The organism is Streptomyces sp. NPDC045899 (assembly GCF_056431485.1).
In genome coordinates this window covers 1-57,058 of the sequence record NZ_JBWKKP010000034.1, presented here as the reverse complement: position 1 = coordinate 57,058, position 57,058 = coordinate 1, and the positions used below count along the sequence as shown (strand labels likewise).

Annotated in this window: 49 protein-coding genes (1 of these 49 cut by a window edge); 27 read left to right on the top strand and 22 right to left on the bottom strand. The window is 72.4% G+C overall.

Features of this window, described 5'->3' with window-relative positions; translation table 11 throughout:
• Together AC07FT_RS33370 and AC07FT_RS33365 are read left to right on the top strand one after the other, a co-directional pair.
• Positions 1–216 carry the final stretch of an iron-dependent transcriptional repressor DtxR gene (locus AC07FT_RS33370; RefSeq protein ID WP_254744319.1) on the top strand. Its footprint begins 477 nt before the window's first position, so 216 of the gene's 693 nt are visible here — the last part of the coding sequence; its start codon lies off the left edge, out of view; the stop codon is at positions 214–216.
• A 510-nt stretch (positions 217–726) separates the two neighbouring features.
• Entirely contained in the window at positions 727–1,593 is an 867-nt protein-coding gene (locus AC07FT_RS33365) for an alpha/beta fold hydrolase (RefSeq protein WP_479179821.1), read from the top strand.
• A 19-nt stretch (positions 1,594–1,612) separates the two neighbouring features.
• Here the strand turns inward: AC07FT_RS33365 and AC07FT_RS33360 are convergent, their stop codons facing one another.
• Positions 1,613–2,545, bottom strand: a complete 933-nt coding sequence (locus AC07FT_RS33360) for a hypothetical protein (RefSeq protein ID WP_479179819.1) — start codon at positions 2,543–2,545, stop codon at positions 1,613–1,615.
• Between the two features lie 320 nt (positions 2,546–2,865).
• On the opposite strand from AC07FT_RS33360, the gene AC07FT_RS33355 reads away from it, so the two are divergent.
• Complete coding sequence (locus AC07FT_RS33355; protein ID WP_479179817.1) at positions 2,866–4,050, top strand: lactate 2-monooxygenase; 1,185 nt, start codon at positions 2,866–2,868, stop codon at positions 4,048–4,050.
• A gap of 138 nt (positions 4,051–4,188) precedes the next feature.
• Positions 4,189–4,533, top strand: a complete 345-nt coding sequence (locus AC07FT_RS33350; RefSeq protein WP_479179816.1) for an SH3 domain-containing protein — start codon at positions 4,189–4,191, stop codon at positions 4,531–4,533.
• A gap of 71 nt (positions 4,534–4,604) precedes the next feature.
• Here the strand turns inward: AC07FT_RS33350 and AC07FT_RS33345 are convergent, their stop codons facing one another.
• The 3 genes from AC07FT_RS33345 to AC07FT_RS33335 all read right to left on the bottom strand — a co-directional run bounded on the left by AC07FT_RS33345 (position 4,605) and on the right by AC07FT_RS33335 (position 7,812).
• A complete protein-coding gene (locus AC07FT_RS33345) occupies positions 4,605–6,257 on the bottom strand; it encodes a transporter (RefSeq protein ID WP_471201186.1) in 1,653 nt (550 codons plus the stop codon).
• A complete protein-coding gene (locus tag AC07FT_RS33340) occupies positions 6,254–7,057 on the bottom strand; it encodes an ABC transporter ATP-binding protein (RefSeq protein ID WP_479179814.1) in 804 nt (267 codons plus the stop codon). Before AC07FT_RS33340 ends, AC07FT_RS33345 begins: the two co-directional genes overlap by 4 nt.
• Positions 7,058–7,155: 98 nt before the next feature.
• A complete protein-coding gene (locus AC07FT_RS33335) occupies positions 7,156–7,812 on the bottom strand; it encodes a bifunctional DNA primase/polymerase (RefSeq protein WP_479179813.1) in 657 nt (218 codons plus the stop codon).
• 395 nt (positions 7,813–8,207) lie between these two features.
• Between AC07FT_RS33335 and AC07FT_RS33330 the strand changes: the two genes are divergently transcribed.
• Entirely contained in the window at positions 8,208–9,599 is a 1,392-nt protein-coding gene (locus AC07FT_RS33330) for an NsdA family TPR-like regulatory protein (RefSeq protein ID WP_471201178.1), read from the top strand.
• 317 nt (positions 9,600–9,916) lie between these two features.
• Positions 9,917–11,620: a hypothetical protein gene (locus AC07FT_RS33325; protein WP_479179811.1), complete on the top strand. Its 1,704-nt coding sequence runs from the start codon at positions 9,917–9,919 to the stop codon at positions 11,618–11,620.
• Between the two features lie 78 nt (positions 11,621–11,698).
• On the opposite strand, the gene AC07FT_RS33320 is transcribed toward AC07FT_RS33325, so the two are convergent.
• Entirely contained in the window at positions 11,699–13,000 is a 1,302-nt protein-coding gene (locus tag AC07FT_RS33320; protein ID WP_479179810.1) for an ABC transporter substrate-binding protein, read from the bottom strand.
• A 117-nt stretch (positions 13,001–13,117) separates the two neighbouring features.
• Here AC07FT_RS33320 and AC07FT_RS33315 point away from each other — a divergent pair, with 117 nt between their 5' ends.
• Together AC07FT_RS33315 and purU are read left to right on the top strand one after the other, a co-directional pair.
• Entirely contained in the window at positions 13,118–13,618 is a 501-nt protein-coding gene (locus AC07FT_RS33315; RefSeq protein WP_471201171.1) for an SCO4402 family protein, read from the top strand.
• A 32-nt stretch (positions 13,619–13,650) separates the two neighbouring features.
• Complete coding sequence (purU, locus tag AC07FT_RS33310; RefSeq protein WP_471201168.1) at positions 13,651–14,517, top strand: formyltetrahydrofolate deformylase; 867 nt, start codon at positions 13,651–13,653, stop codon at positions 14,515–14,517.
• 19 nt (positions 14,518–14,536) lie between these two features.
• Here purU and AC07FT_RS33305 read toward each other — a convergent pair whose 3' ends face one another.
• Positions 14,537–16,078: a maleylpyruvate isomerase N-terminal domain-containing protein gene (locus tag AC07FT_RS33305; protein WP_479179809.1), complete on the bottom strand. Its 1,542-nt coding sequence runs from the start codon at positions 16,076–16,078 to the stop codon at positions 14,537–14,539.
• A complete protein-coding gene (locus AC07FT_RS33300; RefSeq protein WP_254744343.1) occupies positions 16,075–16,653 on the bottom strand; it encodes a sigma-70 family RNA polymerase sigma factor in 579 nt (192 codons plus the stop codon). The genes AC07FT_RS33305 and AC07FT_RS33300 overlap by 4 nt, the downstream gene beginning before the upstream one ends.
• A 312-nt stretch (positions 16,654–16,965) precedes the next feature.
• Here AC07FT_RS33300 and AC07FT_RS33295 point away from each other — a divergent pair, with 312 nt between their 5' ends.
• Complete coding sequence (locus AC07FT_RS33295) at positions 16,966–17,343, top strand: STAS domain-containing protein (RefSeq protein WP_254744640.1); 378 nt, start codon at positions 16,966–16,968, stop codon at positions 17,341–17,343.
• Between the two features lie 92 nt (positions 17,344–17,435).
• Here AC07FT_RS33295 and AC07FT_RS33290 read toward each other — a convergent pair whose 3' ends face one another.
• The 3 genes from AC07FT_RS33290 to AC07FT_RS33280 form a co-directional block, all read right to left on the bottom strand.
• Positions 17,436–18,620 carry a sensor histidine kinase gene (locus tag AC07FT_RS33290; protein WP_479179836.1) on the bottom strand — a complete coding sequence of 395 codons (1,185 nt, stop codon included), beginning with the start codon at positions 18,618–18,620 and terminating at the stop codon, positions 17,436–17,438.
• Positions 18,621–18,664: 44 nt separating this feature from the next.
• Entirely contained in the window at positions 18,665–19,333 is a 669-nt protein-coding gene (locus tag AC07FT_RS33285) for a response regulator (RefSeq protein WP_471201161.1), read from the bottom strand.
• A 588-nt stretch (positions 19,334–19,921) separates the two neighbouring features.
• On the bottom strand, positions 19,922–21,340 hold the full coding sequence (locus AC07FT_RS33280) for a helix-turn-helix domain-containing protein (protein WP_479179808.1): 1,419 nt from the start codon (positions 21,338–21,340) through the stop codon (positions 19,922–19,924).
• 65 nt (positions 21,341–21,405) lie between these two features.
• On the opposite strand from AC07FT_RS33280, the gene AC07FT_RS33275 reads away from it, so the two are divergent.
• Both AC07FT_RS33275 and AC07FT_RS33270 read left to right on the top strand, forming a co-directional pair.
• The gene (locus AC07FT_RS33275) at positions 21,406–22,761 is read left to right on the top strand and encodes an alpha/beta fold hydrolase (RefSeq protein ID WP_479179806.1); all 1,356 of its coding nucleotides are present in this window, start codon (positions 21,406–21,408) and stop codon (positions 22,759–22,761) included.
• Between the two features lie 179 nt (positions 22,762–22,940).
• Complete coding sequence (locus tag AC07FT_RS33270) at positions 22,941–24,293, top strand: M64 family metallopeptidase (RefSeq protein ID WP_479179805.1); 1,353 nt, start codon at positions 22,941–22,943, stop codon at positions 24,291–24,293.
• A gap of 332 nt (positions 24,294–24,625) precedes the next feature.
• Here AC07FT_RS33270 and AC07FT_RS33265 read toward each other — a convergent pair whose 3' ends face one another.
• Entirely contained in the window at positions 24,626–25,804 is a 1,179-nt protein-coding gene (locus tag AC07FT_RS33265; protein WP_479179804.1) for a winged helix DNA-binding domain-containing protein, read from the bottom strand.
• A gap of 123 nt (positions 25,805–25,927) precedes the next feature.
• Between AC07FT_RS33265 and AC07FT_RS33260 the strand changes: the two genes are divergently transcribed.
• The 4 genes from AC07FT_RS33260 to AC07FT_RS33245 all read left to right on the top strand — a co-directional run bounded on the left by AC07FT_RS33260 (position 25,928) and on the right by AC07FT_RS33245 (position 33,049).
• Positions 25,928–27,559: a serine/threonine-protein kinase gene (locus AC07FT_RS33260; protein WP_479179802.1), complete on the top strand. Its 1,632-nt coding sequence runs from the start codon at positions 25,928–25,930 to the stop codon at positions 27,557–27,559.
• A gap of 87 nt (positions 27,560–27,646) precedes the next feature.
• Positions 27,647–29,410, top strand: coding sequence for a serine/threonine-protein kinase (locus AC07FT_RS33255; protein ID WP_479179801.1), 1,764 nt, complete (start codon positions 27,647–27,649; stop codon positions 29,408–29,410).
• Between the two features lie 121 nt (positions 29,411–29,531).
• Positions 29,532–31,169, top strand: a complete 1,638-nt coding sequence (locus AC07FT_RS33250) for a succinic semialdehyde dehydrogenase (protein WP_471201141.1) — start codon at positions 29,532–29,534, stop codon at positions 31,167–31,169.
• 26 nt (positions 31,170–31,195) lie between these two features.
• Positions 31,196–33,049, top strand: coding sequence for a GMC oxidoreductase (locus AC07FT_RS33245; RefSeq protein WP_479179799.1), 1,854 nt, complete (start codon positions 31,196–31,198; stop codon positions 33,047–33,049).
• 87 nt (positions 33,050–33,136) lie between these two features.
• Here AC07FT_RS33245 and AC07FT_RS33240 read toward each other — a convergent pair whose 3' ends face one another.
• Positions 33,137–34,165, bottom strand: coding sequence for an LAETG motif-containing sortase-dependent surface protein (locus tag AC07FT_RS33240; RefSeq protein WP_479179798.1), 1,029 nt, complete (start codon positions 34,163–34,165; stop codon positions 33,137–33,139).
• 797 nt (positions 34,166–34,962) lie between these two features.
• Positions 34,963–35,247, bottom strand: coding sequence for a chorismate mutase (locus AC07FT_RS33235; protein ID WP_479179796.1), 285 nt, complete (start codon positions 35,245–35,247; stop codon positions 34,963–34,965).
• A gap of 308 nt (positions 35,248–35,555) precedes the next feature.
• On the opposite strand from AC07FT_RS33235, the gene guaA reads away from it, so the two are divergent.
• From guaA to AC07FT_RS33215, 4 genes are all read left to right on the top strand, one after another.
• Positions 35,556–37,142 carry a glutamine-hydrolyzing GMP synthase gene (gene guaA, locus AC07FT_RS33230; RefSeq protein ID WP_432038937.1) on the top strand — a complete coding sequence of 529 codons (1,587 nt, stop codon included), beginning with the start codon at positions 35,556–35,558 and terminating at the stop codon, positions 37,140–37,142.
• 179 nt (positions 37,143–37,321) lie between these two features.
• The gene (locus tag AC07FT_RS33225; protein ID WP_479179835.1) at positions 37,322–38,119 is read left to right on the top strand and encodes a class II aldolase/adducin family protein; all 798 of its coding nucleotides are present in this window, start codon (positions 37,322–37,324) and stop codon (positions 38,117–38,119) included.
• Between the two features lie 118 nt (positions 38,120–38,237).
• On the top strand, positions 38,238–39,524 hold the full coding sequence (locus AC07FT_RS33220) for a hypothetical protein (protein WP_471201129.1): 1,287 nt from the start codon (positions 38,238–38,240) through the stop codon (positions 39,522–39,524).
• A 116-nt stretch (positions 39,525–39,640) separates the two neighbouring features.
• A complete protein-coding gene (locus AC07FT_RS33215; protein WP_479179795.1) occupies positions 39,641–40,210 on the top strand; it encodes a DoxX family membrane protein in 570 nt (189 codons plus the stop codon).
• Between the two features lie 182 nt (positions 40,211–40,392).
• Here AC07FT_RS33215 and AC07FT_RS33210 read toward each other — a convergent pair whose 3' ends face one another.
• Both AC07FT_RS33210 and AC07FT_RS33205 read right to left on the bottom strand, forming a co-directional pair.
• Positions 40,393–40,608, bottom strand: coding sequence for a hypothetical protein (locus AC07FT_RS33210; protein ID WP_479179793.1), 216 nt, complete (start codon positions 40,606–40,608; stop codon positions 40,393–40,395).
• Positions 40,605–41,918: a PspC domain-containing protein gene (locus tag AC07FT_RS33205; protein WP_479179792.1), complete on the bottom strand. Its 1,314-nt coding sequence runs from the start codon at positions 41,916–41,918 to the stop codon at positions 40,605–40,607. The genes AC07FT_RS33210 and AC07FT_RS33205 overlap by 4 nt, the downstream gene beginning before the upstream one ends.
• Before the next feature lie 157 nt (positions 41,919–42,075).
• Between AC07FT_RS33205 and AC07FT_RS33200 the strand changes: the two genes are divergently transcribed.
• The 3 genes from AC07FT_RS33200 (at position 42,076) to AC07FT_RS33190 (ending at position 46,007) form a co-directional block, all read left to right on the top strand.
• Positions 42,076–43,899, top strand: a complete 1,824-nt coding sequence (locus tag AC07FT_RS33200) for a serine/threonine-protein kinase (RefSeq protein WP_479179791.1) — start codon at positions 42,076–42,078, stop codon at positions 43,897–43,899.
• Between the two features lie 99 nt (positions 43,900–43,998).
• Positions 43,999–45,276, top strand: a complete 1,278-nt coding sequence (locus AC07FT_RS33195; protein WP_479179790.1) for a PspC domain-containing protein — start codon at positions 43,999–44,001, stop codon at positions 45,274–45,276.
• Positions 45,273–46,007: a LuxR C-terminal-related transcriptional regulator gene (locus tag AC07FT_RS33190; protein ID WP_479179789.1), complete on the top strand. Its 735-nt coding sequence runs from the start codon at positions 45,273–45,275 to the stop codon at positions 46,005–46,007. The genes AC07FT_RS33195 and AC07FT_RS33190 overlap by 4 nt, the downstream gene beginning before the upstream one ends.
• 29 nt (positions 46,008–46,036) lie before the next feature.
• Here the strand turns inward: AC07FT_RS33190 and AC07FT_RS33185 are convergent, their stop codons facing one another.
• The 3 genes from AC07FT_RS33185 to AC07FT_RS33175 all read right to left on the bottom strand — a co-directional run bounded on the left by AC07FT_RS33185 (position 46,037) and on the right by AC07FT_RS33175 (position 48,870).
• Entirely contained in the window at positions 46,037–46,540 is a 504-nt protein-coding gene (locus AC07FT_RS33185) for a hypothetical protein (RefSeq protein ID WP_479179788.1), read from the bottom strand.
• Positions 46,541–46,626: 86 nt separating this feature from the next.
• Entirely contained in the window at positions 46,627–47,259 is a 633-nt protein-coding gene (locus AC07FT_RS33180; RefSeq protein WP_479179786.1) for a lipoprotein, read from the bottom strand.
• A gap of 81 nt (positions 47,260–47,340) precedes the next feature.
• Positions 47,341–48,870, bottom strand: coding sequence for an FAD-dependent monooxygenase (locus AC07FT_RS33175; protein ID WP_479179785.1), 1,530 nt, complete (start codon positions 48,868–48,870; stop codon positions 47,341–47,343).
• Between the two features lie 101 nt (positions 48,871–48,971).
• Between AC07FT_RS33175 and AC07FT_RS33170 the strand changes: the two genes are divergently transcribed.
• Positions 48,972–49,619, top strand: a complete 648-nt coding sequence (locus AC07FT_RS33170; RefSeq protein ID WP_479179783.1) for a TetR/AcrR family transcriptional regulator — start codon at positions 48,972–48,974, stop codon at positions 49,617–49,619.
• On the opposite strand, the gene AC07FT_RS33165 is transcribed toward AC07FT_RS33170, so the two are convergent.
• Positions 49,600–50,022 (bottom strand): ATP-binding protein, encoded by a 423-nt coding sequence (locus AC07FT_RS33165; protein ID WP_471201102.1) that lies wholly within the window; start codon positions 50,020–50,022, stop codon positions 49,600–49,602. The two genes, AC07FT_RS33170 and AC07FT_RS33165, sit on opposite strands and share 20 nt — an antisense overlap.
• Before the next feature lie 104 nt (positions 50,023–50,126).
• On the opposite strand from AC07FT_RS33165, the gene AC07FT_RS33160 reads away from it, so the two are divergent.
• Both AC07FT_RS33160 and AC07FT_RS33155 read left to right on the top strand, forming a co-directional pair.
• Positions 50,127–50,936, top strand: a complete 810-nt coding sequence (locus AC07FT_RS33160; protein WP_479179834.1) for a helix-turn-helix domain-containing protein — start codon at positions 50,127–50,129, stop codon at positions 50,934–50,936.
• Positions 50,933–51,172, top strand: coding sequence for a DUF397 domain-containing protein (locus tag AC07FT_RS33155; RefSeq protein ID WP_479179782.1), 240 nt, complete (start codon positions 50,933–50,935; stop codon positions 51,170–51,172). The genes AC07FT_RS33160 and AC07FT_RS33155 overlap by 4 nt, the downstream gene beginning before the upstream one ends.
• On the opposite strand, the gene AC07FT_RS33150 is transcribed toward AC07FT_RS33155, so the two are convergent.
• The 3 genes from AC07FT_RS33150 to AC07FT_RS33140 all read right to left on the bottom strand — a co-directional run bounded on the left by AC07FT_RS33150 (position 51,173) and on the right by AC07FT_RS33140 (position 55,405).
• Positions 51,173–52,147, bottom strand: a complete 975-nt coding sequence (locus tag AC07FT_RS33150; RefSeq protein ID WP_479179781.1) for a homoserine dehydrogenase — start codon at positions 52,145–52,147, stop codon at positions 51,173–51,175. It lies immediately after the preceding gene.
• Between the two features lie 48 nt (positions 52,148–52,195).
• On the bottom strand, positions 52,196–54,049 hold the full coding sequence (locus AC07FT_RS33145; protein WP_479179779.1) for a DnaA ATPase domain-containing protein: 1,854 nt from the start codon (positions 54,047–54,049) through the stop codon (positions 52,196–52,198).
• Positions 54,050–54,349: 300 nt separating this feature from the next.
• The gene (locus AC07FT_RS33140; protein WP_479179777.1) at positions 54,350–55,405 is read right to left on the bottom strand and encodes a C40 family peptidase; all 1,056 of its coding nucleotides are present in this window, start codon (positions 55,403–55,405) and stop codon (positions 54,350–54,352) included.
• Between the two features lie 309 nt (positions 55,406–55,714).
• Here AC07FT_RS33140 and AC07FT_RS33135 point away from each other — a divergent pair, with 309 nt between their 5' ends.
• Together AC07FT_RS33135 and AC07FT_RS33130 are read left to right on the top strand one after the other, a co-directional pair.
• Positions 55,715–56,068, top strand: coding sequence for a hypothetical protein (locus AC07FT_RS33135; protein WP_254744394.1), 354 nt, complete (start codon positions 55,715–55,717; stop codon positions 56,066–56,068).
• A 249-nt stretch (positions 56,069–56,317) separates the two neighbouring features.
• A complete protein-coding gene (locus AC07FT_RS33130; protein WP_254744655.1) occupies positions 56,318–56,965 on the top strand; it encodes a L,D-transpeptidase in 648 nt (215 codons plus the stop codon).
• Positions 56,966–57,058: the final 93 nt, after the last annotated feature.

Sequence of the window (57,058 nt, the reverse complement as noted above, 5' to 3'; positions counted from 1 at the left end):
CCGGGCACCGAGGGCAAGACGGTGGTGGTGCGCCGGATCGGCGAGCCGATCCAGACGGACGCCCAGCTGATGTACACACTGCGGCGGGCCGGGGTGCAGCCGGGTTCGGTGGTGAGCGTCACCGAGTCGCCGGGCGGTGTGCTGGTCGGCAGCAGCGGTGAGGCGGCCGAGCTGGAGTCGGAGATCGCCTCCCACGTCTTCGTGGCCAAGCGCTGACACCCTGACGTCGTCCACCTGCGACGACGGACATTCCCGACACCGGAGTTCCGGGAACCCCGAGCGGGGCACGCCGACGCGTGCCACGCTGACGCATATGCGTGCTCGCGCGCCGAGGCGTTTCCGGGGTCAGGGGGAGGGGGCTCCTATGGGCCCGACGGGCAGTGCCACCGGGCGGGAGCTCATGAGCGAGGGCCCCGGCGCCCGAAGGTGGCGAGGCCCTGCTTCCCCATGTCCCCCCGCAGGGCCCCGGGCCGCACGGACCGCGCGAACGCGGCCGGTGCGACCCGGCGCCCCGGTGACCCGGAGCCCCGAGCTCCCAGGGTCGTCCCCCGCGGACTCCCTTCCCCGAGCAGTCCGCCTCCCGCTAGCTGTCTCCCCTCGGCGGAGACGACCAATCCTTGAGCATGGTCACTCGAACGAGGGGTGTTGCCCGGCGACACCCTTCTATTCGAATGCGGGTTCGATACTGTGGGCGTGCTCGAGAGAGGGATGGAGGTGCCAGAACGTATGGTGCGCCGCATCGACGTAAGCGGAGCCGGCGGTGTCCGGCTCGCCGCGTGGGAGTTCACCGATCCGCCCAAGCCGCGTGGCCGGGCGGGCTCGTGCGGGCCCGGAGTGCTGCTCCTCCACGGACTGATGGGCCGCGCCGCCCATTGGGCGGAGACCGCCCGCTGGCTCTCCACCCGGCACCGGGCCGTCGCGCTGGATCAGCGCGGGCACGGCCGCAGTGAGAAGCCGGTCGAAGGCCCGTTCGGCCGCGGGGCCTATGTGGAGGACGCGGCGGCCGCCGTGGAGCAGCTCGGTCTGGCGCCGGTCACCCTGATCGGCCATGCGATGGGCGCCCTGACGGCCTGGCAGCTCGCGGCCCACCGCCCCGACCTGGTCCGGGCCCTGGTCATCTGCGATATGCGGGCCTCCGCGCTGGGCGCGGCGTCGCAGCGGGAGTGGGCGGAGTGGTTCGGATCGTGGCCGGTGCCGTTCGCCACGCTGGCCGATGTGCGGAAGTGGTTCGGCGAGGACGATCCGGTGCTGGAGCGGCCGAATCCGTCCCGGGGCGAGTTCTTCGCGGAGATCATGGCCGAGCGGTCGGACGGCTGGCGGCCGGTCTTCTCCCGGCGCCAGATGCTGAAGGCCCGTGAGAGCTGGGTGCATGACGCCCATTGGGAAGAGCTGGCGCAGGTGGAGTGCCCGACGCTGGTGGTGCGCGGGCTGGACGGCGAGCTGGGCCGTGCCGAGGCCCAGGAGATGGTGCGGGTGCTGCCCCGGGGGGAGTACGCGGAAGTGGTGGACGCGGGTCATCTGGTCCACTACGACCAGCCGGACGGCTGGCGCCGGGTGGTGGAGCCCTTCCTCTCCGCGGCGCTCCCGGCATGAGGAGCGCCGCGGGGGTGCGTCAGTCGTCGATGAGCGCGCGGAGCTGCGGGGAGAGTTCGGGGATCACCGAGCCCGCGGCCTGGGCGGTCTTCAGCGCGCGGACATAGGCGCGGGCCTGCTCCCGCAGCGCGTCCTTGTGCCTGCCCTGTGCGGCGCCGGTCGTCCAGACCCAGACCGCCAGCGCGGTGCAGATCCCGAGGGCCAGCACCCCCGGCAGCAGGGAGTCGAGTTCGGTGGCCGCCCACAGCATGGCGCCGCCGCCCGCGAAGAGCAGCAGCCAGCCGGTCTCGTCGTGCCAGCCGCCCTGGTCCGCGACGCGCTCGTACTCGGCGACCGCGCGCGGCTTCTCGGGCACCTGCGGAAGCCGTTCGTCCGTGGCTGCCGCGGGTGCCGCCGGGCCGGCTGCTGCCGCCGGGGCGGGCGCGGTCTCGTAGTGGGGCAGCGGGGCCCTCGGCCGGCCGCCGTCCCGGTCCTGGCCGATCAGCCAGCCCGGTACATGCGCCACCGGTACGCCGTGGGCGGTGGCGGCGGCCAGCACCAGGCGGTAGCCCGCCAGCCGGGGGTGGCGCAGCTGCCGCATATGGGCGCGGTAGGTGGACAGGACCAGGGCCGTGCCGACCACCACCAGCAGCACCGCGGCGCCCAGTGAGATCGCGTCCTGGGCCGAGCGCCCCGAGTACGGGTCCGACGCCACCAGATAGGTGGGGTGGGCCTGGACGTAGAACGGCCAGAGCAGCCCCACGAGCATGAGCAGGATGCCGGTCACACCCCTGGTCCGGCCGGTGCGGGCGAGCCGTCGCCGGTGCTCGGTGAACAGGGCGCGGACGGCGTCGTCGTCGAGGTAGTCCATCCCGTGCCGGGCGCCGATGCGCCGTACCGCGCTCTCCAGCCGGGGGTCCGCGACCAGACCGCTCCGGGTGATCGGCAGCAGTCCGCGCGGCTGGTCCGTCATGAGTGCTTCCCGTGGAACGGACCGCCGTCGATTCCGTTCCGTATCGCCTTGGTAAACGACAAGTGATCTCCCCATATGTGGAACTGTCGCCATCACGCGCCCATTTCGGATCTCCCGTGGCGTGATCGCGTAAGGAGATCCTAGGGGTAGCCCTAGACACCGTGTCGACCGGTCGATGGTGTTCCGCTCAGTCGCCGTGACCCGAACGGGACCGATTTCCCGAATGGTTGGGAGGTTCGGAATCCGGTATTCGACGGGGCGGCCGGGGAAGTCATGGCGTCAGGAATGCGCAACGGCGAATCGGATGCGGGAGGACCAGCATGATCGGCGGCAACACGGAGCCGGAACCGGGCAAGGACTGGGCGGCGTTCCAGTACGAGATCTATCTCAACGGGATGACCGGCGCGGTGCCCCGGCTGCCCGCCGACCCCTCCCGGCTGGAGGAGGTGGCGGCGGCGCGGCTGGGTCCCGGACCGGTCGGCTACGTGGCGGGGAGCGCGGGCAGCGGCTCCACCGAGCGGGCCAACCGGGCTGCCCTGGACCGCCATCGGATCGTGCCGCGGATGCTCCGTGACACCAGCCGGCGTGATGTGTCGGTGGAGTTGCTGGGCACCCGGCTGGCCGCGCCGCTCGCCCTCGCGCCCATCGGGGTGCTGTCGATCATGCACCCGGACGCGGAGCCCGCCGCGGCCCGCGCGGCGGCCGCGCAGGGGGTGCCGTTCGTGCTGTCCTCGGCGTCCAGTACGCCGATGGAGCAGGTCGCCGAGGCGATGGGGGACGGCGAACGCTGGTTCCAGCTCTACTGGGGCAAGGACCGCGAGGTCACCGAGAGCTTTCTGCGGCGGGCCGAGGCATCGGGGTTCACGGCGCTGTTCGTCACCCTGGACACCCCGATGCTGGCGTGGCGGCCGCGCGATCTGGACCAGGCGTATCTGCCGTTCCTGCGGGGGGTCGGCACCGCCAACTACTTCACCGATCCCGCCTTCCGGGCGGGGCTGGCCAAACCGGTGCACGAGGACCTGGACGCGGCGGTGCTGCACTTCGTGCAGATGTTCGGCGACCCCGGGAAGACCTGGGACGACCTGGCCTTCCTGCGGGAGCGCTGGAACGGGCCGATCGTGCTCAAGGGGATCCTGCACCCCGACGACGCCCGCCGCGCGGCCGACGCGGGGATGGACGGGGTGGTCGTCTCCAACCACGGGGGCCGTCAGGTGGCCGGGTCGATCGGGGCGGCCGAGGCGCTCCCGGGGGTGGCCGACGCGGTGGGCGACCGGCTCCCGGTGCTCTTCGACAGCGGGATCCGCACCGGGGACGACGTCTTCAAGGCGCTGGCGCTCGGCGCTCGCGCGGTACTGCTGGGGCGGCCCTACGCGTACGGGCTGGGGCTGGACGGACAGGCGGGTGTGGAGCATGTGATCCGGTCCGTACTGGGGGAGTTCGAGCTGACACTCGCGCTCTCCGGCCACACCCGCGCAGCCGGGCTGACCAGGGACGCGCTCGCCTGACAGCCCCTCATATTCATCCGGCTATTCCGGAATTCAACCTATCCGGAATCACTCGCTTTACCGGGTGCCGGGGCGTCGGATTGGCTGGTGCTAAGCTCTCGGGAGCGCAATGAATTACTGATCATGGGGGGAGATTGCGTGAAGATCAAGCATAAAGCCTCAATGGTCGTGCTCTCGGCCGCGCTGGTGTTGGGCGGTTCGGTGGCCTTGGCCCCCACCGCGTCGGCCGTCGGCACGTCCGCCTGCCGGTTCAATTCGCCGGATGTCACTTTCAGGGTGGACACCAGTGGTGCCCGATTCCGCACCGGACCCGGTAAGGGTCACCGTGCGATAGGGACGCTTTACCGAGGGGATTCCTTCCGGTACTTCTGCCGCACCCGGTTCTTCGAGAAGAGCTGGTCCTACGGGAAGCTCACGAAGCGGAGCATTTCGGGACTGCATACCGGGACCCGCGGCTGGGTCTACAGCAAGTACCTCGACTAGCCACGGCCGATCGTGACCTTTCGCCGGCTGAGGCGGTGTCCGGGACGCCGCCTCAGCCCGTGCTCCGCGCCTCAGCCCTTGCTCACGGCCGCCAGGATCTCCGGCAGCCGCGCCAGCGTCCGCGGTGCGCCCAGCCGCAGCCCGGCCTCCGCGATCAGCAGGCCGTAGACGGCGCCCACCGGCAGGACCAGCCACAGCAGTTCATGCGCGCCGCTGAGGTGCAGCCAGATCGTCATGCCCAGCACCGGTGCGGTGAGCGCCGCACCGACGATCATCCCGCCGAAGATGCTGATCCAGGCGAGCCCCGCCTGCCCCGGCGCGACATTCTTGTAGCCGCTGTCCTGGGGGATGGAGTACGGGAACTGCGCCGAGGCCACCGCGCCGGCCGCCACCAGCGCGCCGACCAGTGCCAGGCCCAGTCCCAGCGTTTCGGGCGCGGCGTCCCACCGGTTCATCACCGCGGCGGCGATGCCCACCGCGAGGGTGACGTACGGCAGGGCGACCAGCCCGATGGCCATCGCCCGCCCCCGCAGCTCCAGATAGGCGTCCCGTCGTGAGGAGATGGTCTGCGACACCATCCAGAACGCCGAGGAATCCTGCCCGAACTGGTTGAACATCACCATGCCCAGCAGACCGGGTGCCCAGCAGGCGGAGTAGATGGAGCCGGCGCCCTGGAGGGAGGTGACGACGGGAACCAGCAGCCCGACCGCCAGCGAGGTCACCCAACTGGCCTTGGTCTTGGGGTTGCGCACGGCGTAGCGGAAGGTCTGGAGCAGCACCACACCGGTGCGGCCCGCGGGCAGCAGCCGTCCCAGGGGGCCGCCCGTGTCCCGTCCGTCGGACGCCCGCCCGGGGGCGTCCGCCTGGAGCGTGGAGGCGTCCGGGGCGGTCATCAGCTGGGTCAGCCCCCGCTGCCACCACCACAGCAGCAGCACCAGCGTGACGGCGGTCAGCGCGAACTGGGCGGCGGCGGCGCCGTACGCGCCCTCGCTCACCCCCTGGACGGCGTCGACGGCCGCGGCGGGCGGCACCCAGCGCAGCACATCGGCGGCGGGTTCCAGGACCGCCAGGCCGTTCTCACCGGAGAGCCGCTGCCAGCCGAAGTTCACGAACTGGAGGCCGACGGCCACGAACAGCCCGCTCAGCAGCGCGAGATCGCGCCCCTTGCGGCTGGTGAGCAGCCGGATGTTGGCGGTGGCGACGGCGCGTGCCAGCGCCACGCACACCAGCAGGTCCAGTGCCACGGCCGCGACACCCGCCACCGCGGCGGCCGCTCCGTGGGCGAGGGCCACGGCCGAACCCGCCGCCAGGGTGAGGGTGAACAGCGGACCGATGCCGACGAGGGAGGACACCAGCAGCGCGCCGACCAGCGGCCGCGGCCGCAGCGGCAGCATCACCAGCCGGGTCGGGTCCAGGGTCTCGTCACCGCCGGGGAAGAACAGCGGCGCCACGGCCCAGCCCAGGGCGAGCAGCGCGGTGAGCACGGTGACGAGGGCGGCGGCGTGGTCATGACCGCGCAGCATGATCAGACCGAGCAGTTGCAGCGCGGCGAAGAGCAGGGTGAAGACGATCGAGGTGACATAGGCCGCGCGGCGGCCCGAGGACTGCCGCAGCCCGTTGCGCAGCAGCGACAGCTTCAGCGCGACGAGGACCGGGGTGGGTGATCCGGTCGGGGTGGCCGGGGGCGCCGGGGCGGTGGTGCCCAGCGGATCGGTGACCGTCATCGGGCACCGCCGCCGAGCCAGTCGAGGTCCTGGCCCGCCCCCCGCTGCTGGGCGCCGACCAGCTCCAGGAAGGCGTTCTGGAGGGAGGGGGCGTCCCCGCGCACCTCGGCCAGCGGGCCGTGTGCCCGGATCCGGCCGGTCGCCATCACCGCGACCCAGTCGCACAGCGACTCCACCAGCTCCATCACATGGCTGGAGAAGACGACGGTGGCGCCGGAGCGGGTGTAGCGCTCCAGCACCCCGCGGATGGTCTGCGCGGAGACCGGGTCGACGCCCTCGAAGGGCTCGTCGAGGAAGAGGACTTCCGGGTTGTGGAGGAGTGCGGCGGCCAGGCCGATCTTCTTCCGCATACCGGTGGAGTAGTCGATCACCAGCTTGTTCTGGGCGCCCGCCAGGTCCAGGACGTCCAGCAGCTGGGTGGCGCGCTTGTCGACCTCCGCACCGGGCAGACCGCGCAGCCGCCCGGTGTAGGCGAGCAGTTCGCGGCCGGACAGCCGCTCGAAGAGCCGCAGCCCCTCGGGCAGCACTCCGATCCGGGCCTTGACCTCGGCCGGGTCCCGCCAGACGTCGTGTCCGGCGACCTCGACGGTGCCGGAGTCGGGCCGCAGCAGACCGGTGATCATGGAGAGGGTGGTGGTCTTGCCCGCGCCGTTGGGGCCGACCAGGCCGATGAACTGGCCCGCGGGCAGCTCCAGATCGATGCCGTGGACCGCGATCTGCTCGCCGTAGCGCTTCCACAGCCCACTCACCCGTACCGCGGCCGCACCGCCCTGGCGCTGCCGAGTCACTTCCTCCGGCACCGGATTCACCCCGTCTTCCCACGTCATCCATGCGGGGGCGGGTCATGCCCCCGTGTCCGGACACATTACGCGGGGGAGGCCGGAGCGGAACCGGTCCGTCAGCGGCCCTCCCGCCGTCCGTCCCGGCCGCAGGCGTACGCGAGGGAATTCACCAGCTCCTCGGCGTCGGGGAGCCAGCGGTTGGCGGCGGTGGGGCGGCGGGCCCACTGGACCGGGCCGTACCGGCCGACCCGGGTCGGGGGTGCGATCACATAGTCCCCCTCGCCGCGGGCCACCAGGTCGAGCGCGCCCGGCGGCCGGCCCAGACCGCGCAGCAGCCCGGGAAGCCTCGCGGCGCCGCCGGGCAGGACGAAGAAGAGCATCCGGCGGGTGGCGGTGGAGGTGACCGGGCCGAGTTCCACGTTCCGCCGCTCCATCCGGGCCAGCGCCAGACAGCCCGCCGACTCGGCTACGTCGAGGGCGTCGAAGGTGCGGCCGGTGGGCAGCAGGATCGAGGCGTGCGGCCGCGCGGTCCACATCCGGCGGACCACGACCGGGCTGCCGGTCGCCTGGTCGCCCCAGTCCCGGCCGACCGGATGGGCGCCGGGGGACGGACAGTCGGCGTCGGCGCAGGAGCAGCGTTCCGCACCGGCCACCGGCTCCAGCCAGGCGCCGGCGAGCACGTCCCAGTGCCGCTCCTCGGCGTACCGCACCGCGGTGTCGACCAGCCGCTCCCCGCGCTGCCGGGGGATCTGCGAGGTTCCTGTCACGTCCATGGTCTCGTCCACGCACAGGACAACTTCCGGCGTCAACAAGGGTTACGGCCGGGTACCCGGGCGAGCGGGACGGCCGGGAGCGGGGGGTGCGCGACGACGTCACGCGGGGCGCATGGGTGCATGGCCGGGGGCGCGTATGGGGTCGCGGGACTGTGAGCGGGTAGCCACCATGCGTGACGGGCGTCCGGGACTCCGGCAGCCGTGCCGCGTCGTCCGGGGTGGACACCGCCCCGGCCTCGTGTCGGCCCCGCACGCGAACGATGCGGCGATGTTGGTCAATACGGGCAAGGTCCGCATTCACCGTCATTCGCCGTATATCCGCGATATCTGCGGGGCATTGATCCACAGGGACGGGCAAGAGCCGAGAACGCACAGCAGTCACAGGGGGTAAAGCCATGGCCGCTAGGCCGCTTGTGGCGCGACAGCCGAACGAACGGCTGCAAGCGCTCATCCAGGAAGCCGCGTGCTCCAACGCCGGCTTGGCGCGCAGGGTCAACATGTGCGGCGCCGAGCACGGTCTCGATCTGCGCTACGACAAGACCTCGGTCGCCCGCTGGCTGCGCGGACAGCAGCCCAGGGGGCGCGCCCCGGGGATCATCGCCGAGGCCCTCGGCCGCAAGCTGGGCCGCACCGTCACGATCGACGAGATCGGGATGGCCAACGGCAAGAACCTGGCGTCGGGCGTCGGGCTGCAGTTCTCGCCCACCGTCATCGGCGCCATAGAGCAGGTCTGTGAGTTGTGGCGCAGCGACGTCGGCCGCCGTGACTTCCTGAGCGGCTCCACGGTCGCCGCCTCCGCGCTGGTCGAGCCCAGCCGCGACTGGCTGATCACCGGTGCCGATGTGCAGGTCGCGCGGACGGCCGGGGCCCGGGTGGGCCGTGCCGACGTGGCGGCGGTGCGCGCCACCACCGACGCGCTCGTCGAACTGGACCACCGCTACGGCAGCGGGCATGTGCGCCCCGTCGTCGTCCACTATCTGAACAGCGTGGTCTCCGGGCTGCTCGCCGGCTCCTATCGCGAGGCGGTCGGCCGCGAACTGTTCGGGGCGGTCTCCCGGTTGACCGAGCTGGCCGGGTACATGGCCGTCGACACCGGCCAGTCCGGGCTCGCCCAGCGCTACTACATCCAGGCCCTGCGGCTGGCCCAGGCGGCCGGGGACCGCGGTTACGGCGGCTATGTGCTCGCCGCGAGCATGAGCCACCTCGCCGCTCAGCTGGGAAACCCCCGGGAGATCGCCCAGTTGGCGAAGGCCGCGCAGGAGGGTTCGCGCGGCCAGGTGCCGCCGCGCGCCGAGTCGATGTTCCTGGCCGCCGAGGCCCGCGGTCACGCCCTGCTGGGCGACGCCCGGTCCAGCCAGACCGCGGCCGGACGGGCGCTGGACGCCATGGAACGGGCCGACGGCAGCGGTGGCGAGACCGGTGACGACCCGGTGTGGATCCAGCACTTCGACCGCGCCTACCTGGCCGATGAGCTGGCCCACTGCCATCGCGACCTGGGGCAGGCCGAGTCGGCCCGGCGGCGCGCCGAAGAAGCCCTGGAGGGCCATCCGGAGGGGAAGGTGCGGCGCCGGGCGATCGGGCTGATGCTGCTGGCCACCGCGCATGTGCAGGAGCGCGAGGTGGAGCAGGCGTGCCAGATCGGCACCCAGGCGGTGGATCTGCTGGGCACCCTGCGGTCCAGCCGCGGCACCGACTATCTGGAGGACTTCCAGCAGCGGTTGGAGCCCTACCGGGACGAACCGGTGGTGCGGGAGTTCGGCGCGCGCCTGGAGGTGCACGCCGCCTGACTCGTCCCCCGTCCCCGCCCCTCCGTCGCGGGGGCGGGGGACGTACCGGTGTGTGAGCCGTACATCTGTCGGGGTTTGTTGGGGGTTTGTGACATTCGCCGTCCTGTCGCAGGTCGCGCCCGGTCCGGCGGCCGCCGGTGGCCGCCGGCGGCCACCGCGCCGGGGTGTTCTGCGTTTTCCCTGGTCACGGCGGTGTGACGGCGGTTGCGGTGACCAGTCTCTCCCTCTCCGCGCGGTCCGGCGGGCTACGGACCCATCGGCGAACCGGTAGCGTGACCCGACGATTGCGTAAGTTCCGCATAGCCCAAGGAGTCCCGGTGACGCAGAGCGGACAGGGGAACGAGCCGCACTTGCCTGCGGTCCCGCCCGCCCAGCCCACGCAACCCGTGCGCGAGGGTGTCGTACTGCCTGCCCAGGGCGACCAGTGGCCCTCGGACCAGCAGCACCAGGCGGCCCCGGCGGGCGGCCAGGCATGGGGTCAGCCCTGGGGGCCGCAGGGCGCCCAGAGCCCGTCGCCCGGCACGGACCCGCTGCCGCCGGAGGGCGGTTCCTGCGGTCAGGCCGCGCCGCTGCCGCCGCAGGGGCAGCCGTACGGGCAGCAGCAGGGCTGGGGTGCGGCCCCCGCGCAGGGGCAGCCGCAGGGCGGGCAGCCGCAGGGCCCGTTCCCGGCGCGGGGACAGTCGCATCACGGACATCTGCCGCATCAGGGGCAGTTCCCTCAAGGGCAGGCGCACCACGGGCAGCTGCCGCCGGAGGGATCCGCGCGGCCGTTCCCGGACGCCGCCGACGAGACGCAGCTGCTGCCGCCGCAGCCCGCCGCCTCCGACGCCGAGGCGACCGCCTATCTGCCCCCCGTCACCGGTTCGGGGCCGGCGCCCGGCGCCCCCGGCCCGATACCCGGCGTGCCACCGCAGGCACAGCCGCACCAGGACACCCCCACCACCCTGCTTCCCAAGGCCACCGGCGGGGCACCGCTGCCGCCCGAGGCTCCCAAGGCCGAATCGCCCGCCGAGTCCACCACCCAGCTGCGCGCGGTACGCCCCACCCGGGGCGCGCACCGCGGCGGCCCGGCGGCACAGCCCATGCCCGCGGCGCAGCCGCCGGTGCACGCCGCCGAGGAGACCCAGGTGCTCCCGGGCCCGGTGTCGGCGGACGAGCCGCCGCGCACCGGTGCCTCCCCCTACTCCATCCGTCCGGGCCGCCCCGGGGACCGGCCGCCGCCCGCCGAGTTCGACGGTCTGTTCCGCTCCGACGGCGGTGCGGCGGGCATGGACGCGCCCGACGAGACCCAGCAGCTCCCGCAGTTCAGCGCGCACGGTCCGGCCTTCCCGCCCTCCGGCGGGGAGCCGGACGGCGGTGGCCGTCGCGGCGGTGGCGGTGGCCGCCGCCGGATGTCGCCCGCGGTGCTGATCGGCATCGTGGTGGCGGGCTGCACCATCGCCGGACTCGCCGCCGGTGCCGCGATCAGCGCGGGCGGCGGTGACGACGACAAGAAGGACAAGGACACCACCCTCAACAGCCCCTCCCCCGGGGCCGAGGACGACAAGCCGACCAAGGCCGCCGACCCCGCGCAGCCGCAGGCGAAGGCGCTGGACCTGCTGCTCGCCGACAGCAACAACAGCCGGGCAACGGTGATCAGGGCCGTCGGCAACATCAAGTCCTGCAAGAACCTGTCCACGGCCGCTTCGGACCTGCGGACCGCGGCGGGCCAGCGCAACAACCTGGTGACCCGGCTGGGCAAGCTCTCGGTGGACAAGCTGCCCGACCACGCGCAGCTGACCGCCGCGCTCACCAGGGCGTGGAAGTCCTCGGCCACGGCCGACAACCAGTACGCGGCCTGGGCCGACCAGGTCGCGGGCAAGAAGGGCTGCCACAAGGGCAGGGCCCGCAACTCCCCGCACGTGGGGGCGGCCGAGCGGGCCAGCGGTCAGGCGACCGCGGCCAAGCGGAAGGCGGCCGGGCTGTGGAACCCGATCGCCTCGAAGTACGGGCTCACCCGGCACGACGCCACCCAGCTGTGATCCGTACGCCATGAGAAGGGGCGGGGCCGGGCGGCCCCGCCCCTTCCGCGTGCCGGGGCCCTCGGGCCATGCCGGGGTTCAGCCCGCCGGGTGGTAGCGCTCCATCGTCCTGCCCACGTCGACGAAGCCCTTGCGCACCGCGACCAGCCGTCCGCGGCGCACCACCTGGTAGGTCACATCCGCGTTCACGATCCGCGGGTAGTTGGGCACGTTGAGGGTGTCGCCGTAGCCCCAGCGCAGGGGCGGTGTGAGTCCGCCGGTGCCGACCTCGTGGCCGTGGTCCAGCGCCTTGCGCACCGTACGGGCGGTGATCCGGCCGCCGTCCAGCGACTCCAGCACCGAGCGCAGCACCGTGTAGCCGATCCAGGTGGTCTGGGTGCCGGGGTCGGCCGGGTCGATGCGGTTGTCGTCGAAGGCGTACTTGCTGATCACTTCGTTCATCCGGCTCCAGCGCCGGTCGTCCGCGGCCGGGTACCAGCCGGTGGCGTAGGCGCCCTCCAGGGCGCTGTCGCCGCCGCCGGTGCTGTCGACGAGGGACTGCCGCACACTGCCGAGGACCGAGGCGATACGGACCTTGGGGCGGTCCTCCTGCACTCGCCGGAAGGAGTCGAAGAAGGTGCCGGTGCGGTTGCCCAGGGCCGCGGTGACGCAGGAGCCGTCCAGCTCCGTCTGTCCGGTGGTGTCCGGCGCGGCGGCACCCACCCCCTCCAGGGCGCCGCGGGCCTGCCGGGTGTAGTCGCCCGCGCCCTCGGGGGCGCGCACATCGTGGGCCGGGCGGCGCTCGCCCGCGCGGAGGCCGGTGTCGAGCAGCTCGGGCAGTTCGTCGCCCGCGATGGTGTCCGGGCGGACGAGGGAGACCCGCCGGCAGACGGAGGCGAGCTGACGGCCGTTGCCCACCAGCAGGGCGGCCTGACCGCCGTTGACGGGATAGGAGTACGGACTCTCGAACTCCTCCTGGGTGAGTCCGTAGCCCCCTATGTAGGGGATGCCCGCGACCTCCAGCGGGGAGATGAACGAACGGCCGTGCTGGCTGTACGAGCCGACGACCGCGACCGCCTTCTCCTCCTCGGCGCGCTGGGCGCAGCGGGCCGCCTGGATCGCGTCGTTGCGCTCGTTGCAGGTGACGATCCGCAGGGTGCGGCCGTTGATCCCGCCGGAGTCGTTGACCCAGCGGGCGTAGGCCTTCGCCATGGCGGGCATACCCGGCATATTGGTCGCCTTGGTGCCCTCGGGCGCCCAGGTCATCACGGTGATGGAGTCGCTGTCGGCCCCCTCCGCCAAGGTGCCGCACCCGGCGAGCAGTGGTACCCCGAGCGCCGTGCACAGCGCCGCCACCGCGGCTTTGAAGGGACGGGAGAACGGGCGTCGCCGGACGGTCATGGTGATCGAGAATGTCCGTTCGGGCGGAACTCCACCGCTATGACGCCCCAATCAGGGGTGGCCGGAGGATGAACAGCGGGGGGCGGCTCGTCCGTGGATGTGAAGAACGTACGATCGATGACTGTGCAAGGTTCGGAGAAGTCTTCCCGTCGCGGCCGTCGCTCGACCACCATGGGCGGCATGCCTGTCAACGACATGCCGTGGTGGCGCTGGCGCAGCAATGTGCGCTCCGCGCTGCACATGCTCGCCGATCCGGTCTTCCAGCGGGAGTGCTGGCTGGCCGGCCAGGATGGATACGGAGATGTCACCGACGCCGTGTACCGGCTCGTCGAGGACACCTGGCTGGACAACTGGTCCGCCGAGAAGTACGTCGGGACGATCTTCCGTGACTCGCAGGAGGCGGCGCTGGTCGACGTCGCCGTGCTGCGGGTGCTGAGGATCATGCACCAGGTGGGTGCCGACGCTCAGGTCTCCGCCTATCTGAACCACCACGCGTGGCCGGAGGCGGTGCGGGCGGCCCGGGAGGCCCATGTGCGGCTCGCCGGGAACGACGGTGAGGATCCGGATGTGCCGCCGCGGACGCTCGAAGTGCTGGCGATCATGACGCGGGCGGTCTGAGGATCTTCCCGGGTGTGCGACGCTATGGAGTCATGAGCGAGTCGCACTCCCCCGATCAGTACATCCTGACGCTGTCCTGCCCGGACAAGCAGGGCATCGTGCACGCGGTGTCCAGCTTCCTGTTCATGACCGGGTGCAACATCGAGGACAGCCAGCAGTTCGGGGACCGCGACACCGGGCTCTTCTTCATGCGGGTGCACTTCCGCGCGGACGCGCCGGTGCGGGTGGAGGACCTGCGGGCGAGTTTCGCGGCGGTCGGCGAGTCGTTCCGGATGGACTGGCAGATCCACCGCGCGGACCAGAAGATGCGCATCCTGCTCATGGTCAGCAAGTTCGGGCACTGTCTGAACGACCTGCTGTTCCGGTCGCGGATCGGGGCGCTGCCGGTGGAGATCGCCGGGGTGGTCTCCAACCACACCGACTTCCAGGAGCTGGTGGGCTCCTACGGGATCCCCTTCCACCACATCCCGGTCACCCGGGACACCAAGGCGCAGGCGGAGGCCGACCTGCTGGAGCTGGTGCGCGCCGAGCGGGTGGAGCTGGTGGTGCTGGCCCGCTATATGCAGGTGCTCTCGGACGACCTGTGCAAGCAGCTCTCGGGCCGGATCATCAACATCCACCACTCCTTCCTGCCGAGCTTCAAGGGCGCGAAGCCGTACCACCAGGCGCATGCGCGCGGGGTGAAGCTGATCGGCGCCACCGCGCACTATGTGACCGCCGACCTGGACGAGGGCCCGATCATCGAGCAGGAGGTCGAGCGGGTGGGCCATGAGCTGACCCCGGACCAGCTGGTGGCGGTCGGCCGGGACGTGGAGTGCCAGGCGCTGGCGCGTGCCGTGAAGTGGCACAGTGAGCGGCGGGTGCTGCTGAACGGCCACCGTACGGTCGTCTTCGACTAGGTCCTCTAGGGCCGGTCGCTCAGAGGCGGGACAGCGAGGCCGTCGCGTAGAGGACGTCCCGGATGGCCTCGAGGTCACCGGACTGGCCCGCGGCGGCCTCGGCGGGCGGTACGTGGCCCGCGGCCAGCTGGTAGAACGCCTCGCCGTCCAGGGCGATATGTGCCACCTCCTCCTCCGGCGAGGCCAGCGCGGCCGGGGAGTCCAGCGGGATGTACCAGTCGCCGCCGCCGACGCCCTCGACCTCCAGATGGAGCGTACGGCCCGGGGAGCCCGCCGCGACCAGCCGCCGGGGCGGGGCGGCGAGCCCGGCGCGGCGGCGCTCGGCCAGGGTGCCCGGGAGCAGCCGGGCGCACAGGTCGATCATGGCCTTGAGGTGGGCGGAGGCCGGGGGTTCATACGGGTAGTCGACGGCCTCGGCGATGTCCCCGGCGTGCACCCAGCACTCGAAGGCGCGGTCCAGGAAGGCGTCGCGCAGGGGGAGCGCGAAATCGCCGTAGGGCACGTCGAGGTCGGACACCCCGCGCCCGGCGAACGACACCGTGCGGACCAGGGTGTGGCCCTGCTCCCGCCACAACTGCCGGATGTTCGGCCGTGGCTCGGTGCCGGACGCGGCCGCGGGCCCGGTCCGCCAGTACGCCTCGGTGCGCTCCGAGGGTGAACCGGGCGCCGTGGTGCCGAGCGGATCGGAGAGGCCGAGCGAGGCGGCGATCAGGCCGTCCACCACCATCAGATGGCCGATCACCCCTTCGACGGTGGTGTCCCGGCCGGTGAGCCGTTCCCCGTCGAACCACTTGAGCCGTACCGGCGCCCGCCACTCCGCCTCGCCCATGTCACGCAGCAGCGCGTCCAGCCGGGCGGCCTCGGCGTCGTACGCGGCGGCCCAGGCGGGCACCGGGATCCGGGCCGGGCGGCGGTCCAGACAGCCCGCGAGCACCCGGGAGCGCAGCAGGGGATCGAGGTCGAGGCTGTGCTCGGAGTGCAGCAGCCCGACGGCCTCGCGCAGCCGCAGCGCTTCCTCGGCGCAGGAGGTGCAGTCGTTGAGGTGGTCCTCGACGGCGGCCGTCTCCTCCTGGGAGCAGGCGGTCAGCGCCCAGGCGCCCAGCAGGGAGCGGAGAAGATCGTGCGACGGCTGCCGGGGCACCGGGGCGGACCCGGCCGTGGGGCCGGGCTCCGCCACGGCTTCCGGTTCCGGTTCGGCTTCCGGTCCGGGCGCGGTCCAGGGTCCGGGACCGGCGACGGTGGCCGGGGGTTCCACGGGGCCGGAGCCGGGTCGCCGCGGCGCGGGGATCCCGGCGTCCAGGGCGCCCGGCCAGTGGCCGCAGTCCTCGGCGGCCGCGCGGGGCGGGGGTATCCGGGGCGGGCCGATCGGTTCAGGAGGGATACCGGTCTCATCGCCCCGGCCGGGGCCGCCTCTTCCGCCGCCCGGATCATCGGTGTGACCCTCATCACTCCGGTCGCGCGGGCGACCGCCGCCGTGACGGCCCGCACCGGGGCGGTCGCCGAACGCGTCGTCCCCGAACGCGTCCTCGCCGTGCGGCTCCGGACCGCCCGCCCCGCTCACAGCGCCCGTCCGTAGCCGGGCGGCGGGACGGCTCGCGGGGACTGGACATAGGCGGTGGACAGCAGTTGGAGCCCCAGCCGCAGACGCCGCCGCGCCTCGTCCTCGGTCACACCGAGGGCGGCCGCGGCCTGGCGGTAGTCGCGGCGGTCGAAGTAGGCCAGTTCCAGGGCGGCGCGCAGCGGGGCGGGCATCGAGGTGACGATGTAGTCGGCGCGGGCGGCGACCGACGCGTCGCGGATCCGCTCCTCCAGGTCCTCGGTGGTCAGCTCATCCTCCTCGGCCGTCGCGGTGTGCGACTGCCGCAGCCGCCGCACCGCCTGGCGGTGGGTGAGCGTGGCGACCCAGGAGCGCATCGAACCCTGTTTGGGGTCATAGGCGTCCGGATGCTCCCAGATGTAGCCGAAGACCTCACGGGTGACGCGGTCGGCCGCTTCCTCGTCCTCCAGGACGCGATGGGCGAGATTATGGACAAGTGAGGCAAAGCGGTCATACAACTCACCGAGTGCGGCCGCTTCGCCGCGCGCGAGTCGCTGCTGCATCCTGCGGTCCCAGCGGGGCGGTGCGTCATTCGGCATACGGCCCCCATCCCTGAGTCGTCCGGCCGGGTGTCCGGTCACTGTGCCCGCGTTCCTACTCGAATGTAGTGCCGGTGGCTGACATGACGCGCGTCCATGAGGCAAAGTGCGGCGCGAGCAGGCTGCACATGGTATTGACCCCCTCACTTTGCGCAGGATTGACGAGACGAAACGCTTCGCCGGGGCATAGGGTCGATCCCTACGGCGTGCGCCACGGGGAGTTTCACGCGCCGGAGGGCGGGCAGCCGCCCGGGAACAGCAAATTCCGGTTAGCGGCGAGCGAAGGGCTTCGGGCGCGTGACGTTGAAGGTGATGGAGGACCGCCGGGGGGAGTGGGTCGTACTCCAGGTCTCCGGCGAAATGGACCTGGTGACCTCGCCCGCGGTCCGGCAGCACGTCCACGACGCGGTCGCCGAGGGCCGCCACTGGCTGGTCCTGGACCTCTCGGAGGTCCGGTTCTGCGACTCCAGCGGCGTCGGTGTGCTCATCGCCGCGCGCCGGCTGATGCGGTCCTGTTCCGGCCGGCTGCGGCTGATCCTGCCGCCCCAGGGAGCCGCCCACGGTTCCCATGTCCACCGGGTGCTCGCGGCACTCGGCGTGCGGCGGCTGTTCGACGTCTACCCCGACCTCGACGCGGCCACCGAGCCGGACGAGGACGACGAGGACGCGGTCGACTCCCTCTCGGCCTGACCAGCCCCTCCGCACCCGTGGCCCGCCGCCGACGGCCCGTGGCCACCGTCGGCACGCGGCATGAGCGGTCCGCCGCGACCAGCGGGACGACGCTACGAACGGGCCGCCCGGGGTGGTGTCTTGGGGAAGTCCGCCCGTACGACGAAGCCCCCGTCGTCCGTCGGGCCCGCCTTCAGCGTCCCGCCCAGCAGCTGGGCCCGTTCCCGCAGGCCGACCAGGCCGTGGCCGCCGCCGGGCAGGCCGGGCGACGCGGCCGACGCGTCCGGCGGCCCGTTGCGCACCTCGACGCGCAGCAACTCCCGTGCCGCGTCCAGATCCCTGACCCGTACCGTCACCCGCGCACCCGGCGCGTGCTTGCGCACATTGGTCAGCGCCTCCTGCACGATCCGGAAGGCGGCGCGCTCCACCGCCTCCGCGGTACGCCCCTCGTCGTCCTCCGGGGCCTGTGCGGTGTCCGCCTCGTAGGCGACGTCCAGCGCGCTCAGTTCGATCAGCCGGGGCAGATCCGCCAGCCGGGGCTGTGGGGTCAGGTCCTCCAGGTCGCCCCCGGCGGCGCGCAGGATCCCGACCATATGGCGCAGTTCGTCCAGGGTGCGGACGGACAGTTCGCGGATGGTCCGCGCGCCCTCCCGCGCCTTGGCGTCCTCGGCGCTGATCTGCACCGCCCCCGCCTGGAGGCTGATGAGGCTGACCTGGTGGGCCACGACGTCGTGCATCTCGCGCGCCAGCCGGGCCCGTTCGGTGCTCAGCACCTGCTCGGCGATCAGCTCGTCCGCGTGGCGGCGGCTGCGGGTGAGGTCGTCTATCCGGGCGGCGAGTTCGCTGCGGGTGCGCACCAGCAGCCCCAGCGCGATGGGACCGACGGAGGTCACACAGGCGTCGATCAGGACCAGGGTGTTGTCCCGGTAGGCGGTGGGCTCGAAGTCGGAGACCGGCCACGGGATGAAGTGCGCGGCGGCCAGCAGCAGCGCCAGGAAGCCCAGCAGTCTGCGGTCCGGGCGGCGCCGGGCCACCGTGTAGAGGGCGATCATCGGCGCGAACCAGATGTAGCCGATGAGGATCCCCGGCAGGGTGACCAGGAAGACCAGCGCCGGGAGGCGGCGGCGCAGCAGCAGGGCCCCCGCGGCCACCAGGGAGACGTTGAGCTCCAGACCGAAGGTGACGCCGTTGACGAGCAGTGCGTCGGCCACCGCCAGGACGAGCGGGATCAGCAGTGAGCCCCAGCAGGCGGCCCAGCGCGGCAGCCGCTTCCGCGGCGCCCGGGCCGGGGGCTGCATGTCCTCGGAGAGCGGGCTGGGGGAGGGACGGAGGGAGGAGACAGTCATCGGGTCCCGCCTATCGGTGGGCGGCCGGCGATGAGTCCGGCGCGGTCGGCGACGATGGCCGCCTGGACACGGTTGAGACCGCCCAGCTTGCCGAGCACCGCCCGGACATGGTCCTTGACGGTGCTGGCGGCCAGCCCCATCCGCTCGGCGATCTGGGGGTTGGCGAGGCCCTCGCCGAGGAGGGCGAGCACCTCGCGTTCGCGCGGGGTGAGGGCCTCGATCGCCTCGGAGGCGGTGACTTCGGCCTCGGCGGCGAGGAAGCCGCCGATCACGGCGCGGGTGACACCGGGGTCCAGGACGCTGCCGCCCTGGGCGAGCGTCCGCACGGCGCGGACCAGCTGTTCCGGATCGGTGTCCTTCAGGAGGAAGCCCGCCGCTCCGGCGCGCAGCGCGGCGGCGAGGTACTCCTGGACGTCGAAGGTCGTCAGCATGGCGACGGCGGGGGAGCGGGGTGCGGCCCGCAACTGTCTCAGTACGGTCAGTCCGTCGGCGTCCGGCATCCGGATGTCGAGGAGGACGACGTCGGCGCCGCTGCGCAGCACGGTGTCGACCGCCCCGGCCCCGGAGCTGTCGGCGACCACGTCGATGTCCGGGGCCGTGCCCAGGATCAGCCGCAGACCGGAACGCACGAGCGCCTCGTCATCCACTACAGCAACACGGATCACCTGCCGCTCCCTCTCCTCAGCTGTCATGCCCATTGCCCGGACAGCCTGCCGTATGCCCGCGGGAAAATGGAGCGTTTCACTCCGCCCAATTGGGGGAGGCACCCCCTCCGGTTGGCGGGGGTGACAGGAGACCAGCGGTGGATGCCGGTCCGGCCGCTCACCGGGCAGAGTGGACCACATGCTGCACCACCCCGCGGGGTCGACCCGGACCCCAACCCCGTCACCGCGCCGCAGGGCCTCTCGGCGCGTAGTGACTGCCGCGGATCTGACCGGTCCCGGCAAGGGTCAATCAGCGGGGCGCTGCCGCGCTCAGGCCGCCGCGACCCCCACACGCGGCGGCCTGCCCAACTCTTGACCGCCCGCCGCGCCGTGTGCGCAGACCCAGCGCTGACCGGCCCCCCGCGGGGGGAGGGACCGGCCTCCGCCCGGCAACGCCGGGGTCGGACACCACGGACGGCGGGCGCGTCACCCCGTTGACATGCCGGTCCGCGCGCACGTCCGGGTGCGCTTCCGTGTACTGCCTGGCCGCCGTGCATCGTGCTGTTCCTCCGGCTGTTGCTCCCGGCTTCTGTCTTACTGACGCCCGTGTCACACGGGCGGTTCGGCAGGAGCCGGACCCAATGTGGTGGTGCCCGGCGCCGCCCGGTGTCCCAGCCCCGTGCGGTACGCGTCCATCGCGGCCTCCAGCCGCCCCTCGCGCCGCAGCAGATCGCCGAGCAGCCGGCACAGATCGGCCAGGTCCCCGGCCGCGCCCGTGCGTTCCAGCAGCGACAGCGCCGCGCAGTAGTGCTCCTCGGCGGTGTCCGCGTCGCCCCGCTCGTCGGCTATCAGCCCCAGCAGCCGGTGGGCACCGCCCGCGTGCACCGCTCCGCGCTCGGCGGTGAGCCCGGCCCCCTCCGCCCCGGCGGGGACTTCTCCGTCCGCCTCGGCGGAACGGGTCAGCAGCGGCAGCAGCAGGGCCTCCGCCTCGGCGGTGCGGCCCCGGCGGCGCAGGACGTCCGCCAGCTCCACCTCCACCTGCACGGTGAACAGCGCGGCCCGTTTGGACGCCAGCATGTCGCGCGCCGTGCGCAGCTCGCGCTCGGCCCGCTCCAGATTGCCGTCCTGGGCGTGCACATAGCCGCGCATCCAGTGGCAGTGGGCCAGGTCGGTGTGGATCCGCAGCTGTTCGTAGAGCTCCTGGGCCTTGGCGAGCGAGGCGTCGGCCTCCGCGGTGCGGCCCTCGGCGATCAGGGTGCGGGCCACGCCGCGGTGCATCCGGGCCACCAGACCGGGGTCGTCCACCTGGGGGGCCAGCGCCAGCGCCAGTTCGGCGGCGCGCATCGCACGGCCGTGCGCTCCCATGTCCATGTACGGGCCGATGGCCGCGGTGTAGAGCAGCAGCAGGGCGCCCGGGTCGTGCAGTCCCGAGGCGTTCAGCTCGTCGAGGGCGCTCTCCAGCAGATAGCAGGAGTAGCGCAGCTCACCGGCCAGCAGATGGGCCACCGCCCGCCCGCGGATCGCCGGGACCCGGCGCGGCAGCGGCTCCTCGGCCAGCAGCCGTTCCACCGCCTCGAAGTGATCACGTGCGATGCTCAGTTCACCGGTCTCCAGCGCGCAGTCGCCCAGCCCCAGCTGCGCCGCCGCCCGCTCCTCGGCGAAGCCGAGCCGCTCCGCCTCGGTGTGCAGGTCCCGGAAGAGCGCGGCCGCGTCCTCGGCGGCCCCGGTGGCCAGCGCCCGCCGGGCGTCGGTCAGTCCGGCCCGCAGCCGGGTGGCGTCGTGCGGTGAACGCCCGGTGGTCAGCTCCTCGTAGGTCACCCCGAGCCGTCCGGCGAGATGGCGCAGCGCGGCCTCGGAGGGGCGGACCCTGCCCGCTTCGAGGGTGGAGACGTAGGCGGCGGTGTAGGCGGGCTCGGCGAGCTGGCGCTGGGTGAACCCGCGCTCGGTGCGCAGCCGCAGCACCCGGCGACCGATCCCCCTGGTCGCGTCCGCCGCGGTCCGCCCGTCTCCGGCGCTTCTCTCGGACACGTGCCCTCTTCTCCCCGGCGGTAGCTTAATCGCCGAGCTAAGTCCATTTACGTGAGGATTAAAAGATGCTTGAGGCGAGGAAAACGGCTCCTGCCCGTCCGGGTACTGAGACGACCACCGTCCGGCAGCCCGGACTGCTCCTCACCGACCACCACTTCGACGTACCGCTCGACCATACGGCGCCCGACGGCGAGCGGATCAGGGTTTTCGGCCGGGAGGTCGTCGCCGCGGACCGCGCGGGCGCCGGCCGGGAGGGGCTCCCCTGGCTGCTCTACCTGGAAGGCGGGCCCGGCTTCGGGGCGCCCCGGCCGGTCGGCCGCGCCGGCTGGCTGGACCGGGCGCTGGACGAGTACCGCGTCCTGCTGCTCGACCAGCGCGGCACCGGCCGTTCCACCCCCGCCACCCGGCAGACCCTGCCGCTGCGCGGCACGCCCGAGCAGCAGGCCGACTACCTGGCCCACTTCCGCGCCGACGCGATCGTGCGGGACTGCGAGCTGATACGCGCGCGGCTCACCGGCGGCCGTCCCTGGACCGTGCTCGGGCAGAGCTACGGCGGCTTCTGCGCGGTCAGCTACCTCTCCCACGCCCCCGAGGGGCTGGACACCGTCCTGATCGCCGGCGGGCTCCCCTCGCTGGAGGCCGACGCCGACGCGGTCTACCGCGCCGCGTATCCGCGGATGGAACGCAAGTCCCTCGCCCACTACGCCCGCTACCCCGGCGACGCGGAGACCGTCCGCGCCGTGGTGCGGCACCTGGCCGCGCACGAGGAGGTGCTGCCGGACGGCACCCGGCTCACCCCGGCCGCCTTCCAGCAGCTCGGCATCCTGCTCGGCGGCGGTGACGGTGCGCACCAGCTCCACCACCTGCTGGAGGAGCCGTTCGCGCCGACCCCCGACGGGCCCCGGCTGGCCGACGGGTTCCGCGAGCAGGTGGCCGCCGTGCTCTCCCGCGCCGCCAGCCCCCTCTACGCGCTGCTGCACGAGTCCATCTACGCCCAGGACGGCCGTGCCACCGACTGGTCGGCGCACCGGATCCGCGAGGAGTTCCCGGGCTTCGACGCGGAGAAGGCGGCCGCGGCCGACGAGCCGGTGCCGCTCACCGCCGAGACCGTCCACCCCTGGATGCTGGACACCCACGCGGCGCTGCGCCCGCTGGCCCGTACCGCCGGACTCCTGGCCGCGCGCACCGGCTGGGGCCCGCTGTACGACGCGGAGCGGCTGGCCCGCAACACCGTGCCGGTGGCCGCCGTCGTCTACCACGACGACCTGTACGTGGACACCGCGCACGCGCTCACCACCGCCCGCGCCATCCAGGGCCTGCGCACCTGGGTGACGGACGAGTTCGAGCACGACGGGCTGCGGACCGGGGGCCGCGGGGTGCTGGACCGGCTGCTGCGGCTGGCCCGCGACGAAGCGGTGTGAGCCCGCCCCGCGTCTGACGGAGGGGGACCGGCGGCCTCCGGGGAGTGTGGCGGACGCCATGTCAGATTTCCCCGGGACTTGTCGCGTTCTTATTGCCCGATACGGGTGCGCCCCGTAGGTTGAGCCGCAATTTAACCCTGCTTAATCGGCCGCTTATGGGATTGATTCCGGGAGCCACCGTGCGACGACACATACGCCGACGCGTCCCCTTCCGCATCGCGGCCACCGCCGGGGGCATCGCCCTGGCCGCGGCGCTCACCGCGACGGCGACCGCGACCCCCGGCGGAAGCAGCGGCTCCGGTGACACTCCGTCAGCCGCCCCGGCCCGGGGCACCCATGAGGTCGAGTACTTCAGCCGTCCCGGTGCCCACCCCCGGCACACCGAGGTCCCGGCCGCGACACCCAAGCGCCTGACCCGGGCGGACCGTTCGCTGTCCGCGGCCGAGAAGGCCGACGACGGCGACGTCGGCTCGGTCATCAGGAAGGGGCCGGTCGGGGACAAGGTGGACGTCGTCTTCATCGGCGACGGGTACACCGCCTCCCAGCAGGAGGACTTCCACACCGATCTGCGCGCCAAGTGGCAGGAGATGTCCGCGGTCGAGCCGTACGCCTCGTACCGGGACCTGTTCAACGTGTGGTCCGTGGACGCCGTCTCCAACCAGTCGGGCGTCTCCGGCGACCCCGGCAAGGACGTCGTCAAGGACACCGCGCTCGACTCGTACTTCTGGTGCGACGACCTCGAGCGGCTGCTGTGCGTCGACACCGGCAAGGTCGAGTCCTACGCGGCCAGGGCCCCGCAGGCCGATCTGGTGGTCGTGCTCTCCAACTCGGCCAAGTACGGCGGCGCGGGCTACACCGTCACCTCACAGGTCGGCTACGACGGCGTCGCCACCGCCTCCTCCGACCACGCCGACTCCGACCAGGTCGCCGTCCACGAGACCGGCCACTCGCTCGGCAAACTCGCCGACGAGTACGTCTATCCGGACAACGGCACCTACACCGGCGCCGAGCCCGAGGAGGCCAACGCCTCCACGCTGAGCGCGGACCAGATGGCCGGCCAGCGGACCAAGTGGTACCGCTGGCTGGGCCGGACCTCTCCGGACGGCGGCACGGTCGGTGCCTACGAGGGCGGGCGCTACTACCCCAAGGGCATCAACCGCCCCACGGAGGACTCCATCATGCGCACCCTGGGCCGGGAGTTCAGCCTGCCCGGCCGGGAGGCGATGATCGCGGGCTTCTACCGGCACGCGAGCGTGATCAGCAGCCCGACGCCCACCGACGAACCGGTCGGGCGCAAGACCACGCTGACGGTGCACCTCCCCAAGAAGGCGTCCCTGAAGTGGTACGTGGACGGTGACGAGGTGCGCTCCGCGCGCGGCAGGAAGTCCATCACCCCGGCGTCCCTCGGCGTCCGCTCCGACGGCAAGTCCCACAAGGTGAAGGCCAAGGCGACCGACACCACCGCCGCGGTGAAGGACCCGGCGCTGCGGAAGCTGCTGAAGGACTCGCGCACCTGGAAGGTCGCCCGCTAGCGGCCCGACGCCCCGCTGCGCGCCACATCCGGCGCGCCCACCCGAACCGCCGCCCCGTGGACCCCCGCCGCGGGGCGGCTTCGTGCGCGCCCCGGACCGGTGTCCGGCCGGTTCTCCTCTGCGGTCCATCCGCGTCTGCTGCGTCTGTGCGTCGATGCGGGGCGGCCGCGGTCCGCCCCGTGAACATCGGCACGTCCCAGGTTTCCGCACGCCGGGGTCACGCTCAATCGCCCGTGGGGACGGGCTGCCGGTCAGGTGTTCCGGTGGCGCGTCGATCATCGGACAACGCGCCGGTCCCGAGGCGCGGCCCGGAAGAGGCCCCCGAGGAGCGCTCAGCGCGCCAGCTCGCGCTCCAGTTTCGTGGGGAAACGCGTGGTGATCCGGGTCTCCCCCAGCCAGCCGCTCAGCCGCGCCGCCTCCGCCTCCAGCGCCGACCGCGCCTCCCGTCCCTCGTCCGCGAAGAGCCGCCACAGCACCTCGCCGTCCGCGCGCTGCGTCCAGGCGCCCGCGATCCGGCCGTTCCACCACACCGTGGGGCCGATGTTGCCGGTGCCGTCGAAGAGCAGGGGCACCCGCTCCGGGTCCAGGTACCAGTCGCGCTGCCGCCAGCCCATGGCCGTCGGGTCCAGGCTCGGCAGCAGCGCGGCCCACGGTTCGCACGCGGCCACCGGCTCCTCGTCCCCCTCGGCCACGAACCCCGGGCCCTCCGCCAGCTCCACCGGTACCGCCGCGACATCGGCCAGCGCCCGCCGGGTGTCGGTGACCGTCCACCCCGTCCACCACTTCAGATCGGCCTCCGTGGCGGGGCCGAACGCCCGCAGCCAGCGCCCCGCGAGCTCCGCCTTCGCCGCGCGCTCCGGCACCTCCGGCAGCGGCCGGGCCGGGGCCCACGGGAAGGTGTTGCTGTTCCAGGTGGCGCGCGGACGGCAGCGGCGCACCCGCCCGTCGGCCGCGAGCAGCCGCACCAGTCTGCTGCCGACGCTCTGCCGCGCCTCGTACCGCTTCCCCGGCGACATCAGGATCGTCTCGCGCAGCGCGGGCACGGCCGCGGACAGTTCGGCGGTGGTGGCCTCGCCGCGGGCCGCGAGCGCAGCCAGCGTCTCCCGCTCGGCCGCCGCCAGCCGCTCCTCGTCCCAGCCCTCCGCGCGTTCCCGCAGGTGCTTGACGAGCGTGGCGCGCTCCCGGACCGCGATGGCCCGCCCGGCGCCCGCGTACACGGTGGGGGCCAGTCCGGCCGGGACCACGAACATGGTGCGGCGCATACAGAGCATCCGCTCCAGCGTGCGGTCCTCGTACAGCGCCCGGTCGAGCTCCGCCGCGCGCGGTTCGCGCAGCCGCGCGCACGCCGACAGATAGACGGTGGCCGGGTCGGTGGCGTGCAGGGCCACCAGCGCACCGGTGACCTCCTCGACGGTGGCCGCGCGGGTGGACGGCGCCAGCAGATGGCGCCGCCCGAGCCGGGCGCGGCGCTGTGCGGCGGAGATACGGAACGTGGGGCGGGCATCGGTCATACGGCCGACGCTAGAGCGCGTACCGGACATCTCCTGTCAGGTATGGCGACGGATGTCACCGGCCGGACGGCGGCCGTGGCCGCGCCCGAAGATCCCCTCCGGACGTGAGGCAAGATGAGGGCCATGGGCAACTCCGGGGGCGAGGGACACCTGATCGCGGGCCGGTACGAACTGGTCTCGCGGCTCGGGCGCGGCGGTATGGGCACGGTCTGGCGGGCCGTCGACCAGCTGCTGGGCCGGGACGTGGCGGTCAAGGAACTGCATGTGGACGACGAGGGCCTGTCGGCCCTGGACGCTCGGCTGCACGGTGAGCGCACCCTGCGCGAGGCCCGCACGGTCGCCCAGATCAAGCACCCCAATGTGATCGTCCTGCATGACGTGGTCGAGGAGGACGAGCGCGCCTGGATCGTCATGGAGCTGGTCGACGGGGTCTCACTCGCCGACCGGCTGGCCGCGGAGGGACCGGTCGGTCCGCGCGAGGCGGGCCGGATCGGACTGGCGCTGCTGGACGCGCTGCGCGCGGCGCACGCCCGCGGGGTGCTGCACCGGGACCTCAAGCCCGCCAATGTGCTGGTGGAGGCGGGCACCGGGCGGGTGGTGCTCACGGACTTCGGGATCGCGCAGGTCTCCGGCGCCACGACGATCACCGAGACCGGTTCGTTCGTCGGCTCGCCCGAATACACCGCGCCGGAGCGGATGTCCGGACGGCGGACAGGCCCCGAGTCGGACCTGTGGTCGCTCGCGGTGCTGCTGTGCACGCTGGTGAGCGGCCAGTCCCCGTTCCACCGCGACTCCCTGGCCGCGGTGCTGCACGCCGTCGTCTTCGACGAGACCGCGGTGCCCGAGGCCGCCGGAGGGCTGACGCCGGTCGTCGAGGGACTGCTGCGGCGGGATCCGGAGGAGCGGCTGGGCGCGGCGGAGGCCGCCGGACTGCTGCGCTCGTACGTGGAGTCGGGGGACACCCCGGAGATGCCGCTGCCGCGGGCCGAGCCCCGGCCGGGCCGGGCGCTCGTCCCCGGGTCCGCGCCGCGCCCGGCCGCCGGAGCCACTCCGGACGCGCCGGAGCCGGCGGCGGCCCGCCCGGCGAAGCGCTTCCGCGGCCGTACCGCATGGCTGGCGGTCATCGCCGTCCTCGCGCTGGCCGGGGCGGGTCTGGGCGCGCTGGTCCTGCTGAAGGACGGCGGCGACACCAAGGCCAGTGACGGTCCGGCCCGCGGCCGGGACGACGGCCGCGCGGACGGCGGGCAGCATCCGCGCCCCTCCTCGCGCACCCCGGACCCCGGCCCCTCCCGGTCCGGCGGGGTACCCGAGGGCTATGAGCGGGTGAAGGACCCGCTGGGCTTCACGATCGCCGTGCCCAAGGGGTACAGCCGCTCCTACGAAGCGCCCCGGGTCTACTACTACTCGCCGGGCAAGGAGTTCCGGATCGGGGTGCAGATCCAGGAGCAGGACCCCAAGGGGCCGCTGGGGCTGAGCCGGGAGGCGGACGCCAAGGGGCCGCGGGAGTACCCCGGCTACCGCAGCGGCCAGGTCATCGAGACCACCCACCAGGGGCATCCCGCCGCGCTCTGGGCGTTCGTGTGGAACGGCGGCGCGGACGACGGCGGCTCACGGCAGACATTCGATCTGAGCTGGAACGCCGACGGCAGGATGTACGATCTCTGGCTCTCCGCCCCGGTGGCGCAAAAAGGTCAGGGAAAGCGGTATTTCGACACGGCTGTCGCTACATTCGCCCGTTCCGGCCGATCGGACTGAGCCCCGCCGCAACGGCTTTGTCACGAGCTCTCCGCGCACCCCGGGGCCGGTGGCGGAGCCGGCCCCCGGACGGGTAAAGATTGAGCCATGACGAACGACGGGGGACGGGCGAACGAGCCCACCAGTTACACCTTGCCGCCGCCGCGGGCCCAGGGGGCGCCTCCCCATGGCGCGCAGCCGCCCGCGAGCCCCCATGAACCCACCCCGTTCGCCGCGCGGCAACCGCCCGTGGGCCGGTCCGCCGGCCCGGACGCGGGGCGGGTCATCGGTCAGCGCTACCGGCTGACCGCCCGGCTGGGCCACGGCGGGATGGGTACCGTCTGGCGGGCCCAGGACCAGGTCATGGACCGGGAGGTGGCGGTCAAGGAGCCGCGCGTCCCGGACCACCTCCCGGACAGCGAGCGGCAGACGGTCTACCGGCGGATGGAGCGCGAGGCGCGCGCCGCGGCCCGGATCGACCACCCCTCCGTCGTCACCGTGCACGACGTCGTGGTCGAGGAGGGGCGGCCGTGGATCGTGATGGAGCTGGTGACCGGGCAGTCACTGGGCGACCGGCTGACCGAGGGCACCCTCGACCCGCGCGAGACGGCCCGGATCGGTCTCGCGGTGCTGGACGGGCTCGCCGCCGCCCATGACGCCGGGGTGCTGCACCGTGACGTCAAACCGGACAACGTGCTGCTCGGCCGGGGTGACCGGGTGGTGCTCACCGACTTCGGCATCGCCCAGATCCAGGGCGAGCAGGGGCTCACCGAGACCGGCGGTTTCGTCGGCTCGCCCGAATTCGTCGCGCCCGAGCGGGTGCTGGGGCAGCGGCCGGGTCCCGAGTCGGACCTGTGGTCGCTGGGCGTGGTGCTGTACACGGCCGTCGAGGGCATGTCCCCGTTCCGCCGCAGCCACTCCCCGTCCACCCTCCAGGCCGTGTTGCAGGCGGAACCGCAGATGCCCGCACGGGCCGCGGGACCGCTGGGCGACATCATCATGCGGATGATGCGCAAGGACGCCTCGCAGCGTCCTTCCGCCGCCGAGATCCGGCGGGCGCTGGAGACCGCGGCCCGTCCGCCCGTGCCCACGCCGACCGTCTTCGCGTCCGGCGCGCCCACGATGGCCGCGGGCAGCCTGCCGACGATGGCGGCCGGGGCCGGATTCGGCGCGGCGCCGTCCGCGGCACCGTCCCCGGCGGCGCAGCCCGCGGGGAACCGTTTCGTCCCGCCCATCCTGCACAAGAACCGCAAGGCCCAGGCGGGTCTGGGCGCCCTGGTGCTGGTGGTGGCCGCCGCCCTGGTGCTGGTGATCGCGAAGCCGTTCGCGAGCGAGAGCCCGCTGCCGTCCGGCTGGGTCGAACGCGACGAGCAGTCCCTGGTCGGCGCGACCCTGGCGATGCCCGAGGGGTACAAACGGGTCCAGAACGACACCTACGACGATGCGCCGGTGGTCACGTTCACGGATCCCAGCGGCGTCTACACGATCACGCTCGGCGCGCTCGCGAGCGACTCGGAGCGCCGGATCACCAGCTCCAGGGCCTCGGCCGGATCCCTCCGGGAGTTCAACGAGGACGGCGCCCAGTCGACGATGGACGAGCCCACGGTGAGCGGGATCGAGGACACCGAGCAGCAGGACGCCCCCGCCGCGGACTTCAGGACCACCTACTACGAACCCGGCACCTCCAGCGACAACCCCCGTATCCGCTATCTGGACCGGGACCATGTGTACGCCGTCAAGGGCAGGATCGCCTGGGAGCTCACCCTGACGATGCCCGAGAAGGGCGACGCCCGGGAGACCGGCGACCGGATGTACCAGGACCTCCTGAAGAACTTCAAGATCAACAAAAAGTTCCGCCTCGACACGGACTGAGCCGCCGACCGCCTTGTGAACACACGTCGCGCCAGCAATCGCTGGCGCGATTGTGTGTGACCGGTGAAGGCGAGTTACCGACGGGTACCCAAACCGGCCGCGGCAGCCTACTCTCAGCCGCATGACGGAGACGCAGGACAGCGCACGCGCACAGAGCGGCACCACCACCGCCCCCGCCGACGGCAATCCGGTCGCGGCCCCGGGCACCCGCACCGCCGCCGATGTCGTCACCCCCGAGCTGGTCGCCCGGCTCGGCAAGGGCGTCGTGGGCAGCGGCCGCACCGTCAACCACACGCCGTTCACCGGTGAGGTGCTCGCCGCCGAGCTGCCCGAGTCCACCCCGGAAGACGTCGCCACCGCCTTCCAGCGGGCCCGTGAGGCCCAGCGGACCTGGGCGGCGCTGCCGGTCCGCAGGCGTGCCGCCGTCCTCCTCCGCTTCCACGACCTGCTGCTGGAGCGGCAGTCGGAGATCCTGGACCTCATCCAGCTGGAGACGGGCAAGACCCGGCTGCACGCCCATGAGGAGATCCAGGGCGTGGTGCTGGCCGCCCGCCACTACGGCCGCAAGGCCCACGGCTATCTGCGTCCCAAGGCCCGCGTCGGTGTGGTGCCGACCCTGACCAAGGTCACCGAACTGCGCCAGCCGCGCGGGGTGGTCGGCCAGATCGTGCCCTGGAACTACCCGCTGGAGCTGTCCGTCGGCGATGCCGTCCCCGCGTTCGTCGCCGGCAACGCGGTCGTGATGAAGCCCGACACCGAGACCTCGCTGACCGCCCTGTGGGCGCGGGAGCTGATGCTCGAGGCCGGAATGCCCGCCGGGGTGTGGCAGGTGGTGCTCGGCGAGGGGCCGGTGGTCGGCCCGGCCGTCATCGAGCACGCCGACTACGTCTCCTTCACCGGCTCCACCCGCACCGGCCGCGGCGTGGCCCAGGCCGCCGCCGCCCGGCTGGTGGGTTGCTCCCTCGAACTCGGCGGCAAGAACGCCATGCTGGTGCTGCGCGACGCCGATGTGGAGAAGGCGGCCGAAGGCGCGGTGCGCGCCTGCTTCGCCTCCGCCGGGCAGCTGTGCATCTCCATCGAGCGGTTGTACGTCCACGAGTCGGTCGCGGACGCCTTCCTGGAGCGGTTCGCCGCCCGGACCAGGGCGATGCGGCTGGGCAAGGCGCTCGCCTACGGCGCCGAGATGGGCTCACTGGTCTCCGACCGCCAGCTCGACACCGTCACCCGCCATGTGGAGGAGGCGGTCGCCAAGGGCGCCACGGTCGTCGCGGGCGGCCGTGCCCGGCCCGATATCGGCCCCTACTTCTACGAGCCCACGATCCTCGACGGGGTGGAGCCGCCGATGGCCGTGTGCACCGAGGAGACCTTCGGACCGGTCGTCTCCGTCTACCGCTTCACCGACGAGGACGACGCCGTCGAGCGCGCCAACGCCACCCCGTACGGGCTCAACGCGAGCGTCTGGACCAAGGACGGCGGGCGCGGCCGGGCCGTCGCCGCCCGGCTGCGCGCCGGAACGGTCAACGTCAACGAGGCGTACGGCGCGGCCTACGGCAGCGTCAACGCCCCCATGGGCGGCATGGGCGACTCGGGGCTCGGCCGCCGGCACGGCTCGGAGGGGATCCTCAAGTACACCGAGGCGCAGACCGTCGCTCACCAGCGACTGCTGCCCCTGGGGCCGTCCTTCGGGATGACGGATGAGAAGTACGCGGCCTTCATGACCCGCAGCCTGCGCGCGATGAAGGCACTGCGCCTGCGCTGACCAGTACGTATCCACGGAGGTACCCGTTGTCAGGGGACAAGTCCGCCCACCACCAGCAACCCGGCGACGGCACCGGCTCCGCCACCGATGACGCCGGCTTCGACTACGACGTCATCGTCATCGGCTCGGGCTTCGGCGGCTCGGTGTCGGCCCTGCGGCTGACCGAGAAGGGATACCGTGTCGGGGTCCTGGAGGCGGGCCGCCGCTTCACCCGCGAGAGCCTGCCCAAGAACTCCTGGGATCTGCGCAACTACCTGTGGGCCCCGGCCCTCGGACTGTTCGGGATCCAGCGCATCCACGTCCTGGGCAAGGTGATGGTGCTCGCGGGCGCCGGGGTCGGCGGCGGTTCGCTCAACTACGCCAACACCCTCTACGTACCGCCCGCGCCGTTCTTCCGGGATCCCCAGTGGGGGCACATCACCGACTGGCAGGACGAACTGCGGCCCTACTACGACCAGGCGCGGCGGATGCTCGGGGTGCGGCTGAACCCCACGCTCACCCCGTCCGACGTCCATCTGAAGGCCACCGCGGAGAAGATGGGGGTGGGCGACACCTTCCATATGGCCCCGGTCGGTGTGTTCTTCGGGGACGGCCAGGACGCCGACGGCTCCGCCACCGCCAAGGCGGCGCCGGGTGAGACGGTGGCCGATCCGTACTTCGGCGGCGCGGGCCCGGACCGCAAGGCGTGCACCGAATGCGGTGAGTGCATGACCGGCTGCCGCCACGGCGCCAAGAACACCCTCAACGAGAACTACCTCTACCTCGCCGAGAAGGCCGGTGCGACCGTCCACCCCATGACCACGGTGGCGGCCGTGAGCGACGATCCGCACGGCGGCTACCGCGTCACCACCGTGCCCACCGACAACCGGCGCAAGGGCAGGCCCACCGCGCTGCGCGCCCGTTACGTGGTCGTCGCCGCGGGCACCTACGGCACCCAGACCCTGCTGCACACCATGCGGGACAAGGGGCTGCTGCCACGGCTCTCCGACCGGCTCGGCTTCCTCACCCGCACCAACTCCGAGGCGCTGGTGGGCGCGCAGACCACCGACCGCCGGTTCCGGGCGAAGAACCCGGGGGAGAAGAAGGCCGAGTTCAGCCGTGGGGTGGCGATCACCTCGTCGATCCATCCCAACGACACCACCCACATCGAACCGGTCCGCTACGGCAAGGGCTCCAACGCGATGGGCCTGATGTCCATCCTCCAGATCCCCCACGGCGGCCGGGTGCCGCGCTGGCTCCAGTTCGTCGGCGCCAACCTCAAGCACCCCACGATGGCGGCGCGTTCCCTGTCCAACCGGCGCTGGTCGGAGCGGACCATCATCGGCCTGGTCATGCAGACCCATGACAACTCGCTGACCACGTACCGCAAGTCCAAGGGGCTGGGGAAGGGACTGCTGACCGCCCGGCAGGGCCACGGCGAGCCCAACCCGGACTACATCCCCGAGGGCGCCGAGGCGGCCCGCCACCTCGCCGAGTCGATCAACGGCTTCGCGGGCAGCAATGTCGGGGAGCTGATGGGCACCCCGCTGACCGCCCACTTCCTCGGCGGCTGTCCGATCGGTGAGGACGCCGAGCACGGAGTGATCGACCCGTACCACCGGCTGTACGGGCACCCGGGCATCCATGTCGTGGACGGCTCGGCGATCTCCGCGAACCTCGGTGTCAACCCGTCCCTGACCATCACGGCACAGGCCGAACGGGCCATGTCGCTGTGGCCGAACAAGGGCGAGGCCGATCCGCGCCCCGCCCAGGGCGAGCCGTACCAGCGGCTGACGCCCGTGGAGCCCACCGCTCCGGCGGTTCCGGCGGACGCGTTCGGGGCGCTGAAGCTGCCCCTGCTTCCGGTGCCGGCGGTTCCCCCGGCCCCGTCCGGGAGCTGATGTCCGCAACGGCGAAGGGGCCGCCCCCGGACGGTGGGGGCGGCCCCTTCGCTGCGGCGTTGTGCCTGCGCGTCGGCCCGGGGGCCGTTACGCGGCGGCGCCGCCGGTGCGACGACGGCGGACCACGAAGACGGCTCCGCCGCCCGCGGCCATCGCCACCCCGCCGATCAGGGCGATCGTCGGGAGCGCGGAGGAGGAACCCGTCTCGGCGAGGCTGCCCTTGGGGTTGATCTCGGTGTTGCCCTCGGGCTTCTCCGGCAGCGGCTTCTTGCCGCCCTGCGGCTTGGGCTCGGCCGGGGGCACCTCGCCCGGCTCCGAACCGGCCGCCAGCACGTCGAACTCGTAGTACTCACCGGTCGAGAAGACGCAGTTGCCCTTGTCGTCCGCGTAGACGCCGATGCTGATCGCGTAGCCGAAGCCCTCGGGCGCGCTCTTGGCCACGCTCAGCCGGAGGTCGACGGTGAGGGTCTCGTGCGGACGCACATCGGTGTAGCCCACGTAGCCCGCGCCCGGGTCGCTGTCGTCGGTGGAGATGTTCGTCCACACGCCGGTGTCGGGGTCCTTGTACTGGAGGGTGAGGTACTTGCCGGTGCCCTCGAACTCGTCGGCGTCCACGGTGGCCGCGACGACGCCGAAGTCCACCCGCTTGTAGGTGCGGTCGGAGTCGTTCTTCACCTGGAAGCCGAAGGTGTGGAAGCCGCTGCCCGCCACGACCTTCGAGGGCAGACCGGTGAGGGTGGTGCTGAGGTCGGGGTCCTCGTGGTAGTCGCCGTCCTCCGCGCACTCACCGGGCCCGGTCGGCTCGTCGGTGGGCGACGTCGGCTTGTCGGTGGGGGTGGCGGTGTCCGACGGGTCGGCCGACGGCGAGGTCGTGTCCGTCGGCTGGGTCGAGGGGGACGTCGTGTCCGTCGGCGTGGGGCTCGTGGGGGTGTCGCTCGGCGCGGGTGTGGCCGGGGACTGCGACGGGTCCGGCGACTGCGGCGGCTGGGTGGTGTCCGTCACCGACGGCGTCGGGGTGGGGGTTTCCTCGGCGAAGGCAGCCGGTGCCGCGAGCAGGGCGGCGGGAGCGATGGCGGCCGTGGCCGCGGCGGTCGCCAGTGCGCGGCGAATCTTCATGGAGACCTCTTCTGGGTCCGTACGCGCCGCTGGTGGGCGGCGTGCGGGTGGAAGGCCGTCGCGGTGGGGCGCGGTCTGGCCGTGCTGTGCACGTACATGACCAGCCCGGTGGCTGAAAGGTTGCCTTCACTTTTGCTCACAGAATGGTCACAGAATCCGGCGACTCGGTCAGAAGTCGGTCACGGCCGATCGCGAGCGAGGGGGTGGCGTCTGCCGCGGCAGCATCAGGGGCGGCATCAGGGGCGGCCTGTGGAGAGCGGCACCGGGAGACGGCGATACCCATGCGAAGGGCCCCGGGGCGCCCGAGCGGGCGGGCGCCCCGGGGCCCTAGGCGGTCAGCACCGGCGTCAGGGCAGCGCCGGTGCTGAGAAGCGGCGCCGGGGGGTTGCGCCGCTGGCTTCGGGGCCGGAGTTCAGATGATGTCGAAGGGGGCGTACGCCCGCGTGGTTGTACCAATGACGGGAGTGTGACCCGGGGCTTTTCGCCTTCCTGCATCGTGGTGGATGCGGAGCACCGGGCGCAACCGTTTCGACCGGATACGGTCGGTCCCGGGCGTCCCCGGGACCGACCGTCCTTGAGGTGGTGACCGGGCTGCTGTCCCCTGCCGACCGGTCACCTCGCCGGAGCGAGGTCCCACGACGCGCACCGCCTGAATCACCGCAGGGGGCGCGTCTCATCGCTTCGACGGATCTGAGCCACGCGTGGATTTTCCGGGCCGCTCCTGGCTGGTGCGGCACCGGGCTCAACGAGCCCGTTCGCGGCCCGGTCACGCGCCGTACGGGTGATGGCGCCGAACGTCAGATCCGGCCGCGGCACAGCTCCAGCAGCGTCATGGCAAGGGCGGTGCCCGGCCTGCCGAGCCCCTCCCGGTAGCGGTCGAGGATCTCCATCTCGCGGGAGAGGTGCACCCGCCGCCCGCCCGACCCGGTCCGGGCCCGCTGGACGGAGGCCGAGACGTCCATCCGCTCCCGGACGAGGTCGAGGATCCGGGCGTCGAGGGCGTCGATGCGCTCCCGTGCGGTGCGGATCACCTCGGCGGCGTCGGTGACCTCGGCCGCAGCGCTGCCGGTGGTGGTGCTCATATCGGTTTCTCCTGGTCTCTCGGGGTGGACCCGGAGTCCGGCGGGAGAGCCCGGAGGAGGGAGAACACCAGCGCCCCGGGCCTTTGCCGGCCCGGGGCGCCTGGGAAGTCGCTTGTCAGTGGTTCAAGCAGCACGACCATGGCAGCCGGACGGGCCGGTGCCATAGGTAAACACGGAGGTCATGCGCGTGGACATGGCGTCGATTATGAGCCCGTTAGAATCGAAAGTCCAACGCGCCGGAACAGTCCCCTGTGCGGACCGGTGCGCCCGAGTACCACCCCGATCACCACCGCCGGAAGGCCGCCGAAGTGCCATCAGCGTCCCCTGCTGCCGCCCCCGACACCGTCCTGGTCGTCGACTTCGGCGCGCAGTACGCCCAGCTCATCGCCCGCCGGGTCCGCGAAGCCCGCGTCTACAGCGAGATCGTCCCGTCCACCATGCCGGTGGAGGAGATGCTCGCCAGGAACCCCAAGGCGATCATCCTGTCCGGCGGGCCGTCGTCGGTCTACGCCGAGGGCGCGCCCAGCGTCGACCGTTCGCTCTTCGAGGCCGGGATCCCGGTCTTCGGCATGTGCTACGGCTTCCAGCTGATGGCCGTCGCGCTCGGCGGCACCGTGGACAACACCGGTGCCCGGGAGTACGGCCGTACCCCGCTGACCGTGACCAAGCCCGGCTCCACCCTCTTCGCGGGCACCCCCGAGGAGCAGTCGGTCTGGATGTCGCACGGCGACGCCTGCTCGGCCGCCCCGGCGGGCTTCGCGGTCACCGCCTCCACCGATGTGGTGCCGGTCGCCGCCTTCGAATGCGACGAGCGCAAGCTCTACGGCGTACAGCACCACCCCGAGGTGATGCACTCCACCCACGGCCAGCAGGTGCTGGAGCACTTCCTCTACCGGGGCGCCGGGCTGGAGCCCACCTGGACCACCACCAATGTGGTCGAGGAGTCCGTCGCGGCCATCCGTGAGCAGGTCGGCACCAAGCGTGCGATCTGCGGGCTGTCCGGCGGGGTGGACTCCGCCGTCGCCGCCGCCCTCGTCCAGAAGGCCATCGGCGACCAGCTGACCTGCGTCTACGTGGACCACGGCCTGATGCGCAAGGGCGAGTCCGAGCAGGTCGAGAAGGACTTCGTGGCGGCCACCGGCGTACAGCTGAAGGTCGTCGACGCCGAGGAGCGGTTCCTGTCCGCGCTCGCCGGGGTCTCCGACCCCGAGGAGAAGCGGAAGATCATCGGCCGGGAGTTCATCCGGGTCTTCGAGCAGGCCCAGGCCGAGCTGGTGGCCGAGGCGGGCGCCGCGGGCGAGGCCGTGGAGTTCCTGGTGCAGGGCACCCTCTACCCCGATGTGGTGGAGTCCGGCGGCGGCGCCGGCACCGCCAACATCAAGTCCCACCACAATGTGGGCGGCCTCCCCGAGGACCTCGAGTTCAAGCTGGTGGAGCCGCTGCGCCGGCTGTTCAAGGACGAGGTGCGCAACGTCGGCCAGGAGCTCGGGCTGCCGGACGAGATCGTCCACCGCCAGCCCTTCCCGGGCCCCGGGCTCGGTATCCGCATCGTCGGCGAGGTCACCAAGGACCGGCTGGACCTGCTGCGCGAGGCCGACGCCATCGCCCGTGAGGAGCTGACCGCGGCCGGTCTCGACCGCGAGATCTGGCAGTGCCCGGTCGTCCTCCTCGCCGATGTCCGCTCGGTCGGCGTCCAGGGCGACGGCCGCACCTACGGCCACCCCATCGTGCTGCGCCCGGTCTCCTCCGAGGACGCCATGACGGCCGACTGGTCGCGGCTCCCGTACGACGTGCTGTCGCGGATCTCCACCCGCATCACCAACGAGGTGGACGAGGTGAACCGGGTCGTCCTGGACATCACCAGCAAGCCGCCCGGCACCATCGAGTGGGAGTGACCCACCCCGATCGTCAGGCCCGCGCCGCCGTCCCTCCTCCGGGGGCGGCGGCGTCGCCGTTCCCGCCGTGCGCACGGATCGTGCGCAACGGTCTGGCCTCCCGCTCTACCCGGAGGTAGCTTCCGCTGCGAGCACCCCCAGGAGCGCGAGGAGTGAGCGAGCCCCCCATGAACAGCCCCATGCCGATGCCCCGGCCGGCGCCCGAGCCGATACCCACCGACCAGCTGCACATCACCATGCCGCCGCAGCACGCCTCGCCCGGCGAGGAGCGGCGCCACCGCAAGGAGCGGCTCGCCGCGGCGCTGCGGCTGTTCGGACGGTACGGCTACGAGGAGGGGGTCTCGGGCCACATCACCGTCCGCGACCCGGAGTTGGCCGACTGCTTCTGGGTGAACCCCTTCGGCATGCCCTTCGGCCACATCAGGGCCCAGGACCTGATCCTGGTCAACGAGGCGGGCCAGGTGGTCGAGGGCCGCTACCACGTCAACCAGGCGGCGTTCGTCATTCACTCCCACGTGCACCGGGCTCGGCCGGACGCGGTGGCCGTCGCGCACAGCCGCTCGGTGCACAGCCGGGCGCTGTCCTCGCTGGGCGAGCGGCTCGAACCGCTCAACCAGGAGGTGTGCGCGTTCTTCGAGGACCACGCGCTCTACGACGCGTCCACCGGGGTGGTGGTGGACGATGACGAGGCGCGCCGGATCGCCGCCGCGCTCGGCGCCCACAAGGCCCTCATCCTGCGCAATCGCGGTCTGCTGACGGTGGGCGAGTCGGTCGACGCCGCCGCGTGGTGGTTCATCACGATGGAGCGGTCGTGCCAGGCGCAGCTGGCGGCGAAGGCGGCGGGGGAGCCGGTGCCCATCGGTGACGAGGACGCGGCGCGGCTCCGTGAGCAGCTCGGGAACGATCTTGTGGCGTGGATCAACTATCAGCCGCTGTATCTCCAGATCACCCGCGCCGAGCCGGACCTGTTGACCTGACACCCCTCGCGGTGCGGCACAATTCCCTCTCGTCACATGTCAGTTGGCGCCGCACGGACCGGTCCGGAAACCGAACGTCGGTGCCGAACCAGTACGAGCGAACGACGGAGCGACCCTCGTGGCGGTGGAGACGGCGGAGAACGCCGCGACGGTGGAGGGGCACCCGCACGGGCCCGGCCACACCGGCTGTGAATGCCCCCAGGGTGCCCGTGAGGGCCATCGCAGGGCGGTGGCCGCGTTCGTGGCCATGCGGGAGCGGTTCGCGGCCGGAGAGGGCCTTCCGGCGGCGCTGGCGCACTCCGCCGGAGCCTCCCGGCAGTGGGTCTCCGACGAACTGGCCCAGGCCGCCCGTACGGTCGTCGACACCGGGCGCGCCGAGTGCACCGCGTGGCGTGACGCGGTGTGGCGGCGCACGCTGCTGGTGGTGTGGGGCGCGGTCGCGGCACTGCTGATCGGGCAGTTGGCCACCGCGCTCGGCACCGGCTGGTCGGTGGCCAGGACCGCCGGGATCGCCGCGGCCACCGTCACCGCCGCCCTGCTGACCCTCGCCGCCCGGCTGCACCACGCCGCGGGCGGTCCGCTCGCCCCGCTGGTCGGCGAGGACAACCGGCTCTCCACCTCCCGTACGGTCGCCGCCGCCTGGCTGGCCTTCGCCGTCTTCGCGGTGCTCGTCCTCGGCGGTGAACTGGCCCTCGACCCGGGGGACCGCCCCCGGCTGACCGACGGCCTCGCGGTCGGGCGGGTCGCCGCGCTGCTCACCGTCACCGGGCTGACCTGTCTGGCCGCGGTGATGGCCCGGCTGGTGGTGGCCGCCCGGGTGCGGGCGCAGCGGCTCCAGAAGGTGCGCGCGGTCCGGCCGCGCGCCGCCGATCTGCTCACCGACGACGCGGGCCGCGGCAGCTTCGCCGACGCGCAGTACGTCGTGGTCCACACCGCCGCGCTCGCGTTCACCGCCGTCCGGCTGGCGCGCGAGCCGTGGCGGCTGCCCGATCTGCCGTGGGGGCTGGCCCTGCTGACGGTCGTCTCCACCTTGATGTACCTGGCCGGGAAGTACGCGGAGGGCGGGCGCCCCACCGTGCTGTCGGTGGTGCGGGTCCGCCCCGAGGAGGGCGGCATCGATCGGGACGCCCCGATCCGCACCGGTGACGACATCGAGATCCGCGGCAACGGCTTCGTACCGCCGGGCGCCCAGGACCCGGACCGGCTGGCCCGGATGGTGGTCCGGATCGGCGCGGTGCACGTCCACGTACCGCTGGTGCCGGTGGCCGGGGGGTTCGGCAATCCGACGGACACCGCGCTGACGGTGCCGGTGCCGGTGGACGTGGAGCCGGGCCGGGTGGAGGTGCAGGTGGTCACGGCCGCGGGCGCCGAGACCAACCGCTATGCGATCGACGTGCTCGACTGACCGGCGTCCCGGGCGTGCGGCCGGAACCGGATGGATGACTCCGGTTCCGGCTGAGTCATATCCGCCGTCCGCTCCGTATGGAATCGTTGAGTCGTCAACGGGAGAGGGCGGTCGCCATGAGGCATGCGGATCGCATGGTCGGAAGCGGTCCCGCGGGCAGTGCGGGAAGCGTCAACGGTATCGGTGACCTGGGCGGTCCGCCGCTCGGCGTACGGGCCACGGCCGCCCACTACGCGCTGCTGCCGCTGCGGCTCTTCCTCGGCGTCACCTTCGTCTACGCGGGGATCGACAAGCTCACCGACCCGACCTTCCTGGCCGACGCCGGACCGGGTTCGATCGGCGCCCTGATGGGCCAGGTCCGCGACACCTCGGCCGTCCCCTGGCTGATCGACCAGAGCCTCAAGGACCCCTCCGCGTTCGGCTACGCCATCGCCTGCGGCGAACTGGCCGTCGGACTGGGCGTGCTGGTCGGTCTGCTGGCCCGGCTGGCCGCGTTCGGCGGGGCGGTGATCTCGCTCAGCCTGTGGCTGACGGTCAGCTGGCAGACCACGCCGTACTACTACGGCAACGACCTGATGTACCTGATGGCCTGGCTGCCGCTGGTGCTGGCCGGTGCGCCGTACCTGTCCCTGGACGCGGCGATCGCCAGGCGCCGCCGCGGGCGTGGCTCCCCGTACTACCTGTAGGGCGTGTCCGCGCGTCGTGCCGGATCCGCGCCGGGGCGTCCGGGGCACCCCTCCCGGCGGTGGCCGGGGGAGCGTGCGGTTCCACGGCGGAGGGCCGTCCTCGCCGGGAACCTCCGGACGGAGTCCGGGGCATGCCCGGGACGCTCCCGGCGACGACACGGCCCGGCGGCCCACCGGAGGGGTCAGGGCGTCTCGCCCTCGGCCCTCCGCCGGCGCCGCAGCCCGTGCGCCAGCGCCGACACCACCCCGGCCAGACAGAGCCCGAACCCGGCCGACGGCAGCAGCACCAGCGGGCGTACGTCCCACTCCCCGGCCGCGTCCATCGCGTAGGCGAGCGCCACGCCGAGCATCACCAGCCCGGCCACCAGCTTGCCCGGTTCGAACGGATGCTTCCTCATGACCGCTTCACCTCCACGTTCCCCAGGCCGACCTCCAGCGTCAGCTTCAGCGTGCCGCGGGGCTTCCCGCCGCCGGCCGGGGCCAGCGTCTCCTTCCGGTCCCGGTCGGGCTCGATGTCCATGTCCCGCCCGCCGTCGCCCGGCAGCCGGATGTCCCCGAGGCCGGTGTGCGCGCTGACCTCGACGCGGGCGTCCCGCGGAACCGTGACCTCCAGCTTGCCCGCGCCCACCTCGGCCCTGGTGGTCACCGTGGTGCCCGCCTTCAGCGCCAGCCGGTCCAGGTCCAGTTCACCGACGCCGCCGCCCATCTCGTAGCCGTCCCGCACCGCGGCGGCCGACGTGGGGGCCCAGGTCGTGCGCGACCAGTGCGGGGTGACGGACTTGGGGAGCACCGCGGCTCCCGCCAGCAGCCCACAGGTGATCACCGCGAGCAGCACCGTGCCGGCCCCGGTCCTGCCGTACCGCGAGCTGAGCACCATCGAGAGCCCGAAGACCCCCAGCGCGCCCGCGAATCCGACCTCCAGGCTGGTGCCCAGCGGATGGCCGGACCACATCAGCCTCGCGCCCAGCACCCCGGCGGCGACGGCGAGTACGAAGGTCCAGCCGCCGATCGAGTTCCGCTGGCGCACCCGGTGGGCCCGGTCGGTCACCGTGTCCCCGGCCCGGTCGTACGCGCCGCTCTCCGCGGGGCCCTCCGCCGGCCCCCACAGATAGCCCGAGGCGGCACCCACCGGTCCGGTGGTGCCGTCCTTGACGATGGGATCCCGCCACCAGGAGGGCCCGGGACCGCCCCGGGTGGGCGGGGCCTGGGTCTCGGGGGGCGCGTCCGCGACCGCCTGCGCGGTGGCCGGATCGACCGCGCCCTCGCTCTCCACCTGGCGCCGGTGGTGCGACCAGTACGCCGCGCCCGAGGCAGCGAGGGTCAGCATGACCGCGAAATACATCACGCTGCCCTGGTTGAGCATCGACAGGAACAGCCCGCAGCCGACCAGCGCGACCAGCACCGCGGTGAGCCCCGGCCCGTCCACCCGGCCGGACAGCAGCTTGCGCCCCTCGTTCTCCTCCTCGCCGTGCATCGGCACCAGCAGCCAGCAGAAGCCGTAGACGATCAGACCGAACCCGCCCGAGACGGCGAGCACCGACAGCACCACCCGGAAGATCACCGGGTCCAGGTCGCAGAACCGGCCGAGCCCACCGCACACCCCGGAGATCACTTTGTGGTCACGACTGCGCCGGAGGGGTGGCTGCCCGTACGGGCGGGAACCGGGCAGCCCGTCGGATCCGTCCGCCACAGTGGGTGTATCGGTCATACGGCCATGGTGACAACTGGGGGCGCGCGGCGGTATCCGGCACATCCCTGGGGCTTCCCTGAGATCGCCCCGGAGGCCGCGGCGGCTATCGTGGCCCATCGAACATATGCGGGACGCGGTAGTGGCTGCCGGGCCGGGTAAGCGGGAGGGGAACGCGGTGTCGGAGGAAGGGCGGCTGATAGCCGGTCGCTACCGGCTGGTCGAGAAAGTCGGCCGCGGCGGCATGGGCACGGTGTGGCGCGCCGAGGACGAACTGCTGGGCCGCCAGGTCGCGGTCAAACAGCTGCACGTCTCGATGCACCTGACCGACGACGAACTGACGACGTTGCATGAGCGCACCCGCCGTGAGGCGCGCAGCGCGGCCCGTATCACCCACCCCAACGTGGTGGTGGTCCATGACGTCGTGGACCACGAGGGGTTGCCGTGCATCGTCATGGAGTACGTGCCCTCCACGACCCTGGCCGATCTGCTCAAGGACGGCGGCACGGTGTCGCCCGCCGACGCCGCCCGTATCGGCCGCGGCATGATCGCCGCGCTGCGCGCCGCACACGCGGCGGGCGTCCTGCACCGCGATGTCAAACCCGGCAACGTACTGCTCGGTCCCCAAGGCCGGGTCGTGCTCACCGACTTCGGCATCGCGATGGCCACCGGCACGTCCACCCTCACCAAAACGGGTGAAGTGGTGGGCTCCATCGACTACATCGCGCCCGAACGGGTGCGCGGCCGCACCCCCGGCCCCGCCTCCGATCTGTGGGCGCTGGGAGCGACCCTCTATCAGGCGGTCGAGGGACGGGCGCCGTTCCGCAAGGCCACCGCCATCGAGACCGGTTACGCCATCGCGGTGGACCCGCTGGACCCGCCGACCCGGGCCGGGGCGCTGACCCCGCTGATCGAGGCGCTGCTCGCGAAGGACCCCGAACACCGGCCGTCGGCCGAGGACACCGAACGGGCGCTGCGGATCCCGGCCTCGGAGGCCGAGACCACGGCGCTGCCGATTCCGGGCTTCGGCCCGGCCCCGGGTGAGTCACCGTCGGGGTCCACCACCCATGTGACCGCGTCGCCCGGTACGCCGCCGGTATCCCACCCTCCGGTACCCCATACGCCGCCCACGTCGTACACAACACCCACGCACCACACGCCACCCACGACGTACCCGTCGCACACACCGCCTACGTCGCACACGCCGCCCTCGTCGTACACACCACCCACGTCCTACACGCCGCCCACCTCCGCCGTCGCCTCCCACGGGCACGCGGCACCGGCAGCGCCGGCCGGGCCCCAGGGGCCCGGACACCCGGACTCCGGTGCGGAGCACGGCGATTCCGGGTCCACCCCGCAGCCGAAGAAGAGCCGCAGGTCGCAGTGGATCGCGGCGGGTTCCGCACTGTCCGTCGTGGCGGTCGCGGCCGGTGTCTACGTCTTCGGCCTGGACAAGGAGCTGCCCGGCGTCCAGGGTTCGGGCGACAACGCCGACGCATCGGCGCCCCGCACCACCGAGCAGCCCGCCTACACCCCGCCGCCGACCCCCGAGGGCTACCACGTGGTGAAGGAGAAGCAGCTCGGCGTCTCCTTCCCGGTGCCGGACGGGTGGACCCGGGACACCGGCTCCGAAAGCGCCGTCGACAAGACCCAGGAGGTCCGTTACCTGGCCCCCGAGGGGCTGGTCCGGCTTCAGGTCAACGTCCTGGACCTGGCGCCCAAGGACCAGGTCGCCCACTTCGAGGAGCTTGAGAAAGGGTTCCAGAAGGGCTATCCGATCTACGACCGGATGCGGCTTCAGAAGACGAAGTTCCGCGACCAGACCGCGGCGGTGTGGGAGTTCAGGTTCCAGGGCAAGGAGCGGATGTTCCGCGCCATCGACCTCGGTTTCGGCAAAGAAGGCGGCGATCAGTACGCCCTCTACATCAGCGCGCCGGATGCGGACTGGTCGACATACCGACCTGTCTTCGACGCGCTCCGCGAGGGCTTCGTCATCAAGTGACCCCCGGACCGGTCCCGGCCACTGCGGGATCGGCCACTCCGGGATCGATCAGGGGCGACCCTGATACCGCGGCAGCCCCGGCCGTGTGACGATCGGGGCATGACCGCCCCCGCGTCCCCGACCGTCCCCGCCGAGCCGCCGCCGCGCAAGCTGTACCGCAGTGCGGAGGGGCGGCTGCTGGGCGGTGTCGCGCGCGGGCTCGCCGGGCACATGGGGCTGCCGGTCTCCTGGGTGCGCATCGTCTTCGTCGCGCTGTTCATGGCCGAGGGCTTCGGTGCCCTGGTCTACGCCCTCTTCTGGTTCGTCGTCCCGCTCGGTGTCGGCGGCGTGGAGACGACCACCACCCGCCCGCTGGTCACCCAGGGCCCCGACGGCCGCCGCCGGATCCTGGCGCGCCGGCCCGACCGGGGCCAGATCCTCGCACTGCTGGCCCTCCTCATCGGGATGGCGATCTTCATCCAGGGCTTCCACCTGGGCCGTGCCAACACCTACATCTGGCCGCTGCTGCTGATCGGCGCCGGTGTCGCCCTCTTCTGGCGGCAGGCGGACAACGCGCGCAGGGCCCAGTGGGTCGAGCTGAGCCGCAGCAAGCGGGTCCTGCCGCTGGCGCGGGGCGCCGCGGGGGTGCTGCTGGTCGGGGCGGGGGTCACCGGCATCGTGGTGCTCCAGGGGTCGGCCAAGCACCTGGGAGCCGTGCTCCAGGCCGCCCTGGCCGTGATCGTCGGCATCGCGCTGCTCGCCGGTCCCTATGTGGTCCGGATGACGCAGGACCTCTCCGAGGAGCGGCTGATGCGCATCCGCGCCCAGGAGCGTGCCGAGGTGGCCGCCCATGTGCACGACTCGGTGCTGCACACCCTCACCCTGATCCAGCGGAACGCGGAGGACTCCCGCGAGGTGGCCCGGCTGGCCCGCGCCCAGGAGCGCGAACTGCGCGCCTGGCTCTACCGGCCCGAGGGCACCGGCAAGGACGAGGACGAGGAGCCGGACACCCTGGCCGAGGCGGTGAAGAGGACGGCCGCCGAGGTGGAGGACCACCACGGGGTCCCGATCGAGGTCGTGGTCGTCGGCGACTGCCCGCTGGACGAGCGGCTGGGCGCGCAGGTCCAGGCCGCCCGCGAGGCGATGGTCAACGCCGCCAAGTACGGTGGCGAGGGCGGGGCCGTCCAGGTCTACGCCGAGGTCGAGGGGGCCACGGTGTTCGTCTCCGTGCGCGACCGGGGCCCCGGCTTCGACCTCGACGCGGTGCCGGAGGACCGGATGGGCGTCCGTGAGTCGATCATCGGCCGGATGCAGCGGCACGGCGGCACGGCCAGGCTGAGGTCCGCGCCCGACGGGGGCACGGAAGTGGAGCTGGAGATGGAGAGGGCGACGACATGACCGAGGCGACGGGCGGCACCCACGACAGCGGCGCGACGGGCGCGACGGGCGCCGACGACGGCGCGTCGGGCCGGCGCGTCCGTGTGGTGCTCGTCGACGACCACCGGATGTTCCGCACCGGCGTCCAGGCCGAGATCGGCGAGACCGCCCGCACCGGTGTCGAGGTGGTCGGCGAGGCCGCCGACGTCGACCAGGCGGTCACCGTGATCGGCGCGACCCGCCCCGAGGTGGTCCTGCTGGACGTCCACCTCCCCGGCGGTGGAGGCGTCGAGGTACTGCGCCGCAGCGCCGCCCTGATGGCCGACCCGGAACGCCCGGTGCGCTTCCTCGCGCTCTCCGTCTCGGACGCCGCCGAGGACGTCATCGGCGTCATCCGCGGCGGCGCCCGCGGCTACGTCACCAAGACCATCACCGGCACCGACCTGGTCGACGCCGTCTTCCGGGTCTCCGACGGCGACGCGGTCTTCTCCCCCCGCCTCGCGGGCTTCGTCCTCGACGCCTTCGCCTCCACCGACGCCCCGCCCGTCGACGAGGACCTGGACCGCCTCACCCAGCGCGAACGCGAGGTCCTCCGCCTGATCGCCCGCGGCTACGCCTACAAGGAAATCGCGAAGCAGCTCTTCATCTCGGTGAAGACGGTCGAGAGCCACGTCTCCGCGGTCCTCCGCAAACTCCAGCTCTCCAACCGCCACGAACTCACCCGCTGGGCCGCGGCCCGCCGCCTGGTCTGAGGCGGGCGGGTCAGCGCCTGATCAGCTGATCACGGCTGGCCGAAGAGCACGCCGCGCCATGTCCACCCTGCCGTGAGGACCGCATTCTGCACGGGATCCTTGAGCTGAGAGGTGTCGAAGCGGAACGTCTCCGTCATCTCGAGACGGCCATCGGCTCCCCGGCCGATGGCCCAGTGCCGGGAACTCGTCGTTGCCGGCCCACGGCCGACATTCTTCGACACCGGCACGCCGCCGACCCAGTTGACCTCCCCATGCCGTTCGAGGACGCGGACCTCGCGGTTCTTCGGAACGAGGCGCATCCGGATTTCCATGGTCCGGCTCAGCTGGGACCTGACGAAGAAGGTTCGCCAGGCCGGCTCCCTGATCCGCCACTCCGCGACCAGATCGACATCTTCCGGAGTGCCATCACGTACAACCCAGGGGAGATCAGGCCCGTTGAGGCCGAGCAGCGCGGCATGCAGCTCTTCGGCCGACCACGGTGTGACGCCACTGCTGGGGTGTTTCGTGCCGTTCAGTTTGTCGAAGAAGCCCATTGGCTCACCCTATGAGTGTCCGGTTCCCGGCCGGGCGTTGTTCGAGGGCGCGACAGGCACCGCGCCCGCTGTCTGCCCACGGGCCGTCAGCCGTTCTTGCCGCCCGTCTTCTCCATGGACTCCTTCGCCAGGCGGAAGGCGGGCAGCATCGCCTTGTGCTCCTCGGCGTCCATGCCGCCGAGTTCGAGGACCACGCCGCCGTGGTCGGTCATCACGGCCAGGGCCCGTACGGGCCTGATCTTTCCGGCGGCGAGGTCGGTGGTCTGGTAGGTGGCCTCGGTGGCGGGCAGGTCACCGGCCTTGACCTCGCGCAGCTTCACCTGACTCTCGAAGTTCGCGTCCTTCACGAACGCGCGCATCAGGGCGCGGGACGTGCCGCCCGGGGCGGCGGTGTCCTTGGTGCCGGTCAGGACGCGGATGAAGCCGATGTGCCCCGCGGGCTTGGCGTCCAGCTCGCACACGATGGTCACCGGGCCCTGGTCGGCCAGCGGGCCGATCCGCTCCTGGACATCCTTGCCCACCGCCTTGGCCTTCCAGGGCTTCTCCAGGGTGAACCGCACCGGCAGTTCGCACGCGGTGCCCTTGTCGCCCAGCTTGGGCCCGGACGGGGCGCCGGCCTTGTCGTCCTTGCCGTCCGTCTCGAAGAGACAGCCGGTCAGCGACCCCGCCATGGCCATGACGCCGACCGCCCCCGCCACCCACCGCCGCATATGCTGCATTTCGGTATATCCCCACCTGAGTGCACGATCGTTTGAAAATTCGCCGCAGCGTATCCGATGTCGTGCGCCATGCGCTCGTCCTTATGCGCCGGGCGTTCCGCCGAGGAGCGCGGCCAGGGCGGTGGACAGTTCCGTACGGCAGGTGTCGGCGTCGTCGGCCGCCCAACTCACGTAGCCGTCGGGGCGGATGAGCAGGACGGCCGCCTCCGGCGCCGAGCCGAGGGCCCGCGCCCGGACCAGGTCCACCCGCTCCGGGAGCCGCGTCTCCGCCGGGACCGCGCCGGTCAGGTCCAGCAGCACCGCGTGCCCCGCCCCGAACAGCTCCGACAGCCGTATCTCCCGGTCGGCCACGGACAGTGCGGCGTCCGGCAGCCGCGCGCCGGTGAGCGGATGGGTGCCCGGCAGTTCGTAGCGCAGTCCCAGCCCCGACATCAGCCCCGCCAGCCGGCGGTTGGCGTCCGGCAGCCGCATCAGGTCGGTCATGATGTCGCGCAGCGCCGCCACGTCCGGTGTGGGGTACGGATCGGCCAGTACCCGCTGTGCCGAGGTGTGGTGCAGCACCCGGGCCGCCACCGGATGCCGTTCGGCCTGGTAGGTGTCCAGCAGTCCGTCCGGCGCCTCGCCCCGCACCACCGCCGCCAGCTTCCAGCCCAGGTTGAACGCGTCCTGGACGCCGAGGTTCAACCCCTGCCCGCCCAGCGGCGGGTGGATGTGCGCCGCGTCCCCCGCGAACAGCACCCGCCCCGCGCGGTAGTTCTCGATCTGCCGGGTGGCGTCCGAGAACCGCGAGGAATTGTCCACCCCGGCGAGCACCGTCTCCTCCCCGAACACCGCCCGCAGTGCCGCGCTGATCTCCGCCTCGGTCACCGGGGTGTCCCGGTCGGTCTCCGGCGCCTTCAGATGACCGAAGGTGAGCCGGTACCGGTTCTCGCCCAGCGGCACCATCATCGTCCAGTAGTCCTCCGTCCGCCGGGTCAGCGTGCTGATGTGCCCCGGCTCCTGCGGCACCAGCGCCGAGGCCGACGACAGCCGGACGTCCGCCAGTACGGCCAGATACGTACCGGGGCGGCCGGGGAAGTTCAGTCCCAGCAGCTTGCGCACCGTGCTGCGCCCGCCGTCGCACGCGACCGCGTACCGGGCCCGGACGCGGCAGCCGTCCGACGTCGTCAGCGTCACCCCGTCGGCGACCTGTTCGACCGCCGTCACGCCGGTGCCGCGCCGCACCTCCGCGCCCAGCGCGGTGGCCCGCTCCTCCAGCACCTCCTCGATCTCCCACTGCGGCAGCCCGATCGGGTTCGGGCGCCGGGTGTCCCACGGGGCGCCGTCGAGCTCCACCGGCAGCAGCGCGAAGTGCCCGCCCGATCCCTCCCGCGCCGTGGGCCGCTCCAGCATCGGCTCCAGCAGTCCGCGCAGCTCCAGCATCTCGGCCGTACGCGGCTGGACGGTCCCGCCCTTCACCTGCTTCAGCCGCTCCTCCAGCCGCTCCAGCACCACGGCCCGTACCCCGGCCAGCGCCAGTTCGTGCGCCAGGGTCAGCCCCGTCGGCCCCGCTCCCACGATCACGACATCCGTCTCGATCTCCGTCGCGATCTGCGTCACCACAGCGTTCATCACAGCCTCCGTCATCACAGCGCCGGTTCGCTTCACTGAGTAGGAATGTATACCAGGTGCAGAAATCTACCAAGTGCAGTGCTCCTGGTATCGTCGACGCCGTGACCGACCAGCCCGGATTGCGCGAACGCAAGAAGCAGCGGACCCGTACGGCGATCTCCGAAGCGGCGATCGCCCTCTTCCTGGAGCACGGCTTCGCCGAGGTCTCCGTGGCCCAGATCGCCGAGGCCGCCGAGGTCTCCAAGCGCACGCTCTTCGCGTACTTCACGACCAAGGAAGACCTCGTGGTGCACCGCATGGCCGACCACGAGACCGAACCCGCCGAGGTGGTGCGGGCGCGTCCGCCGCACACCGCCCCGCCGGCCGCCCTCCGCGCGCACTTCCTCGACGGGCTGCGCCGCCGCGACCCCATCACCGGCCTCTGCGACCATCCCGCGCTCCTCGCGCTCACCGGGCTGATCTTCGAGAACCCGACCCTGGTCGACCGCATGCAGCGCTTCAAGATGGGCAGCGAGCGGGCCCTCGCGGAGGCCCTGTGCGACACCACGGAGGTGCCGGACCTCGTCGCCCGCGTGGCCGCCGCCCAGCTCATCGCCGTCCAGTGGGCCCTGTCCATGGACAACTTCGACCGTGTGGCCTCCGGCCAGAGCGCCGACGCGCGCTACCCGGACGCGGTCCGCGACGCCGAACGCGCCTTCGGGCTGCTGGAGAACGGTCTCGCGACCGCGTTCACACCCCCACCAGCTTGAGTTCGAACCACACCGTCTTCCCGATACCGCACGGACGCCGCTCGGCGTCCCATCCGTCCGCGAGCGCCGCGATCAGCGCCAGTCCGCGCCCCGACTCGTCCTCAGGCGCCGCCTGCCGGGGCTGAGGCATCACATCGCTGGCGTCCGACACCTCCACCCGCAGCTTCTCGTCACGCACTACGCAGCGTGCGTGGACCTCCCGGCCTGGGGATACGCGGGCGTGTCGGCACGCGTTGGTCATCAGTTCGCTGAGGAGCAGCGCGGCGGTCTCCGTCACCTCTTCCGGGAGGTCCCAGGAACGCGCCTGTTCACGGAGGAGCACACGGGCGCGGCCGACACTGCGCGGATGGCGCGGTAAACGCCATTCGATGTCCCTCGGAGGTGGGGAAGTTGGGGCATTCATGGCCGGAATGCTGCTGGTCAGGCGTAGGGTCGCGCAGTAACGACGCAGGTACGGAGCGTGTGCGTACGTGAGGTGACTCAGGGAGGGAGGACCTGGTGACGGTCATGGAAGGGAGTTCCCAGCCGCCGATGTCCTGGCGGTACTGCGGAAACCAGCTCAAGATGTGGCGTACGCAGGCGGGTATCACCCGGGAGGAGCTGGCCAAGGAGGCCAACTACGAGTTCGAGAGCATCAAGTCGATGGAGCAGGGGCGGCGGAAGCCGACCCTGCGGGTACTTGAGGTTGCGGACCAGATGTTCGGTGCGCGGGGGTTGCTCGTCGCGGCGAATGAATACTTGAAGCCGGAAAAGTTTCCGACATATTCGCAGGACTTCATGCGATATGAAGCGGAGGCCATCGCCATCAGTTGGTACGAACCTCAGTTCGTACCGGGGCTGTTGCAGACCGACGAGTACATCCGCGAGCTGCTCGGCTCATATCTGCCGCCCCTGGATGACGAGACGATCGAGGAACGGCTGGCTGCTCGGTTGGAGCGACAACCCCTGTTGCAGAAGCAGACGAAGTCGTTCAACTTTGTTGTGGAGGAGTCGGTTCTGCGACGTCGCGTTGGAGGTCCTGACGCGCATAAGCGCCAGCTGGAGCACCTGGTGGAAGCAGGTGAGCCGCGCAACGTGACTGTCCAAGTCATGCCGACCAACAGAGGTGTTCATCCTGGGCTCCGAGGGCCGTTCGTCTTGCTGGAGACGCCCGAGCATGAACATCTCGCGTACGAAGAGGGCCAGACCACAGGTGTGCTGTTTGCCGACCCGGAGAAGGTCAGTGTTGTAACACGCCGCCATGACATGATCGTTCGGCAGGCCCTCAGCCCTGAGGAGTCAGCGCGTTTCATCAGAAACCTGGCGGAGGAGCTATGAGCGACGGGCTCGTGTGGTTCAAGTCCAGCTACAGCAACGATGAGGGCGGTGCCTGCGTCGAGGTCGCCATGCCCTGGCACAAGTCCAGCCACAGCGGCACCGAGGGCGGCAACTGCGTAGAGGTTGTCACCTGCCCTGAAGTCGTCCACATCCGCGACTCCAAGCAGGTGGCCGGAGCTCAGCTGACCGTGTCGCCCGCCGCCTGGGCCGAGTTCATAGCCTTCAGCGCCCGCTGATCAGCTGACGCCGAAGCCGAAGCCCCTCGGTACGGCGACGTCCAGGGTGTCCTTGACCATGGCCAGGGCCGCGCCGAGCGGGCTGGAGGCCCCGCCGCTCACCGCGATGTCGCCCGCCTCACAGCCGTAGACCACGGCCTTCTCCGGCCCGAGCAGGGCGTACAGCGGATCGCCCGGCGCGGTCTCCTCCAGCCGGACCCGGACCATGAGCGGCTCCCCGGCCGAGGCGGTGGCGACCGCGCGCAGCCGGTGGCCCCGCGCGGCGGCGGCGCGGGCCCGCTCGGCCGTGCCGTCGTCGATCCCGGCGCCGTCGAGATCGGTGCGCACGGCCGCCGCGTCCCACCCCCACAGCAGGGCGGCCAGCAGCCGGGCCTTGGTGGCCGCGTCGGCGCCGGAGAGGTCGGCCGACGGGTCGGCCTCGGCGATCCCGCGCCGCCGGGCCTCCGCCACGGCGGCGGGGAACGGATCCCCGGCGGCCAGCCGGTCCAGCACGAAGGTGGCGGTACCGGTGGGGCAGGCGCGGAGCGTACGGCAGCCGAGGCCGCGCACCCCCGTCCTGGCGGTGTCCGCGGCGGGCAGCGCGGCCCCGGTGGCGCCCGAGATGCGGATCAGGGCGCCGCCCTCGGCCGCCGCCCGGCCCAACTCGGCCCAGTGGCTGAGCAGATGGCTCTTGGTGGCGGACACCACGTGCACCCCGCGGCTCAGCGCGAGCAGCGCGTCCGCCGCGGCCCGCTCGCGTACCGCGGGGGAGGACGGCACCGCCTGCGCCAGCACCACCGCCCCGGTGCGCTCCAGGGTTTCGGCGAGCGGCGGCAGCGGACCCGGGGAGAGCAGGGGCGCGGTGCGTTCGGCGGCGCTGGTGCGGACGGCGGCGAGCCGCAGCGGGCTGTCACCGGAGGCGGTCAGGAGACGGTCGGCGTAGGCGCGGCCCACCGGGCCGTAGCCCGACAGCACCACCGGGGCGTGGGAGGTCATGGCCCCAGTCTTCACCCCCACCCGGTCGCACCCGGTCCCACCCGGTCCTCAGCTGAAGAGGAGGCGGCTGGTCAGCTCGGTGACCTGGTTGTAGATGGAGCGGCGCTCACTCATCAGGGCGCGGATCTTCCGGTCGGCGTTGAGGACCGCGCTGGGGTCCCGGCCGCCGAGGAAGGCGGCGATGGTCGGCACGGAGTACTCCGTCAGCTCGCGGCACAGGTACATGGCGATCTGCCGGGCGGTCACCCGGACCCGGGCCCGCTCGGGGCCGCGCAGATCCTCGACGGTCAGCCCGAAGTAGTCGGCGGTGGCGCGGATGATGTCCTCGCCGGTGGTCTCCGCGCCCACCCCGCGCGCCATGTCGTTGAGGACGGTCTCCGTGAGGAGGAGGTCGATCGGGCTCCGGTTGAGGCTGGCGAAGGCGGACACCCGGACCAGGGCCCCCTCCAGCTCCCGGATGTTCCGCCCGGCGCGGGCGGCGATGATCTCCAGGACGGCCGGCGGGACGTCGAGCCGTTCCCGTTCGGCCTTCATCCGGAGCACCGCGCGCCGGGTGTCGTCGTCGGGCACCCCCATGCCCACCGGCAGCCCGCCGCTCAGCCGCTCGCGCAGCTCCGGGTCCAGCCGCATCGACGCCAGGGGGCGTGAGGAGGTGAGGACGACCTGTTTGCCCGCGCCCAGCAGATCGTCCAGGACATGCAGCAGCCGCCCGCGCTGCGCCGACTTCAGCGCCCCGCTGTCCCCGCCGTCCAGCGGCTGGATGTCGTCGATCAGCAGGATGTCGGCCTCCGGGACCCGCAACAGCCCGACCAGCCGCCGGCAGTCGATGTACAGGGCCCGGGTACGCGGATAGAGGCTGCGGGTGTAGTGGCCTATGGCGTGCAGCAGATGGGTCTTCCCCAGGCCGTGGTCGCCGTGGATGACGAGGGGGTTGTAGTTCTGCGCCGGGACCTCGGCCACGGCCACGGCCAGGTCGTGCGCGAAGCGGTTGGACGGCTCGACGGCGAAGTTCTCGAACGCGTAGCGCCGGTCGAGCCCGCCCGCCGTCACCGTGTCGGACCGCGTCCGCTCCGGGCCGCCCGCGGGGACGGTGACGAAGTACTCGGGCTCCTCGTCCAGCTGGTCGTCCAGGCCCTCCACCCGGCGGCGGAGCCGCAGCAGCTCCTCCTCCAGCGCCTCGGTGCGGGCCGCCTGTGCCCGTTCCTCCTGCTCCGCCTCGCGCGCGGCTCCGGCGCGGGCCTCCTCCTCCGCCGTGACGAGCTGCCGCTCCAGGTCGTTGCAGCGCTGTTCGGCCCGTATCCGGCGGGTGTGCGCCTCTTTGAGCTCCTTGCTCAACACCTCCACCTGGTCCTTGAGCTGGTCCCGCTCCTTGCGCAGCGCCGCGAGCGGGTCCTCGTAGGCGCGCAGCGCGGTCTCGGCGTCGGCTAGGGCCCATTCGCGGTCATCGGCGGCGGCCTGTAACTGGCGGAACCGCGTCTCCAGGTCGGCGGCCCGGTGTTGCGCGTCCAGCAACGCGTTCTCCAGGGCCTGCTCGCGGACGGCGGACCGCCGGGCCATCCGGTCGGCCTCCACCAGCTGCTGCTCCAGCAGCTCCACGCGGTGCAGCGGGGATCCGCTGGCGGCGAGTGCGCGGCGGTGCAGTCCGCGCAGATGCTCCATGGTCTCCGGAGTCGCGGCACCGCCCCGGCACTCGGCCACATCGGTGAGCAGATCCGCGACGAACTCCCAGGCGGGGACGCGGGTCCCGTTGAGGAAGCGGGATATCGACCCGGCGTCCCGGTGGCGGCGCGCGGCGTACCGGCGCACGCTCACCCCCAGCCCGGTGAACAGTCGCCGCAGCTCCGCCGCCAATTCGCGCGCCTCGTCCGGCAGATGGCCGCCGAGCGGTTCAAGGCTCCCCATGTCGCGTCCCCTTCGGGTGTTGCGGGCGGTCGGCAACTGTGCCGACTACCGCAACGCGCCCGGCCCGTTCCAGTCTGGAGTCAGCCTCGTACGAGGCGTGACAAGAAAGGCAATCGTAGTGAACAGCGTTCCTGGACGATCCGATCTCGCCGCATTCCTCGCCGTCCTGGTGACCGGAATCGTGCTCATCCACGCCGGAGTCAGCCCCGGGGCGGTCCTGCCGGTCGCCGTGGGCCTCTCGGTCCTGTACGCGGTGTGGCGCCCGGCCCCGCCCCTCGTCGGGTTCCGCTGCACGGTCCGCTACACGGGACGACTCGCGCCCGCGAAGGGCATCTGGTCGATCGGGGCCACCCTCACCGGGGCGCCGGGATGGGGGGCGTGGATCATGCGGCCGTCGCCGATGTAGATCCCCACATGGCTGATGCCCGCGTAGAAGAAGACGAGGTCGCCGGGGGCCAGTTGGGAGCGGCCGATCCGGCGGCCCGCGTTGATCTGGGTGTACGTGGTGCGCGGCAGCGCGACCCCGGCGGACTTCCAGGCGGCCTGGGTCAGCCCCGAACAGTCGTAGCCGTGGGGTCCGGTGGCGCCCCAGACGTACGGCTTGCCGAGGGCCGCGTGGGCGAAGGCGACGGCGCGGGCGGCCCGGCCGGTCGTGGCGGGGGCCTGCGCGGTGGCCCCGCCGTCGGCGGGGGCGGTCCGGGCGCCGGGCCGCTCCCGGTCCGCCAGACGGCGGCGCTGCTCGGCGGTCAGCCGGTCCAGCAGCCGGTCGGCGGCGGCGAGCTTCTTCTCGACGGCCCGTTTGTGGCGGGAGAGCGCCTCCTGCGAACTGCGTAACTCGGCCAGGCGGTCGGCCGCCGCGCCGCGCACCCGGCGCAGTGCCCTCTCCTGGCGGGTGATGCCGGTGATCGTCGCGGCCTGGCGTCCCGCCGCGCGTTCTGCCAGCGAGGCCCGCTGGAGGTACTCGTCCGGGGAGGAAGACAGGGCGAGCTGGAGGGTGGGGGCGACGGTACCGGCCCGGTACTGGGCGGTGGCGTACGCGCCGAGGGCGTTGCGCGCGGTGTTCAGCCGGGCGGTTCTGCGGGCGGCCTCGTCGCGGAGCTCGCCCAGTGCGCGGCGGGCCTTGTCGGTCTTCTCCCGGGCGCCGTTGTACTTCTCCGCGGCCTCCTCGGCCTCCATCCGGTACCGGTCGACCCTGGCCTTCACCTGAGCGGTGGTGAGGCGGGGGTCGGCGTGCCCGGTGCCCTCGAGGGCGGTCCCTGAGACGGCGCCGGTGAGGGCGAGGAGCGCGGCCGTCCGGGCGGTGCTGCTGACGAGCGAGCGCTTGGGCCCGCTGCGCGACTTCCTGTGCGACGCCACGGCGGCGGTACACCTTCCTGGGCTGTGCTGGCGGTTCGGTGTGGTGCTGGGTCGGACGGCAGCCCACCCATGAGGCGGGGACCCTCGGTTGACGGGGGCGGGCTGCCGTCTGGAGGAGGAAGCTAGGCCGGGGAACGGGGGTGGTGCGGGGCGATGCACGGGAATGGATGGATTTCTTCGTTCCTGCACCACTGGCTGATCACGCCGAGCGCGGGGTGAGTGGCACTGCGTGGTGGCCGTGACCGAAGCCGTGATCAGGGCCCACCCGAGTGAAAGGCGGTGCTATGCACGGCGCTAATCTCCGTGAGTATGGACGTACTCATCCACGCCTTCGTCGGTCTGCACATCATCGGTATCGCCGCGCTGCTGGGCGGATTCCTCTCCCAGATGAAGCAGATGAGTGCGGGCACCGCGCGTATGACCCCAGGAATGCTGCACGGGGCGCTCACCATGCTGGTGACCGGGGTGGCGCTGGTCGGGCTGAACCAGGCCGACGGCGGCTCCGTCAACAACGTCAAGATCGGCATCAAGATGGCGTTGCTGATCGTGATCCTGGCGCTGGTCTATGTGAAGCGGGACGAGGAGAAGGTGGAGTCGCCGGTGTTCGGCGCGGTGGGTGCCCTCACCACGGTGAACATCTTCATCGCCGTGCTGTGGACGTGATCTTTCCCGGGGCGCCCGTGTTCCGCGCCCGTGTTCCGCGTTCGATAACGGCTTGATACCGCACACCAATTCGTACGCAACCCTTTGCAGTCGCACGCTGTCTTAAGTGCACAAGACGGCCGGAGGGAGCGGGCAATGGGGGTTGTGGGGGCAGACAGAGAGCTCATGGGCGACAAGGGCCCGGGGTTCCTGCGGAGGTTCGGGACCAGGCGGATACGGCGTGCGGGTGTCGCGCTGGGCCTCGCGGGCATGGTGATGCCGCTCGCGGTCGCCCTGGCCACCCCGGCCCAGGCGGCGTCGTCGTGTACGACGGACACCGGGCCGTACCAGAAGAAGGTCGAGAAGTACCTCGGCCGCCCGGTGGACGGACGGCAGTCGCGCACCGACTGTCTGGCGATCCAGAAGTTCCAGATCAACCACGGGATCAGCCCGACCATCGGTTACGCGGGGCCCGTCACATGGGGCGTGATGAGCCTGAAGAACGCGCAGAAGGCGGCGGGCCACAACCCCAACGCGGCGCGGAAGTGCCCCACCAACAAGGGCCGGATCGCCTGTGTCGACCTCACCCGCCAGCTCAGCTGGGTCCAGGACGGCTCCCGGCTGGTCTACGGACCGGTGCCGGTGCGCACCGGACGGAACGGCTATGAGACCCGGACCGGGCTGAAGAAGATCTACTGGCGGAACATCGACCACTGGTCGACGATCTACGACGTGGCCATGCCGTACAGCCAGTTCTTCGACGGCGGTCAGGCGTTCCACTCGATCGCGGGCAGCGTGTGGTCCCCGCCCGGCTCCCACGGCTGCGTCAACATGAACAAGTCCGACGCCAAGAAGTACTGGAGCCTGCTGAAGAACGGCGACGACGTCTACGTCTACGGGCGCAAGCCCGGCACGTGACCGTCACCCCCGAGCGGGGGGGGGGGGGGGGGGGGGGGGGCGGGGGGGGGGGGGGGGGGGGAGGGGTGGGGTGGGGGGGGGGGGGGGCGGGGG

Coding starts and splice junctions, on each gene's coding strand:
- AC07FT_RS33365 (WP_479179821.1), top strand. CDS start 727: ATGGTGCGCCGCATCGACGTAAGCGGAGCCGGCGGTGTCCGGCTCGCC.
- AC07FT_RS33360 (WP_479179819.1), bottom strand. CDS start 2,545: ATGACGGACCAGCCGCGCGGACTGCTGCCGATCACCCGGAGCGGTCTG.
- AC07FT_RS33355 (WP_479179817.1), top strand. CDS start 2,866: ATGATCGGCGGCAACACGGAGCCGGAACCGGGCAAGGACTGGGCGGCG.
- AC07FT_RS33345 (WP_471201186.1), bottom strand. CDS start 6,257: ATGACGGTCACCGATCCGCTGGGCACCACCGCCCCGGCGCCCCCGGCC.
- AC07FT_RS33335 (WP_479179813.1), bottom strand. CDS start 7,812: ATGGACGTGACAGGAACCTCGCAGATCCCCCGGCAGCGCGGGGAGCGG.
- AC07FT_RS33330 (WP_471201178.1), top strand. CDS start 8,208: ATGGCCGCTAGGCCGCTTGTGGCGCGACAGCCGAACGAACGGCTGCAA.
- AC07FT_RS33320 (WP_479179810.1), bottom strand. CDS start 13,000: ATGACCGTCCGGCGACGCCCGTTCTCCCGTCCCTTCAAAGCCGCGGTG.
- AC07FT_RS33315 (WP_471201171.1), top strand. CDS start 13,118: ATGACTGTGCAAGGTTCGGAGAAGTCTTCCCGTCGCGGCCGTCGCTCG.
- purU (WP_471201168.1), top strand. CDS start 13,651: ATGAGCGAGTCGCACTCCCCCGATCAGTACATCCTGACGCTGTCCTGC.
- AC07FT_RS33300 (WP_254744343.1), bottom strand. CDS start 16,653: ATGCCGAATGACGCACCGCCCCGCTGGGACCGCAGGATGCAGCAGCGA.
- AC07FT_RS33295 (WP_254744640.1), top strand. CDS start 16,966: ATGGAGGACCGCCGGGGGGAGTGGGTCGTACTCCAGGTCTCCGGCGAA.
- AC07FT_RS33290 (WP_479179836.1), bottom strand. CDS start 18,620: ATGCAGCCCCCGGCCCGGGCGCCGCGGAAGCGGCTGCCGCGCTGGGCC.
- AC07FT_RS33275 (WP_479179806.1), top strand. CDS start 21,406: ATGCTTGAGGCGAGGAAAACGGCTCCTGCCCGTCCGGGTACTGAGACG.
- AC07FT_RS33265 (WP_479179804.1), bottom strand. CDS start 25,804: ATGACCGATGCCCGCCCCACGTTCCGTATCTCCGCCGCACAGCGCCGC.
- AC07FT_RS33260 (WP_479179802.1), top strand. CDS start 25,928: ATGGGCAACTCCGGGGGCGAGGGACACCTGATCGCGGGCCGGTACGAA.
- AC07FT_RS33255 (WP_479179801.1), top strand. CDS start 27,647: ATGACGAACGACGGGGGACGGGCGAACGAGCCCACCAGTTACACCTTG.
- AC07FT_RS33250 (WP_471201141.1), top strand. CDS start 29,532: ATGACGGAGACGCAGGACAGCGCACGCGCACAGAGCGGCACCACCACC.
- AC07FT_RS33240 (WP_479179798.1), bottom strand. CDS start 34,165: ATGAAGATTCGCCGCGCACTGGCGACCGCCGCGGCCACGGCCGCCATC.
- AC07FT_RS33235 (WP_479179796.1), bottom strand. CDS start 35,247: ATGAGCACCACCACCGGCAGCGCTGCGGCCGAGGTCACCGACGCCGCC.
- AC07FT_RS33225 (WP_479179835.1), top strand. CDS start 37,322: ATGCCGATGCCCCGGCCGGCGCCCGAGCCGATACCCACCGACCAGCTG.
- AC07FT_RS33215 (WP_479179795.1), top strand. CDS start 39,641: ATGAGGCATGCGGATCGCATGGTCGGAAGCGGTCCCGCGGGCAGTGCG.
- AC07FT_RS33210 (WP_479179793.1), bottom strand. CDS start 40,608: ATGAGGAAGCATCCGTTCGAACCGGGCAAGCTGGTGGCCGGGCTGGTG.
- AC07FT_RS33205 (WP_479179792.1), bottom strand. CDS start 41,918: ATGACCGATACACCCACTGTGGCGGACGGATCCGACGGGCTGCCCGGT.
- AC07FT_RS33195 (WP_479179790.1), top strand. CDS start 43,999: ATGACCGCCCCCGCGTCCCCGACCGTCCCCGCCGAGCCGCCGCCGCGC.
- AC07FT_RS33190 (WP_479179789.1), top strand. CDS start 45,273: ATGACCGAGGCGACGGGCGGCACCCACGACAGCGGCGCGACGGGCGCG.
- AC07FT_RS33185 (WP_479179788.1), bottom strand. CDS start 46,540: ATGGGCTTCTTCGACAAACTGAACGGCACGAAACACCCCAGCAGTGGC.
- AC07FT_RS33180 (WP_479179786.1), bottom strand. CDS start 47,259: ATGCAGCATATGCGGCGGTGGGTGGCGGGGGCGGTCGGCGTCATGGCC.
- AC07FT_RS33175 (WP_479179785.1), bottom strand. CDS start 48,870: ATGAACGCTGTGGTGACGCAGATCGCGACGGAGATCGAGACGGATGTC.
- AC07FT_RS33165 (WP_471201102.1), bottom strand. CDS start 50,022: ATGAATGCCCCAACTTCCCCACCTCCGAGGGACATCGAATGGCGTTTA.
- AC07FT_RS33160 (WP_479179834.1), top strand. CDS start 50,127: ATGGAAGGGAGTTCCCAGCCGCCGATGTCCTGGCGGTACTGCGGAAAC.
- AC07FT_RS33155 (WP_479179782.1), top strand. CDS start 50,933: ATGAGCGACGGGCTCGTGTGGTTCAAGTCCAGCTACAGCAACGATGAG.
- AC07FT_RS33150 (WP_479179781.1), bottom strand. CDS start 52,147: ATGACCTCCCACGCCCCGGTGGTGCTGTCGGGCTACGGCCCGGTGGGC.
- AC07FT_RS33145 (WP_479179779.1), bottom strand. CDS start 54,049: ATGGGGAGCCTTGAACCGCTCGGCGGCCATCTGCCGGACGAGGCGCGC.
- AC07FT_RS33135 (WP_254744394.1), top strand. CDS start 55,715: ATGGACGTACTCATCCACGCCTTCGTCGGTCTGCACATCATCGGTATC.
- AC07FT_RS33130 (WP_254744655.1), top strand. CDS start 56,318: ATGGTGATGCCGCTCGCGGTCGCCCTGGCCACCCCGGCCCAGGCGGCG.